Source organism: Helicobacter sp. 13S00482-2, assembly GCF_002272795.1.
Taxonomy (GTDB): Bacteria; Campylobacterota; Campylobacteria; order Campylobacterales; family Helicobacteraceae; genus Helicobacter_J.
Genome location: NZ_MLAT01000013.1, coordinates 1 through 42,519, shown reverse-complemented (window position 1 = coordinate 42,519; position 42,519 = coordinate 1). Strand labels below are relative to the sequence as shown.

The following is a 42,519-nucleotide window of genomic DNA, read 5'->3' as shown; positions in this document are numbered from 1 at the left end:
CTTACAAGTATCCAAGACATCTTTCATCATCGTTACAAAGAGAGTATTTCTCCAATCATCCCTTTAGATAAACCTATTGAAGGAAATCTTGCTACTTTTGAGATAAAAGATATTCAAGATGGCTTCACACCATCTTTGGAGTATTCCAAAATACTAGCTGCAAAAGACATCGTTAATGGCGGCCTTAAAGATGTTGATTCATTTGTGAGTATGGCTAGAAGATTAAAACAAGAAAATATTTTGAATGCTGATGATATGATAGCGGTGGATTTTTTGGCAAAACAAAGTCCGAAATTGAATTTTGATGAGTTTAATAAAATCATAAAAAATGATTATCTTAGTATGGAAATGAAGGGTCTTATCACAACGCTTGTGCAGAAATTAGAGATGATTGATTATCTTTCAAATGGTTCTATGGCTACTCTTTATTAAAGGCTTATTTCGTATAATTTTTTGCGTTCGCTTGAGCTTCCGATATTCAGTTGTTTGCGATATTTTGTGATAGTTCTTCTTACCATTTTTAATTGAAATTTCTCTTCAATCATTTGGAGTATTTTTACATCACTGAGGGGTTTTTTGTGATTTTCATTTTTGATGATTTCTCCAATAAAATCCTTGATAGAAGCATTAGAAGTGTCCCCATCAATAGCAGTGGTGAAAAAACTTTTTATGGGCAATATGCCCCTTGAGCATTCTAAATATTTATTTGAAATAGCTCTAGAGATGGTGCTAGGAGAATGACCAAATTCATCTGCAATATCTTTTAGACGCATTGGTTTCATCTCTCCTCCCATAAAAAAATCATACTGATATTCTACGATCATCAGGCCAATCTTCCTGATAGTTTGTTTTCTCATATCTAGTGCGTCAATTAAATCTCTAGCTTCTTTTAGTTTTACCTTGAGATATTGCTTTGCATCGGGACTTTTCATTGTTATCATATCAATACTCACACTTGGATAATAATCATCATTGATCATCACTTGGATTTCCCCATCTATTTGTTGCACCAATACATCAGGAATTACAAAAGCCTCTTGTTGTGTGAAAGCCAAAGCAGGAGGATTTTTAAAGGTATGGATTACTTTCATAGCCTCAGCATAGTGGGCATTAGAGCTATATTTTTTGTGATTGCTTAAGTCGGTGATGATTTTGACACACAATTCATAGATGCAATCTTCAATCTCTTGTTCCTCTTCAAGTTGAAACAAAAAAGATTCAATCACATCTTTTGCACCCACTCCCTTAGGTTCAAGATAGGCAAATCGTTGCCTGATCTTATTGTATTGTTCAACGCTTATACCAAGATCATTGGCTTGTTTGCTCTCTTGTGCTTCAAAATAACCTTCTTCGTTGATATTATCAATAATATCTTGAGCAATTCTTACTGAGATTTCTGTGGGAAAAAGAGGTGGAACAATCTGTTCATTTAAAATTTCATAAAGACTTTTTTCTTGGATGCTCATTGACTCGATTTTCTCACTCATAGAGTTTTTTAATGGGGTATTTGGATAGGGTTTTTTGAGTTTAGAGCTAAAATCCTCCACAATTGTGCTTTGAATATTGATATAAGGGTTTTCTTTGGCGTATTCACTGATGGTTTGTTCCATTTCTAAGACACTGCTTTGAAGAATGGGAAGCCAACTTTTTAATGTTGTTGATAGTTTTGTTTTGACAGTGATATTTTGACGTAATTTAGCCCCTTGTGCCATTACTATACCTTAAAGTTTTCACCCAAATAGTATTTTTTTACTAATGGATTTTGATATATTTGTTCGCTATCTCCACTAGCAAGTAAAGAACCACTTTTAATCACATAGGCACGATGACAAACCGAAAGTGTTTCTCTAACATTGTGGTCAGTGATGAGCACTCCAATATTTAAAGCCACGAGTTGTTCGATAATTTTTTGTATGTCAATAACTGCAATAGGATCAACCCCTGCAAAAGGTTCATCTAGCAAGATAAACTTAGGATCTTTGATGAGTGCTCTTGCTATTTCAACCCTCCGTCTTTCTCCACCGCTTAAGCTCAAACCTTTTCGATGTCTGATGGGAGATATGTTAAATGCTTCAAGCATTTGTTCTATCTTGTTTTGAGCTTCTTTGGTATTTTTTAGAGTGGTTTCTGATGCTAAAGCTAGATTATCTTCCACAGTTAAATCTTTGAAAATGCTTGATTCTTGAGGAAGGTATCCAATTCCCATATTGGATCGTTTGTGTAAGGGATAGCCTGAAAGATCTGTATCATTTAAAAAAACCTTTCCTCCACTAGGTTTCAATAACCCACATATCATATAAAATGTAGTTGTTTTACCTGCACCATTGGGGCCTAAAAGTCCTACAACTTCACCACTATGAACTTCAATAGATACATCATGCACGATTTTTGTTTTTTTAATTTGTTTGCTCAGGTTTTGAGCTTTGAGTTTATCCATTTTGTATCCTATAGGTTCGATTGGTTTGGAGTTTGAAGATTTCAATCACGCACATATTGTATCCATTAGTTTTCAATATTTTTTCTACGTGTTCATCTCCCCACTCTATAAAATGCACTCCTTTATTTTCAAGCCATTCTAAAAGTCCAAGATTAAAAAGTTCTTCTAGGGAATGATTGTAAAAATCGTAGTGAAATATCTCACCATATTGGTGTTGAATACTAAATGTTGGCGAAGTTACATCTTCATCAGGATAAAAGGACTTCACATATTCTCTCACAAGCGTTGTTTTTCCACTTGCTAAATCTCCTCTTAATAAAAAAATATTATTGCCTTCTTTTACAATATTTTTGATTTCTTCTATGAGTGTATGTAAATTTTTAAGATCTAAACAAAACTCCTTCAATGGTTTTCCTTCTTGTTCTCAATGATAGTTATTTCTGTGATACCTAGATTGATTTTTGCACTTTTTATCAATTCTTTATTTTCTTCTATGAATTTTTGATAAATAGCTTCTTGTGATTCAGGGGGGTTTATAGGTTCTTTTGATGGGAGAGGTTTGATAGCTTCTTGTGATGGGGTAAAGTCTGGGTTGATTGGAGATGTTTGAACATCTGAGGAGTTTCCTTGTTCTCCTGAATTATGCAAGTTTTTTGGGAGGTTTTGGCTTTGAATAGGGTTTATTTTTGTGTAGATTCCAAATATTTCCTGCACAATGTTTTTGATATGGACATAATTTTGCCTGAGTATTTCTTTATCTTCTCCTTGAGCAGAGGACTTCCAATTCAACACATTTTCTTCAAAAGAAATAAATTCAATATTTTTTTCAAAAATCTCCCCAAGTTGCTGACTTCTATCATAGATTTTAGCAATTAGTTTGCCAAATATTGCATTGTTGTTTTCTACAGGAAGAGTATTTGTATTTGAGTTGGGAGTTGGAGTAGATGCTTGTGTATGAATAGGGTTTATCGCTGGTGTATTTGTTTGAATTTTGGGCTTGTCTGAAAAAACACTTGATTCTAATTCTTTGATCATTGAATCAATATCTCTAAGTTTTGTAGCTTCTTGCATTTTTAAACTTAGCAATAATAATACAAAACTCCCATCTGAATTGATGTTGAGTAAATACTTGCTTTCAGCTAAAATACGTAAAAATCTATCCACGATAATGACTGGAAAGTCTTTATTTTTGGAGCTCAGAGCTTCTTTTAAAAACATCATCATTTCATCAATAATCATCTCGCATTCATACTCTTCTAAAAGCAAAAGACTATTTTGAAGTTTTGCTTCATCTTGATGAAAAATTGCCTCAAAAAATGTTTGCAATGTTTGGGGATCAACTACACCTAGCATTTCCGTGATTTTGGTTGTTGTGATGTGCTTGTTGCAAAAGCTTATTGCCTGGTCGGTTATGGTTAAAGTATCTCGCAAACTTCCTGATCCACTTCTTGTGATGATTTCTAGTGCCTGAGGTTCATAAGTGACATTTTCTTTATCTAATATATTTGAAATATGTGTCAGTACAGCTTTATGAGGGATTTTTTTGAATCTAAAATGTTGCGTCCTACTCAAGATTGTGGCAGGGAGTTTGAGTGGATCGGTTGTAGCTAAAATGAATTTAACATATTCAGGAGGTTCTTCTAATGTCTTTAAAAGCGCATTGAAAGCTTCTTTTGTGAGCATATGAACTTCATCGATAATAAAAATTTTATATCTACCATAGCTAGGGCGATACTTGGTATGTTCTATCAGATCTCTGATATCATCAATTTTTCTACTTGAGGCAGCATCCATTTCAATAATATCAAGATGACGATTTTCAAGAGCTGATTTACAATTATCGCACTCCCCACAAGGTGAGCTCGTAGGACCTTTTTCGCACTGCAATGCTCGTGAAAATATCCTTGCTGAACTTGTTTTTCCACTTCCTCTAAGCCCACTGAATAAATAAGCATGTGAGATCCTATTGTGATCTAAGGCTGAAGATAGGGTTTGAGAAACACTTTCTTGTCCAATCAAGTCTGAAAAGCTAGTAGGTCGGTATTTTAGAGCCAAAGCAAGAGCCATTAGGAGCCTTTTGAAAATTTTGTTTAGTAGATTTTATATTATTTTAACTATAAAACAAATCAAAAAATATTTTTTGGGTGATTTTGATGTTCCAAAAATTCTTTTGATTCCTTAAAATGCTAGGTTACTCTTGAATAAAATTTGGGTTGCTGTTAAAATGTGATGTCAAACCATACCACAAATAAGGATAGAAATGAAAATAATGAAGATTTTAGTACTAAGTGTTTTTGTATGTCTGCTGAATGCTGCGAGTTATCCCCCCATCAAGGATACGACCACAGGACTTGCAATGTCAAGTCATATTTTGGCAAACAAAATAGGAAAAGAAGTTTTAGATAATGGTGGGAATGCCATTGATGCGGCGGTGGCCGTAGGCTATGCATTGGCAGTTGTTCATCCAGCAGCGGGGAACATTGGAGGGGGTGGATTTGCTGTTATTCATCTAGCCAATGGAGAAAATATTACTTTAGATTTTAGAGAAAAAGCTCCGATTAAAGCAACAAGAGATATGTACTTGGATAAAAAAGGAAATGTAATTCCTGAGGCTAGTACCATCGGTTATCTTGGTGCTGGAGTTCCTGGAAGTGTAGCTGGAATGAGTGCAATGCTTGAAAAATATGGCACCAAGAAACTCGCTGAATTGATTGCTCCTGCCATAGCCCTAGCTGAAAATGGTTTTGTTATCACTCAAAGACAGAGTGAGACAATGCTTGAAGCAAAGAAGGATTTTGCTAAGTTTTCTTCATCAAGGAAATATTTCTTAAAAAAGGATGGAAGTACCTATAAAGAGGGCGAACTTTTTGTCCAAAAAGATTTGGCAAATACTCTTAAACTCATTCAAAAAGAAGGTTCAAAGGCTTTTTATGAGGGTAAAATAGCTGATCTTATCGCTAAAGATATGGCAAAAAATGGAGGCATCATCACAAAAGAGGATTTGAAAAATTATAATGTGGTTTGGAGAAAGCCTGTGATTGGAAATTATCGTGGTTATGAAATCATATCTATGGCACCTCCAAGTTCTGGAGGAACTCATATTATAGAAATATTAAATGTTATGGAGAATGCAAATATTGAAAAACTAGGCTTTGGTGCAAGTAAAACCATACATATAATGGCAGAAGCAATGCGTCAAGCATATGCAGATAGATCTGTATTCATGGGTGATCCTGATTTTGTAAAAGTTCCTGTAAATCATCTCATTAACAAGGCTTATGCTAAAGAAATTTATGCAAAAATCTCTCCAAATAAGGCTACTGCGAGTTCTAAAATCAATCCAGGATTAAAACAGATTCACGAAGGACATAACACCACGCATTATTCTGTAGCTGATAAGTGGGGCAATGCTGTGAGTGTGACTTATACCATTAATGCTTCTTATGGAAGTGCAGCGGCGGTAGATGGAGCAGGATTTTTACTCAATAATGAAATGGATGATTTTTCTATCAAGCCTGGAACACCTAATCTTTATGGATTGGTAGGAGGAGATGCAAATGCAATAGAGCCCAATAAACGACCTCTTAGCTCTATGTCTCCTACTATCGTATTAAAAGATGGTAAATTGTTTATGGTAGTAGGGAGTCCAGGTGGAGCTAGGATTATCACGACCGTCTTGCAAGTGATTTCAAATGTTATTGATCACAAGATGGATATTTCTGAAGCCATATCAGCACCTAGATTTCATATGCAATGGCTTCCTGATGAGATTAGGATTGAAAAATATGGAATGAGCGAAGATGTAAAAGACAATCTAGAAAAAATGGGTTATAAAATCGTTACAAAACCTGTGATGGGCGATGTGAATGCGATTGTTATTGATTTTAAAAATCACACAATGTATGGTTCGGGCGATCCTAGAAAGGAATTTTAATTTTCTTAGAAAGGTTATGAGATCAGTCCTTTGTTTTTGTAACGTTGTATTTGAGTGGGATTCCCACTCAATCCGCCTGAATGGATAAAAATAATCTCTTTATTTTTAAATATACTTAGATTTTCCTTCACACACATCCAGCCTAAGCAGTCATAAATCAAATCAAATTCAATCCCTAGCTCTAGCCATTCTTCATAGATTTTCCAAAGTCTAATATCAGGTTTTCCAAAAGGAATTTTTGTTTGCAATCCTAATATATTGGGTAGTTTGGAAATTCCTATATTTAACAATAACTCTGTGAGATATTTTTCATTTCCTGCACTAGCTATGGTAAAAACAGAAGGTAAAAAATCACAAAGATAACCCGCACTCGCACCGCTTCCTGAAACATAGAAAAATACAGGATTTTTAAAGTTTTTTGTGTCCTCTTGAAGTTCTAAAGCCAGATCTTTTATGCCGATTTTTGCTAAATCACAAGCACCTCCTTGAGGAATAAAAAGACCATTATAAGTCTGAGCAATTTCTATTGCTCTTTGTTTGAGCGCATCAACATCAGATCGCTTGTTGGGTGGTTTGTAAAACTCAAATTCTGTTCCATTTTTGAGTGCGATTGCATAATTTCCTTGAGGTGCACGCATTAAAAGTTCAGGTAAGGGTGGGGTGATATAAATAAATTTATAATTTTTTAGTTTTGAAATATAAGATAGCGTAAGCATCGCATTGGATTGATTTCCCCCATAACTCACAAGCAGGTTTTTTTGTAAATCTAGTTCTAATAATCCTTTGAATTTTCTAGCTTTATTGCCATTAATAAAGGGATGGAGGAGATCATCACGTTTAATATAAAACTCTCTATCTTGCCAAATGACTCTTTCAATCCTAGAGGGAGTTTTAAAAATATTCATTTGCCCAGACAGAATTCTCCAAACATCTTATCAAACATTTCTGAGATTTCATAAGGTTGAGTGATGTTGCAAATATTTGTAATGGCCTCTGTTATATTATATGAAAACAATTCAAGTTCAAGATTTTTAAATACATCACTTGCATTTTCAAGACTACAGATTGCCTTTTTGATTGCTTGTAGTTGAAATTCTGAGGTCAAAAGTATTTCATCACCTATTTCATCTTTTGCTAAGATTTTAGCAAAAATCTCTTTGAGTGCTAAGGCACATTTTTCGGGGGTTTTTGTGCTGATTTTGATGCCTTCATAAGGGATTTGTATTAATTCTTCTATGTCTTTTAGCTCAAACATAGGGGGCAAATCACTTTTGTTTAATGTGATGATGCAATGTTTATTTTCTTGAGTGTTTAGAAGTCTTATGATTTCCATATCTTCATTATCTAGGATTCTCGATGAATCAAATACTGCTAAAATAATGTCGCTTTGGAAGATAGAGTTGATACTTTTTGTGATTCCTAAGGATTCTATTTCGTCTTGGGTTTTCCTAATCCCAGCAGTGTCAATGATGCGAATGATATTGCCTTCAATGTTAATATTTTCTTCAATAGTATCCCTTGTGGTTCCTGCTATAGGGCTTGTGATGGCTCTATCATAGAGTAAAATAGCATTTAAAACTGAACTCTTGCCCACATTTGGTTTTCCAATGATGCTCATATGATGGCCATCAATGATTCCTTGCCTCATTTTTGAAAATTCATAAACAGACTTGAGTAGATTTTGTATTTTTTGAATTTGAGAGTCAATATTACTGATAATATCCGCAGGAATATCCTCTTCACCATAATCAATCATTACTTCGCTATAAGCAAGAACACGCAAGAGATCTTCTCTCAAGTTATCTACAAATTTTCCTAATTCTCCTTTAAGTTGCTTGGCTAATATTTTTGATGCTTTTTCGCTCGTGGATTGAATGATTTTGGAAAGTGCGTTGATTTGAGAAAAATCAATACGGCCATTTAAAAATGCTCTTTTGCTGAATTCTCCAGGTGCAGCTAAAGTCGCACCTTTTTCTAAGCATACTTGTAAGATCATTTTTGCTGCGATGATTCCACCATGACACTGTATCTCACAGACATCTTCTCGTGTATAGCTAGCGGGGTTTTTAAAATAAATCACGATAACTTCATCAAGTATTTCATCTTTATTGTTATAGACACAACATAAGGTAGCGTATCTGGGAGAAAAATTGGTTTTTTTGGTTATTTCTAAAGCGATTTGAAGGGCTTTTTTACCACTCATTCTAACAATGGCGGTTGCTCCAATGCCTATGGGGGTAGAAATAGCTACAATCGTATTATTTTCATTCATGATTTAATGAAATCATTGACTACAATATAACGTTCATCTTGTGCATTAATTCGGAAGGAAACATATTTGTTTGGAAAAGTCTCTCGAAGTTTTTTGAGTGCAATATAAGCAAGTACGCCATCTAATGGTTTTGTTTGTGCTTTTCCTGTTTGTATTATTGTCGAGATGACATTTTGTAAATAAATATCAATGGCTTCTTCTTGATTTTTTAAAAACTGTGCAATTTCTAGGCGGATGTTATAGCCATATTTAGGTTGAATCCAGTTGAAAAGCAAATAGGATAATGCTTTATAGCGGTATCCTTTTTCACCAATCATGAGTGCAGAATCATCTCCATCTAGAGTAATAAGAATAGTTTGACTATCATAGATTCCAACTTCTATTTTGTTGATTTTATAAGGCATTGAAGCAAACAGCATTTTAACCTCATCTTCAATTTCTTGAGTGATTTCTTGAGGGTCTTGTATTTCTTTAAAGAATGTTTCGTCAATATCGCTTTTGTTCATTTCAAATTGATGGTGAGAAGTTTTTTGAGAATTTGTAGCTAGATGATGATCAAAATAAGAAGGACGAGATTTTTTATGTTCTTCATAATCAAAGTTCTCATCAGTATTTTCTAGAGAATTTTTTTGATTTTGTGTCGCGATAGATGTTTGAGGAGTTATTTCTTTTTTCGGTATATCATCATCTTTATTATTCCCTAGTGCATTTGAGTCTTTTATGATAGTAGCGACAATGATGGCATCTTTTTTACCCATACCAAAAAATCCGCTAGAAGGGGTTTGAATGATTTCATAATCAAGTTCAGTGACAGAACAACCCAGATCTAAAGAGGCTTGGGTTATAGCTTCCTGAAGAGTTTTTGCAACAACTTTTTTCATTTTGTTTTCTCTTTGTGGTTTTTTTCAACTTCAATGTGATGATGTTTGTGCTCTGCAATTTCTAAGGCTTTTTTCCTTTCCATCATGCGATTAATGATAAGTTGTTGGAGAATGGAAAAGATATTATTTACTGTCCAATAAAGCACCAATCCTGCAGGAAATGTGATTAAAAATAATGTGAAGACAACAGGAAGAAGTCTAAAAATCTTCGCTTGTGTAGGATCTGCAATAGTATTAGGAGTGAGTACTTGACTCATATACATTGAAACACCCATTAAAATTGGAAGAACAAAATAAGGATCCATTACAGATAAATCGTGAATCCATAAAATCCATCCTGTACTTTTGAGTTCGACGGCATTATAAAGCACTCGATAGATGGCAAAAAATACAGGAATTTGTAAAATCAAGGGTAGGCATCCACCCATTGGGTTTGCACCGTGTTTTTTGTATAGCTGCATCATCTGAGATTGGAGTTTTTGAGGATCATCTTTGTATTTTGCTTGAAGTTCTTTCATTTTTGGTGCAACTTCTTTTAGCTTTTGCATACTGACCATCCCCTTATAACTCAATGGGAATAAGATAATTCGCACTATTAAGGTGAGCAATATAATAGCCCATCCCCAATTTAAGGTATAGCTATGAAGGAAATTCAAGAGTAAAAATACAGGTTTGGCAAAAAAAGTAATGATTCCGTATTCAACAACATCGGTTAAATTTGGATTGATTTCTTTGAGTTCTTTGTAATTTTTAGGCCCAATATAGCCCTCAAAGTCTGCATTTCCATTGAAGGCTACAAATGGCATTGGATTTTTTGTGCCAATCTCTGAATCAATGATGGCATCAAATCCTTTGGGCGAAGTTGTAAAGAATAAGGAAGTGTAGTATCTATCGACACTTGCTATAAATTTTGCTCCTACATAGGGTTGAGATTTCTCATCTGCTTTTTTATCTTCGACTTTTTCTATCTTATCTTCGCTATCTTTAAGCAAAACCCCGTGAAATGCATATCCATCTGCATCTGCAACAGGTCTTGTGCCACTAGAGATGACGTAAGGAACAGGATTGCTTACTTCAAGTTTGATTTTATATTTTAGATCAGGATAAAAAGTGATGATTTTTCTTATAACAAGGTTATTTAAATTTTGAGTCAAAACCAATGTTTGAGGAGTGGTTGTAAGCTCAATAGAGTCCATTGAAGCCTTATAAGGAACCTCAAAGGCTTGATTGTTTGTAGCAATATCTGAAAATCTCATTTCTAATGGTTTGGGAAGAGTATCTCCCAAAAGAGGTAATTTTGTGATGACTTCTTGAGGCTTTTTAGCAAAACCAAAAAGCCTTTTGATATGATCTATGAACCCCTCTTGTCTAGGGGCAGTAAATTTTTTGTCTTTGAGATAAAATTGTGAGATACGCCCTAATGAATCTATCTGAATTTCAACGTCTTTAGAATTGATCGTTGCGATAATTTTATTTGGATTGAAAATATCTGAATTTAAATTTTGAGTATTAGGGACTGTGCTAAGAGCTATATTTTTGCTAACAAGGCTACTGGGTGCAGCATTTGGCGTTAAGGTTGCTTTTTCCTGAATTGCCTTTTCTATAGGTTGAGCTGGTTTCTGAAAATAGCTATAGACCATAATAAATAAAAACGAAATCGCCACTACTAAAATAATTCTCAAATTGTTATCTTGTTTCACCTTTGCACCTCTATAATGACTTGATAATATAAAATTTGATTTTCTTAGCATGTCCGTTTTGAGTATGTTTCTCAATAGGAACAAGCCAAAAATCAATTTTTTGCGGAGATAAAAAATCTCCTTTTAAAAACCAATTCCCGATAGGATAGTCAATCCCACCTAAAAATAACTGATTGCATCTTAAAATTCTTAGTAAAATCTTATAAAATGCAAAAAGAGGATGGTTAAACTGAATGCTCCAAAGAGCGTATTGTGAGCAAGTTGGATAGTATCGACAGCTTTTTGGTAAAAGTGGAGAGATGTACTTTTGATAGAAAGAAATAAATACTTTTAAAAAAGAAAACATAAAAGGTTTAACATTTTTGTTGGCTACTTTGATTTGATTCTCTTTCAACTCTTGCTCCCATACACAGAAGGAATTGAGGAAAACAATCCCTTTACAGAGGTTAAAAAATCTTGTTGGAAAACCTTATAAGGAATTTCAATGATACCATTTTTTGCGACAAAAACCATTGCATGATTTTTGAAAATTTCTTGATGTTCTCTACACAAAGACCTAACTCTACGCTTAATAAGATTTCTTTTTGTTGCTTTTCCAACTTTTTTAGAAACACTCAGGCCGAGTAAAAAATCATCTTCATTTTCTCTGTTTTGTAATAGGGGTGATCTAGAATCCAACCCTAGAAAATAAAGTGTGAAATACTTTGAGTATCTCCTAGTGCCTTTTTTATACACTAGATCAAATTCTTTTTTGTTTTTCAGAGAATTCACGCTTTAACCGCACTAAATAGCAAGTCTTTTACGTCCCTTTGCTCTTCTGGCACTAATAACTTTTCTACCATTCTTGGTTTTCATTCTAACCCTGAAGCCGTGCGTCCTCTTTCTTGGAGTATTGTGTGGCTGGTATGTACGTTTCATTTGATATGTCCCTTGAGATAAAATAAAGCTCGTATTATATAGTCTTTTTACTTAAATAAACTTTGGAAAAATCCCGAAGTCCCTTAATGATTATCTTTATCTTCAACTAGAATATAGAGCTCCTTGAGGTCATTGATTTGTAAAAGATCAAGAATTTTTACAAAACTATCAAGATTGCTATTTTTATCGCCTTGTAAAACAATCGGAGTGTCTTTAGCATATGAACTTACAGATGCTTTGAGTTCATCAAAACTCACCTGTTTGTCATTTATATAATACTTTCCATCATTGTTAATGGTGATATTAACTTGTTTTTTTTTCATATCCTCTTGATTTCTTGAAGAATTTTGATCTACTTTTGGAATATTGATAGGGAGTTTTGAAGTACTCACAAAAGATGCTGTTGTCAAGACAATGACCAAAAGCACAAGTACAATATCTATGAAAGGAACTAAATTCATTGAATCCATTTTTTTCATCTTATTCCTTAGAATTTGTATCTAAACGCTTAGGAGAAATTTTTGTTTGGGTGGGTGGGTTGTGATAAATATCCCACTTTGTGATGATGATCTCACTTTTGCGTACCAACATATTGTATATGACAATTGAAGGAATAGCTACGATAAGACCCATTCCAGTTGCTTTTAATGCCAGAGCAAGTCCCACCATAATGGCTTTTGTATCTACAAATGAATTAGAGCCTATATCTACGAAGGTAATCATAATCCCTGCTACGGTTCCTAAAAGTCCAACATATGGGGCATTTGAACCGATAGTAGCGATCAGAGTAAGTCTTCTGTGCAAATCGAGTTCAAGTTCCCGTTTATCTAAGTAATCATCAACTCTCAGCGTTGCATAAAACCAAACTCTTTCAATACCTATTGCAATCACGATAATAGATAGAAATCCTAAAAAAATCAAGATTCCATAATCAAGCCATTCTTTCATTGCTAACCTTTGTAGTAATTTTTTAAACTCGCTAGTGCTTCTTTATCGAGTATTTTTTTCTTGATACTCTCTCGCTTATCATGAAGATTTTTACCTTTGACAAGTGCAATTTCAACCTTTGCCTTGTTTTTATTGTTGAAATAAATCTTCAAAGGCACGATACTGAGTCCTTGCAAACTAACTTGCCCAAAGAGTTTGTCAATTTGTTTTTTGTGCAAAAGCAATTTTCTATCACGCTTTTCATTGGGCTTGTAATATGGGTTTGTCGTATCTAGGTATGAAATATGCATTCCAAATAAAAATGCTTCATTCTTTATGATTTTAACAAAACTATCTTTCAGATTTACTCTAGCTTGACGCAAGGCTTTTACTTCTGAACCAAATAAAGAAATCCCCGCCTCTAGTTTTTCTAATATTTCGTAATCAAAAAAAGCTTTTTTATTTCTTGCTATGATCACTTCTTGTCCTTTAATCTAAAAAAACTACTCCCACTACCACTAAAATACCAATCCTTGCCTAAATTTTTTTGTATTTCATTTAATTCTGGATATAGATTTATAGCAGGAAGGAACAAATCATTGAGTTGTTCGCGTTGATATAAAGATAGAATTTGTTTAGTTGAGCTAGATTGAAGGGTTTTTGCAAAATCATACTCTTGTAAGGGGATATTTTTATCGTATTGTGAATATACTTTTTTGGTATCACAGAAAATATTTGGCGTAAAAATTTCAAACACACAAGTTTCTTCTTCATATTTTTGAATCATTTCACCTATTCCTGAAACGTTTGCACCGCTATATCCACTCACAAAAAAACCTACATCAGAGCCTATTTTCATTCCAATGTAATGCAATTGTTTTTGAGTAAGACCAAGATGAAATAACTCATTGATTTTTACTAAGCACATTCCCGCATCAGCACTTCCTCCACCTAGTCCTGCACCTTTTGGGATTTTTTTTTCAACCTCAATATTGAGACATTCAAGCATAGATGATTTGATTTTCTTATGTTCTAAAAACTTTTTAAGTTCTGCAATTGAGCGATAAATGAGATTATCTTGCATTTCGCAGTTAAAATCACCTTTTAGAGAAAACTTTTCTGATGGCTTTATTTCAATTACATCCTTCAAATCTCCAAAAACCAACATAAATCTCGAAGAAATAGTGTGGTAAGAGCCTTGAACTCCTGTGAGTTTTAAAAAAATATTTATTTTTGGAAATACATCAAAAATCAATTTTTATTCTTCAGTGTTTAATATGTTTGCCAATGCTATCTAGAGTATCATTGCTGATATCAACAGAGGCTTTTTTGTTTTCTGAGGCGATAGCTTCTTTTAGTTCAGATCTTAAGATAAGAGTATTTGGAGGAGCTTGAAATCCAAGTTTGACACTTCCTCGATCAATGGATATTACCTTGATAGTAATATTATCCCCAATAACGATACTTTCATCAGGTTTTCTTGATAAAATCAACATTTTTATTTATCCTATTTAGCAGATATTGGACGCTTCCATCTTCTTTTATTTGAATTATAGAGAAAAAATCCTCAAAATTGGCTATATAGATTCCATCTTTTTGATTTTCTAGTAAAAACTTTCTTCCTAGCCATAAATTTTCTCTCACTTGTAAGCTCAAGTCTGAAATAATGGGATATTTCAAAACTTTTAAAGGATCAATAAAACTAGTTTCCCCAGCTTTTGCAACTATATCACCCTCACTGATACGTTCTAGTGATGATAATGCCCCATCAACACCCAATTCTTTTGCTATAATCTCACCGATACTTCTAATATAGGATCCTTCAGAAACACTCGCACGAAAACTTAAATACGGGTGGTTGTAGCACAAAAGCTCTATTTCAAATATTTCCATAATGCTAACGGAGGGTTCTAACATAATCCCCGATCGTGCAAGTTCATAAGATCTTTTACCATTGATTTTCTTAGCACTGTATCTAGGAGGTGTGTATGAAATTTTTCCCTTCAAGGAAGCTAGAATATCTTCAATTTTTTGTTTTTCGATTTTTTTCACCTCCCTAATGCTCACAATGTTTTCCATATCCAAGCTTAAGCTTTTAACCCCTAGCCATAAAGTTGCCTCATAGACTTTAGGATTTTTTTGAATAAAAGAAAAAAGCCTTGTATGGTTTCCAAACCCCACTATCAAGCAGCCTCTAGCAAAAGGGTCAAGCGTCCCAGAATATCCAGCTTTTTTGACATTATAGATTCTCTTGAGTTTGCTTAGAAAAAAATTACTTGAGATTTGAGGGGGTTTGTGGGCAACCATGAGAGCGTCCAAAGTATATCCTTTTTTTAATTTTAATATTTAATAATATTTTTATATTAATAATGAAATAATCTAAGCGTGACAAACATTAGGAGGTCGTATTTGGAAAAAGAACTCATCTTAGCTCCTGGAACTCTTATCACTTCAAAAACTGATTTGAAGGGCAAAATTACTTATTGCAACAAAGATTTTTTGCACTACGCACTTTATGAGGAGCAAGAGCTTTTGAATAAACCTCATAATATCATCAGGCATCCTGATATGCCAAAGGCGGTTTTCAAGCTATTGTGGGATTATATCCAAAATGGAAAAGAGATTTTTGCTTTTGTGAAAAACAAGAATAAATATGGAGATTTTTATTGGGTATTTGCCAACATTACCCCTAGCTATGATTCAGAGAATAAAATTATTGGTTATTACTCTGTGCGGAGAAAACCCAATCAAAAGGCCATAGAGCAAATTTCTGGTATTTATAAGCAAATGCTAGAGGCTGAAAAACTAGGCGGAATGAGTGCTGGAGCGAAGATAATTCAAGATATTTGTGAGAGTTTAGGAAAAAGCTACAACCAAATAGTTCTTGAAATGCAAAAGGATCTAAAATGAATTCAAAGTTCCACTTAGCAGGTATTTGTATTGCTATTATTGGCTTATTTTTTAGTATCTTTTTCCACTCCTTTTTCATATCTGTTTTTATAGTGAGTTTGATGTTTGTGTTGCTTGTGATTTTAGAAATATTTTATTTGATTGCAAAAAACACAAATCAAACAATCGTTAATAAAATTTTATTGATGTCACAATCACTCAAAGAAGGGGATTTTGAAAATCGCATTATTTTGCCAAAGGGTGATAAGGAGCTTGTTTGTATCGCTAATAACATCAATGATCTCACTGATCATCTTGAGGCTTTTTTGCGTGAAATAAAAACTTCTACTAAGTCATCTTCACAAAACGAATTTTATCGCAAGGGAATTTCAGAAGGCCTCAAAGGAACCTTCAAGCTCAATATTGAAAGCATGAATGAGGTCTTAGAAAATATAGAGAAAAACTCTAAAGAGAATATAAAAAATGCTCTTTCAAAATCCTTGATGAGCATCAATCTTAGTTCTCAAAATCAGAATTTGACAAAAATTTCACAAGAACTTGGTAGCGATGTGAATTTGATGGAAGAAGTGCATCAACGTATTGAGAAAATCAAAAACCTTTCTTTTGAGAGTAAAAATGATGTTGATTCAATCACGGATTCCATAAATAATTTGATGACACTGATGGATAGGAGTAATGCTGCTATTTCTAGCTTTGCACAAAAATCTCAAGATATTGGGAATGTGATTGAGCTCATTGTCGATATTGCTACTCAGACGAATCTTTTAGCATTAAATGCAAATATAGAAGCTGCTAGGGCAGGAGATAATGGCAAGGGATTTGCCGTTGTGGCAAATGAAGTTAGGAAATTGGCGGAAAAAACTCAAAAAGCAACCAATGAGATCTCCATCGCCATTCAGACGATGCAACAAGAGGTCGGTAGCATTCAAGCAAGTACTGAGGAAGTTCATCAAATTGCTAGTAGTTCTCAGGAGAAGATTACTGATTTTAATTTAATTTTTGAAAATATGGAACAAAGTAGCAATCAGCTTGCTAATGTGTTTGTTGATTTGTCCAAATATCTGGTTTTGAGCATCACCAAACTTGATCATATTTTGTATAAATCACACATTTATTTAAGTTTAAACCATCAATCTCAAACGCAAAGTTTTGATACCAATCCCATTTCTCCACTTCTTGATAAGCAGGACACAAAAGTCATTTTGAATGATTTTATTTCCCCTGCAGATCTTGAGGGTATCAAAACGGAGTTGAATAAACACTCAAAGAGTGCTATTTCTGCAATTGATAAAGAAATTACTCTTGAAGTTTCTAAAGATATTATTTCAGATGTGCAGATACTTGAAGAGGAAAGCAAGATATTGTTTGAAAAACTTGAAGTTAGTCATTGTTAAAAGGATGGGTATGCAAAAAGTCTTTTATTTTTTCCAAAGCTTTTTTCCTATGGGATATTTTATTTTTCTCTTCTGGTTCAAGCTCTCCAAGGGTTTTGCAATGTCCTAGAGGAATAAAAATTGGATCATACCCAAATCCATTTTTTCCACGAGGGTTGTTAATGATTTCCCCTTCTAATTCTCCTCTTGAAATAAATTCTATATGTTTGCCATTGATATTTCCTATTATAGCTATGCAGGCGACAAATTTGGCTTTTGAGTTTTGGAGGGATTTTTTCTTCATATTTTCTATCACGCATTCTATGTTGGAAATATCAGAAGAATTTCCCAGAATCCCTGATTTTATATTTGCATATCTTGCACTATAAATTCCAGGCTCTCCATCAAGTCCATCTATACACAATCCACTATCATCTGCCATTGCTAGGAAGTTGCTAGAATCATCTATGAGATTAATTAAAGCTTTTGCTTTAATCATCGCATTGCCTTCAAAACTATCTGCATTTTCCTCTACTTTTAAATGCTCAAATTTTGAAGCATCTGCAATGATTGTATAGTCTTTGAAAATACCTTGAATCTCTTTTATTTTGCCTTGATTTGAACTTGCTATGAAAATTTTTATCCTATGCATTTTTGCTCTTTGTTGTTTTTATTTCTAAGAAATCTCTATAAACTTTTTTGGGTTATAATCATACCTAAAAATAATCCCCCATCAAAAAAGGTTTATGTTATGATAAAGGCCACTCTCCCCCTCACAGGTATTGCTGTTCTTAGATTTTTAGGACTTTTTATAGTTCTGCCTGTGATTTCGTTGTATGCAAGCACTTTTAATGCCACTCCTTTAATGCTAGGATTAGCCGTAGGGGGTGCATATTTGACTCAAGTCATATTTCAAACTCCTATTGGAATAGCTAGTGATCGTTATGATAGAAAAAAGGTTGTGATGATAGGACTTTTTGTTTTTATGATAGGTTCGATTATTTGTGCATTAGCTCATAATATTGAGCTTTTGATTATAGGTAGGTTGATTCAAGGTGCTGGAGCTGTAGGGGGAGTTGTGAGTGCTCAGGTGAGTGATTTGGTTAGAGAAGAAAGTAGAACTAAAGCGATGGCGATTATGGGTGGAGGCATCTTTTCAAGCTTTACTATTGCGATGATTTTAGGCCCTGTTATCGGGGCAAACTTTGGTGTGGATTACCTGTTTGCTATCACTGCTTTTTTAACTTTATGTTCAATGATATTGCTTTATACTAAAGTTCCTGACACACCAAAAATTACCTATTCTTTTGAAGGCATTCCAAACTGGCAAGATACTCTGAAGGATAAAAATTTATGGATTATTAATCTGAGCTCTTTTTTAGAAAAAACCTTTATGACTTTGATATTTGTGATTATCCCGCTTGTTTTAGTAAAAGAGTTTGGTTTTGCTGAAGAAAATTTATGGAAGATTTATGCCCCTGGCGCTATCCTTGGAGTTTTGGCTATGGGTCCTGCGAGTATTATCGCAGAGAAATATGGTAAAGCCAAAGTAGTGATGCTCTATGGCGTGTTACTGTTTTTGATCGCTTATGCATGTATTGCTTTTTCTGATTTTAATACTTCATCTCCTAAAACGATATTGTTTATAACTGGAATTATGGTATTTTTCGTAGGTTTTGCAAGCTTGGAGCCTATAATGCAATCTTTAGCAAGTAAGTATGCCAAAGCTCATCAAAGGGGTGCTGCACTTGGTATGTTTACTACTTATGGTTACATAGGTTCTTGTATTGGCGGAATGGCTGGAGGGATACTTTATTATAAGTTAGGAATTGCAGAAATAGGTATGTTGGTGGCTTGTATTTGTGTGATATGGATGGTGATGATTGTATTTTTGAAAAATCCTGCCAAGCAAAAAAATATTTATCTTCTGTTAAGTGAATATGAAAAAGATAAATTTAAAGCATTAGATGAAGTTGAAGGTGTGATTGAGTGGTATGTCAATGAGAGTGAAAAGATTATCATCGTAAAATATGATACTAGCTTTAAAAGCCAAGATCAGATAATGAATTTGGTTCAAAAATTTAAAAAATAATCTTTAAGAGGATAAAATGGACAATAAGCCAAGCAAATATGAAATCAGTAAGAAAATTTTAAATACCGTCGGTAAAACAAACGCAGAATATAATCTGATAAAAGAGGGTGATAGGGTTTTATTGGGTTTGAGTGGAGGGAAAGATTCGATTTTATTAGCCTGTATTTTAGAGAGAATGCACAGACATGCACCTTTTAAGTTTGATTTTAAAGCCATCACCATTCATTATGGGATGGGTGAAAAATTTGAATGGCTCAGTGAGCTTTGTGCTAGAGTGGGTATTCCTCATGAGATCTATCATACAAGTATTGCTGATACTATAAAAGAAAAACGCCGAGAAGGCAGTTCTTATTGTAGTTTTTGCTCTAGAATGCGTCGAGGGGCTTTATATGCTAAAGCTATTGAAGGTGGATATAATAAGGTTGCTGTGGCACATCATTTAGATGATGCTGCGGAGAGTTTTTTTATGAATCTCACTTACAATGGTTCTTTGCGTAGTATGCCACCTATCTATAAGGCAGAAAATGGCTTGGAGGTTATCAGGCCTATCATTCACGTGCGTGAAAGACAAACGATTGATTTTGTAACTTCCCAAAATATCCCCACCGCTCCAGATTGCAATTGTCCAGCTAAGCAACCTGATTCAGATAAACCGCCTATTGCAAGACTTGCGACGAAGAATTTTTTATTAGGGTTAGAAAAGGATAATCCTGAATTTTTCAAATCACTTAAAAGTGCCTTTTCAAATCTTCACGCCGACACTTTTAGCGATAAGAATTATTTGAATCTTTGATTCAATATAAAATCCTATCTAGCAATTTTGCTGTTAGGATTTGAAAAAATTTTAAGGTTTGCTTGGAATCAAATTAATAACAGTTATCTCATAATGAGTGCCAATTCTCATTGGAGGACCCCAAAGGTTTGTGCCTTGGTTGATATATATGCTTTGATTCTTACTTAGTTGATGAAGTCCTTTAATGAATGGCTGATCAAGCAAAACTGCAAAGGAGAATGGAAATATCTGTCCTCCGTGGGTATGTCCTGCAAGAATAAGATCTATGGGTTTATCTTGAGTTTGAGAGATGATTTTTGGTTGATGAGATAAGAATATGGTAGGGATAGTTGTATTGATTCCTTGTAATGCTTTTGTGATATCTGGCTTTAAAAATCCAGCTTTATTTCCCATCAAATCAGCAATTCCCGCTATATTTAAGATGGGTTTTTTATCAATTTCAATTGCCATGTTGTCATTGATTAATATATTCAATCCTATGTCTTTTAGCTCTTTTATGATGTCGTTTATATCGTGATAGTACTCGTGATTTCCTAGCACATAATACACGCCATAACTCGCCTTGAGATTTTTGAGTGCCTGTAAGGCTTTTTTTGCAAATCTGCTTTGAGTATCTACAATATCTCCAGTCAATACAATCACATCAGGATTTTGAGCATTGACTTTATCTACGATCTTTTTTACTTTTTCTTGTGTCATTAGTGTGCTGATGTGCACATCGCTAAGCTGAATTATTTTGAGTGTTCTAGATAGATTTTTAACTGGAATAGTTACAGAATCTAAAATAGGTGATGTTTGCCCCACATAAATACCATAGGCTGTATATAAAACACACACTATGAGCATTGTATTTTGGATCTTTTTTCGTAATTTTTTGAGTGAAAAGAATCGAAGAGGCAAAATGATGAGTTGATAAACAAGTGTGAATATAAAAAAGATAAATCCTATTCCAATTGATAATGCCAATATCGTGTATATCCATATAGGTAAGGGATATTCTTCTAGATAAATGTAGCCTATCACAGCTATTGCATTACAAAAAATTAAGATTTTAAAAATATTTTGAAGCATTTTAGATTTACTTAGCTTGTAAAACAATCCCCAATAAATAATTAGGTGAGCAATCAAAGACGCTCCTAGAGTAATTAAACCAAAGTAAAGATGAATGTTCGAAACAAAGGTGTTTTCCATAACATTGCCTTTCTTGTAAAATTTAGATAAAGCTTGTATTATATCGCAAACTTAAATACTGAGCCTTTTGTTTGAATAAAAGATTATGAGATGAGAATTGTATGGATATTTTATTTGTATGTTTGGGAAATATTTGTAGATCCCCTCTAGCTGAGGGTATAGCTAAATATTATGCCAAGAAATTGAGTCTAAAGCTAAAAATAGATTCCGCAGGAATTTCAAAATGGCATAGTGGAGAAAGTCCCTGCGAAGGCTCCATCAATATTGCTAGGAGACATCATATCGATATTTCAGGTTTGAAAAGTAGGCAAGTAAGCGTGTATGGAGATAGCCATTTTGATCTTTTTATTGGTATGGATAGGGGAAATGTAGCAGATTTGATTGAGCTTGGTTTTGACAAGAAAAGAGTGCGAAAATTAGGTGAATTTGGACTATCAAATGCTGATATTCCTGATCCTTATGGCTATAAAGATGAGGATGGTTTTGAGAGTATTTATAAGATGATAGATATAGGTGTTAGGAATCTCTTTGAAAAGATCAAACAATCAGGAATAATTAAATGAAATATGAGCTGAGCGAGGTCTATTTAAATTTGCATACTTCCATTGATGGTTTAGAAGATAGGCAAAATGATACATAAAATCATAAATTTCCTAGATGATTGGGAGATTATTGAATCTGAAAACATTTCCATTTTAGATAAAAATAAATATACGCTAGATAAAAAAGAGCATTTGAAGTCTTTAGAACTTGAACATTTTGAGAAAGAGGCTGGACATCTGAATGGAGTGATTGATTTTACGATGAAATCTAGTATAAAAAATAAATTTAAGAAAGATAGGGTTTTATTTGGAAAATCACGATCGTATTTAAAAAATTATACAAGACCTAATTTTGATGGCGCTTGTTAAAGATCGATTATGAGCGAGTTATTGAGCGTTAATAGGTGTTTGCAAGCATATCAAAATCAATTTAAAGGATAAAAATATGAGGTTATTTGGAATAAAAAATTGTGGTAGTGTTAAAAAGGCTAGAGATTTTTTAGATTCTAGAGGTATTGTTTATGAGTTTATTGATCTAAAAATTCAAAAGCCAAAAATTGATGAAATAAAAAAATGGGTAGATAAGAAAGGAATTGATATTGTTTTAAATTCCAAAGGAAGTACCTATAAAAATTTAGGTTTAAAAAATCTAGATTTGGATTTGTCTGCTAAAATAAAGAATTGTTATCAAAATCCTATGTTGCTAAAGCGTCCTATTATTGATAATTTTGGTGATGATGAGGTGATTATAGGTTTTGATAATAAAAAATATGAACAAATTTTTAAATGATTGGTGTTGTTATGAAAATATTTTTTACGATTTTTTTAGTCTTATTTTTAGTAGGTTGTGCAAATAAAAATGCACCATTGGCAGATCTTTCGCTCCCACAAGATGCGAATTATTATATTGATCAAGCTAAGGAGTTTGAACTTTCTCCTAAGGTTTTAAAAGAACTCAAAGAGAACTACCTTAAAACTTGGTTTTCCCCTTGGACTACAATGGAAGTTGATAAAGACACGGATAATGTTTTTTGGGTTGGTCCATCTTTGTTAAAAACTCCAGGTTATGGGGAAAACTTGAAAAAAAATACTCTTGAATATACAAGTAAGATTTATGAAGATATGGATATTCCAAATTATCCAAGTGCTTCTATTAAGGCTGTCATCATAACTGATACTAGTGTTCGTGCGGTTCCTACCGATAAGCCCAAGTATAATTCTCCAGAAGGTTACCCTTTTGATAGATGGCAGAATTCTTTGATATTTCAAGGAACCCCAGTTCTGATTACTCACTATGATCTCTCTAGGCAATGGGCACATATTCAGAGTAGTTTTGTGTATGGTTGGGTCAAGGTTAGTGATGTGGCCAAAATGCATCAAAAAGATATTTCTTATCTTCTTTCAATAAAAGACTATGTTGTGCCAGATAAAGATAAGACTCCTCTTTATGATTCAAAAGGGAATTTTATTACCAATGCTAGGGTGGGCGAGATTTTTCCTAATAAGCCTTTAGATAAAGTTTCCACACAAAAAAATTCCAAGACTTCTAAGGCGAAAGAAAATACGCCTAATGATTCAATCAAAGAGGTTTATGTCTACAAAAAGGGTGTAGATGGCTATGCCATTTTAGTTCCAGCAAGCATTGAGGGATTGGCTTTTAGTCCATTTCCAAAAAAAATGGATATGAGTGCGATGGCTTCTATCATCAATTCAATGGTGGGCGAAAGATATGGATGGGGCGGCTTACTAGAAAATAGGGATTGCTCAGCATTCACAAGAGATAGCTTTGCTAATTTTGGTATCTTACTTCCTAGAAATTCCGCTTCACAAGTAAAATATGCCAATAATATGGTGGATTTAAGCAACATGAGCTCAAAGGAAAAGGAACAATACATCATTAATCACGCTACGCCATTTGCTACGATTTTATGGCTCAAAGGTCATATTATGCTTTATATAGGAACCTATAATGGAAAGGCCATGATAGCTCATAGTGCTTGGAGCATTACTACTTCAACTTTATTTTCAAAAACCGAAAATCTATTAGGTGGTGTGGTTATAACAAGCCTTTGGGTAGGCAAAGAAAAAAATGGTATTTTGTTTAAGTCAAAAATGCTTATAGATAGAATACTTGGAATGTCTGATTTGTATGATTATGCTTTGAAAGAACAAGATGTCAAAGGTAACGAGTGAGATTTGTTTTTTTGATTTTTCTATTTTTCAATATGCTTTTAGGTACTGAAAAAATCAATATCGTTGTGAGTGTGATACCCCAGATTTATTTTGTGAAGAAAATTGGGGGAGATTATGTGAATGTAAATGCGATGGTTCCTGATGGACGTAGTCCTGAGACTTATGAACCTTTGCCTTCTGATATGAAGATTATCAAGAATGCTAGAGTTTATTTAGGCGTAGGGATGGAGTTTGAGAAAATTTGGGAAAAACGCTTTAAGGGCGTGAATTCAAAACTTCAAATCATTGATCTTTCAAAGGGATTAAATCTAAGGGAATTCACACACATTCACCCAGATTCTTCACATCATCATTCCAGATATGATCCTCATATTTGGCTATCTGTGGCTTTAGCAAAAGAGCAAGTTAAAAAGATTTCTGAGATTCTCATCGAACTAGATCCTTCAAGAGCATTTATTTATAGTCAAAATCTTCAAAGATTTGAAAAAGAAATAGATCATCTTGATGATGCTATCAAAGCAATATTTGCTATGCCCAATGCACAAAAGTCGTTTGTGGTCTATCATCCTGCCTTTGGTTATTTAGCTAGTGAATATGGTTTGGATGAAATCTCGCTTGAAGTAGATGGAAAATCTCCAAAGATAAAAAAAATGATGACATTAGCTGAGATCATCAGGCAAAAAAATATTCAGGTGATTTATATTCAACCTCAATTTTCAAAAAAACGTGTTTTGGCTTTGGCTAATGATCTTAAACTTAGAGTTTTAGAGCTGAATCCTTTAGCACTAGATTGGGAGCAAAATATGCTATATATTGCTAAAACTATTGCCACACAAGGTCAAAAATAATGGAACTTTTAGAATGCAAAGATCTGTGTTATCGTTATGGGAGTGATTATGTTTTAGAAAACGTCAATTTTTCAGTGATGGAAGATGATTTTTTAGCAGTTATTGGTCCAAATGGCGGAGGAAAGACAACCCTCATTAAGATATTGCTAGGACTTTTGGAGCCCAATAAGGGAAAGATCTTTTATCCCCATAATTCTGTTTTTAATCCTCATAGTCTTATTGGCTATGTCCCACAAGACACTACAATTAATAGTGATTTCCCTATACAGGCTATTGATGTTGTGAAGATGGGATTTCTCAAAAAAAATCTTTTTGGATATAAAGTGAGTAAAAATGAAACAATTCTTGCTTTTGAAATGTTAGATAAATTGGGTGTGAAAGATCTAGCCTACAAGAGAATTTCTGAACTTTCAGGGGGACAAAGACAAAGGGTTTTGATAGCTAGAGCCCTTTGCGGTAGCCCTAAGTTGATTATTTTAGATGAACCAACTTCTAGCATTGATACCAAGACGCAAAGCGAAATTTATAAAATATTAAAATCTTTTAATGCCTTTCATACTATAATTGTGATCAGTCACGACATATCTGTACTTTTAGGATACGCTTCAAGGGTTCTTTATGTGAATAAGGAAGTGATAGTGCATAAAATTCCAAATCTGAACTTAGATACAGATGGGCATATATGTGAGGTTGATTTACTTGATAAATTTGCGATTTGAGGAGTCATAAAAATGGAAAATGAATTTGATGTTGTTATTATTGGCGGAGGGGTTTCTGGGTGTGCAGCTTTTTATACATTGAGCGAATATAGTGATATTAAAAAGATCGCTATTGTTGAAAAATGTCCTCAATTAGCAATGGTTAGCTCGAGTGCAAAAGCAAATTCTCAAACCATTCATGATGGTTCTATTGAAACAAATTACACAGTTCAAAAAGCTAAGAAAGTCAAATTGTCAGCTTATAAAGTAAGACGCTATGCTTTAAATAGAAATCTCCAAAATCAAATCATTTTTGAAAATCAAAAAATGGCTATTGGTGTGGGGGATGAGGAATGTGAATTTATGAGAAAACGCCATCAGGATTTTAAAGAGGTATTTCCTGAATTAGAGTCTTTTGATAAAGGTACCATTAGGAAGATTGAGCCAAAAGTTATTTTACAAGCCAATGGAGAAGACAGACCTGAAAATGTTATTGCATCAGGATTTAAAAAGGATTGGTGTGCGATGAATTTTGGACTTTTGGCTGAAGATTTTGTACGCGAAGGAAAAAGAATCAAGCCTAACAATGAGGTTTTTTTGAACTATAAGGTTCAAAAAATACAACCTCATTCAGGCGGATACACCATCATATCTGATGATTCAAGAGAAATTCATGCAAAATTTGTGTTGGTAGATGCGGGTTCTTATGCATTGCCACTAGCCCAATCAATGGGATATGGACTAGAACTAGGGTGTTTGCCCGTAGCAGGGAGTTTTTATTTCGTGCCCGATTTACTTAGAGGCAAGGTCTATACCGTTCAAAATCCAAAATTGCCATTTGCAGCAGTTCATGGAGATCCCGATGTTGTCATCAAGGGCAAGACTAGACTTGGACCTACAGCTCTTGCAATGCCAAAATTAGAGAGAAATAAACATTTATTTGGTGGGATTAGTTTGGATTTGTTGAAAATGGATTTAAATAGAGAGGTTTTTAAAATCACTTGGGATTTGCTTTCTGATAAAGAGATCCGTGACTATGTTGTTAAAAATGTGATTTTTGAACTTCCTTATGTTGGGAAGAAAAAATTCCTAAAAGATGCTAGGAAAATCATTCCTTCTTTGAGACTTGAAGATTTGAGTTATGCTAGTGGTTTTGGAGAAGTGCGTCCTCAAGTTCTTGATAGAGTAAATAAAAAACTTGAATTGGGTGAGAAAAAAATATCTACCAATAAGGGAATAACCTTTAATATGACCCCTTCCCCTGGTGCGACAAGTTGTTTGCAAAATGCTTTGATAGATGCTAGAGAGATCACTGATTATTTGGGGGCTAGATTTGATTTAGAGAGATTTTATCAGGATTTATCTCCTGAAGAATTGGACTGATAAGAATTACTAAATGAGTGAATTTTTTTCCTATTCTTTTGTTCAGAATGCACTCATTGCCTCTTTTCTCATTAGTATTTGTGCTGGTATTATAGGCTCCATTGTGGTATCTAATAAGACTGTATTTCTTACAGGTGGGGTTGCTCATAGTGCGTTTGGGGGTGTGGGGGTTGCATTGTATTTTGGTTTTAATGCAACATTGGGAGCTTCACTTGCAGGGGTTTTGATGGGATTATTGATGGTATATGCTGTTAATAAATATAAAAATCGCATTGATACATTTATTGCTGCAAGTTGGGCACTTGGTATGGCTATAGGAATTATTTTGATTGATTTAACTCCTGGTTATGGTAGTGATATTACTAGTTATTTGTTTGGCTCTATTATCGCCGTAGCACCTAGCGATATTATTAGTATTGCTGTATTTGATGTGGTTTTACTCATTTTTGTGTTTATGTATTATCAGGAAATTTTGAGCATTTTTTATGATAGTGAATTTTGCACTCTTAAAAAACTCAATGTGCAAATTTTTAATATTATTATTTTTGTGCTTGTTTCATTGGGCGTTGTTATGAGCATGGGTGTGGCTGGACTTATTTTGGTTCTTTCGATTTTGTCCATTCCTGCTTATATTGCGACGATGTTTGTATCTTCTTTAAGATCTCAAATGTTTTTATCGTGGGCACTTTCACTATTATTTATGTGGATAGGTTTTTTTGTTTCTTATGTATATGATTTGAGTATTGGAGCTTGTATCGTTATTGCTTCAGTCTTAGGAATGGCAATTGCGATTTTACTAAAAAAATTATCTTATAAGCTAAAATTATAAAGGAAAAAAATGTCTAATAATAAAGAATATGATTTTTGTTTGAAAATGTCGCGTAGATCTGTAAAAATAGCAGTGATTGTGGGTATAGCCTCTGTTATTTTAATGCTCATTTCTTTATCTGTATTGGTCAGTGAAGCTAGTGCTATAGCAGGCATGAGTAAAGAGATGAAAATCTTAGAGTATCAAGTTAAACATTTAGAAGAAAATTATAAAAGCGTGGTTAAAAAATGAAAAATTACATTAAAATCTTGATTTGTTTTTTCCTCCCCTTATGTATTCATGCATTAGAGCGGCGACCTGCTAGTAATCCTAATTTAGCATTAGGATTTCATCCTTATGGAAGCGTGAACTTTGGTATGGAATATTATACCTACACCGAACCTAGTGTGATGTCTATCTCTGGGGCAATGTATCATTTAAATGGATTATTTGGGGTAAAGTTGAATCCTTTTTTCAAAACAGATGTGCAGATTTATTATTCTCAAGATATTGGTAAGAATGTCTATGATGGGAGTATTCACAATTCTGTTACAAATGAAACCACTCCACTAAGCGTGAGATCGGCTGATTATTATCTAGGTGGTGTAGGAAGATTAGGCTTGGTGCTTGGAGATGGATTTGAAGAAGAATGGGTAACACTTTATACAGGGATAGGTTATCGGTATTTGGATAATGATATTCAAAATCCGCCTGGCCAGTTAGTCGCTTATAGGCGAGAACAGAGTTATCTATATATGCCCTTTGGGCTTGAGGCCAAGTTTTGGCTGAATAACTTCATTAAATTTAAATTAAATGGAGAGCTCAGAGCGTTGTTGATGGGTAGCAATATCACTCATTTTACCGATCTTGGATGGGATAATGATGCGTATTTTACTCAAAAAAATGGCAGTGGTTCGAGGGTCTCATTGGGGGTTGATTTTTTTATCACAAAGAAACAGTCAATCAATGTAGAGGCTTTTTTCGATTATTGGAATATAAAAAAATCAAATCTTCAAGAGGCGAGTAGGGGAGGTAAATTTTTGGGTTATTATGTGGAACCTGATAATAATACTAAGGTATTTGGAGTTCAAATAGGCTATGGTTTTTAATTTTTGGCATCGCACAAAACAATTCCAAATAGCACATTTGTTCCTGTTTTTTCTATGACCTTTTTGGCTTCTTTTATAGTTGTTCCTGTGGTGATGATGTCATCTACGATAAAGACATTTTTAAAATCTTTTTTATAGATAAAGTTTCTAGGATTGTTTTGTCGATATTGAAGGGTTTTTCCTGCATAATGCACGATATTTTTGGCTTTGAGTGCGCCATAGGAAGGCTTGAAGGTATATTTACAGAATTCTTTTAAGATCACAGCACTATGAGAGTAGTAACTTCTGATGCAATCATCAATACCTAGTCCATAAATTTCATTTTTACCCCATAAATGTGCATTGTGGGATTCAAAAAAGTATTCACTTGCCTTTTTTGCTAAGATTTTTAATACTCTACTACCAAAAATGCTATATTTGCTCCCTATGAGCATAGAAACTTCATCATAACGATAAAAACTATACACACTTATACCATCAATCACACGCATTCTAGGTGTGATTTTTATGTTTTCAAGACATTTTTGACAAATCGGATCAAATAAGAAGATAGTGCCTTTTATGGTTTTTAGATCCCAAAATTTAAAACGTGCACAGATGATGCATTTCATATTTTTTGTTGTATGAATTCTTTGATATTTTCTTGAATATGTTCTATTGAATCTGATGCATTGATAATTTTCAGTTCACATCCCAAATCTTTTGTGATTGATTTTATCCTTTTTTGAATATTGAGTAGGTATGTGATACCTCGTTGTTCAATGATATCATTTTGTTTTTGTCCTAGTCGATTTTGAAGTGTATTTTCATCAAGTTCTAACACAATAACCGCATCAGGAGTGATATTTTGGGTTGCAAACAAATTTAGTTCTTTAGCATTTGCTATATCTTTAGCATATGCAATACCTGAGATGAGGCTTCTATCTGATATGATAAGCTTATTTTGATTGGGTTTGATGATTTTTGCAGTGTGTTCTGCCCTGTCAGCTAGAAACAAAAGAAATTCTGTTTTTGAATCTATGTGATTAGTTTTATCAATGCTATGTTCTTTTAAGATCATTTCACGAATTTGTATGCCCAATGAACTCCCGCCAGGTTCTTTAGTGATGATAGCTTCTTTAAAAGTTTCTTTTAAAAGCTTGATTTGCGTGGATTTACCTGAGGTATCAATTCCTTCTAAAGCGATATACATTTATAAACCTTTTATATTGTGTATGTATTCATACACAACTTCAGGTATGAGATGAGATACTTTTCCATTGTGTTGTAAAATACTTCTGATAATTGATGAGCTAATAAAGGCATTTTTTAATGTTGGCATAAAATAAATGGTGTCTAGTTCGTCATTTAATGAAGCATTTGCATATCCCATTTGCAATTCATATTCAAAATCACTCACAACTCTAAGCCCTCTAATAACAAGTTTAGCTCCATTCTCTTTGGCAAAATCGGCTAAAAGATTATCAAAACAAACACATCTGACTTTAGGAATGGCATTAGTCGCTAATTCCATCATTTTTTTACGATCTGAGAGTTCAAACATAGGGGTTTTTGAGCTTGATTTTGCAATAGCAATAATGACCTTATCAAAGAGCTCAACGCTTCGCCTGATGATGTCCAAATGTCCATTTGTTACAGGATCAAAAGTTCCTGGATAGATAGCTACTTTATTCATTCATTCTCCCCATCTGCTATAAAGATTATTAGGTATTCTTAGGCTATCTAGCCATCTACCTATAATAAAGTTTTCCATAGACTCTAGATCTGTTATTTTGGCATAATATGCCATTATCGGAGGAGAGATAATCACACCTAATTTTGAAAGTTTGAGCATATTTTCTAGTGCAATAGCTGAAAGTGGAAGTTCTCTTGGGGTTAAGAGGAGTGTTTTGTTTTCTTTAATTATCACACTTGCAGTTCTTGAAATAAGATCATCAGCAATCCCGCAAGAGATTTTTGCTAACATATCCATACTTGTTGGTACAATAGCCATCATATCGACATTAAAACTTCCTGAAGCAATACTTGCGGAAATCTCATTTGAATTAAAAATGGTCATTTTTCTATCATTTTTTATGAGTTCATTAAGGCTAGATTCTATTTTCTCACCCATTTCTTCTTTGGCAACTATCTTACTGCTTGTAGAGAGAACTACAAAAAGCTCAATTTCTTTGGGAATAGCTTTGATAAAGTTTATTCCAAGCCTAGTGCCACTAGCTCCACTAATCCCCACGACCATTTTCATAATATCTTTCCTTTATTTGTGTCAATAACTTTGACTTTAATGATTTTTTTGGTTTCAGGATTGATGGCATTGATAATATCTCCAAATGCTCCATTTTCTTTTGCTATAAGGGTGGTTTGTAACGTGATTTGTTTGTCTTTTATGAATCCCGTAAAGCTATCGTTTTTCCGTATCAGGATTTTGGATTGGATTTTATCTAGAGTGATAATAGAGTTTGGATTGATATATGATTTTGCACTGATGTGATTGATTTGAGATGAATCAATGGGTATTTGAGCGATTCTATCAAATGCAATGGTTTCTTGTGCGGAATTTTTATCAGTTATATTTTCTGAGGTTTTTATGGTTTCTGTGGCACGATATACGTTGATGGTTGCTTGTAATTGATATTGCAATGGAATTTTTAATAAAGCATCATTTGAATTCACACTCAAAAGTATCATCCCATCTTTTTTGTTCAGATATTTAGAATCCAAATCAATAGACCTTATTTGGTAGCTTTCTATGGGTATATTTGGAGAGATAGAGAAGATAATATTAGAGATATGGATTCCATAGTTTTGATATTTTTTTTCGTAAGCTTTTTGAATATAGTTTTTCATCTCTGCTAGATTATCACCCCCATAAAGATGAGCGAATAAAATAAATAAAAGAAAAATATTTTTCATTTTTATCCTTTTTGAACAAAAGAAGACAATATGTCACGTTCTAGTCCGCCAAAGCTGATTCTTAGTTTGATGTCTGATCCCATTTTTTGAATACCGATAATGCGACCAGAACCAAAAATCTTATGTGAGATTAGATCGCCTTTTTTGAATTCTCCTTCTGCATATGAGGTTGTTTTTTGATCTCCAAGCAAACCCGCTTCTTTTAAAAACCTTGATTTTTCAAGCAAACTTCGTTCTCCTCTGTAAAATCTTGAATCCACATAGGAGATAAATAATTCATCTTTTGCCCTCGTGAAGGCTACATATCCCAATCTACGTTCTTCTTCTATGTCACTCTCATCACGCACTAGCGGAAAAAATCCCTCTTCAAATCCAGTTATAAAAACATATTCAAACTCTAGTCCTTTTGCAGAATGTACACTCATACAAGAAATATAATCTCCATCATCAGGTGTATTTTCACTTGATAATGAGAGATCATTTAGAAAATCTTCTAGAGAATTTTCAGGAGATTGAATGATGTAGTCTTTGAACATCCCATAAAATTCTTCAATGTTATAGAGTCTATCAATAGAATCATTGGAATTATCAGATTCATCCACGATATTGATAGTGGATGTAAATTCATCAATGAATCTCATAGGAGAGATACTTAGAAAATATCCAAAATCATCAATCATAGAGAAAAATTCTTCTAAAGTCTTATGATTTTTAGGGGAGATGATGGATCTTAGCTTATCTTCTTTGAGTGCTTGATAAACTGATATTTTTTCTACTTGAAGAGCCTGAAAGATATTCTCCTGGGTAGTTTTTCCTATGCCTCTTTTGGGTTTATTGATAATCCTAGCTAAAGAAAAATCATCATTTGGATTCACAATCAAACGCAGATAACTCAAAATATCTTTTATTTCAGAACGTTCATAAAAACGTATCGCCCCAATGATTTTATAAGGAATCTCAGCTCTATTGAAACCTGCTTCTATACTTCTAGATAGTGCATTTACTCTAAATAAAACTGCTATTTGGGTAGCACGAATACCTTCTTTTAAAAGTTGTTTGATTTTTTTGGAGATGAGGGCTGCCTCTTGTGTTTCATCCATAGAATGTAAAATTTGTATTTCTTTCCCATCCCCTTTGATGCTTTTAAGCTCTTTGCCCAATCGATTTTTGTTGTGATCAATAAGAGAATTCGCACCTTTAAGTATTTGGGCAGTGGATCGATAGTTTTCTTCAAGCTTGATAATCTTCACATTTTTAAAATTATCTTTAAAATTTAAAATATTCGTAATATCTGCCCCACGCCATCCATAAATACTTTGATCATCATCTCCAACAACACAAAGATTTTGATGAGTGCTACAGAGTTTTCTTAGGAGTTGATATTGTAAACGATTAGTGTCTTGATATTCATCGACCATAATGTATTGATAATGTTTGCTTGTTTGTTCTGCCAAATTGGGGTTCATATCTAGTATTTTATAAGTCAAAACAAGCAAATCATCAAAATCAACCATATTTTTTTCGTTCAGAAATTCTTCATAGAGCTTATAAACTTTTGCAACTTCTTTTTGGTAATCATTTTGAACTGAACCAAAAGCCTCATCAGGAGAGATCAGGAAGTTTTTTAGATTAGAGATATTTGATTCTATATAACCTATAGGCAAGTTGGGTTTGAAGCCTTTAAGTATCTTTTTTTTATCATCACCATCTATAAGCACAAAATTAGTTTTTCGTCCTAGTAAATGGATATTGAATTTTAAAAATAACAGACCAAATTTATGAAACGTGCATAAAAGTGGAGGAGATTGATTGGAAGCATTCTCAATTAAATGAAGTGCTCTTGTACGCATTTCTGTAGCTGCTTTATTGGTAAAAGTAAGGGTGAGGGTTGAGCTAGTGGGGATACCCACTTCATCAATAAGGTATGCTAAACGCGTGGTGAGTGTTTTTGTTTTGCCACTTCCTGCACCAGCTAATATTAACATAGGTCCATCGATATGATTGATGGCTTCTAATTGGGATGGATTGAGGTTTTTTAAATGATTAGAAGTCATTTTTGATAGCTCTTTATTTTTTTAACATCGATAATAAAATCAAAAAATTCTGATTTGAAATCCCCATTAGAGATATAATTGAAATAATTAGAGGCTATATTAAAATTACCCGCTTCTTGATAAAGCAACCCTAGCACATAACGAGTTTCAAGATCGCTTGGAGCATCCATTTTTGAGAGTTGCAACAATAATACAGCATTTTCTGGATGATTTGATCCGATAGCTGCAACTGCTCCTAAAAATTTAGTCTTGGCATCATTTTCTTTGAAATCTTCAATGAGGATATTATAAAGTGCGTAGGCCTTTTCAAATTTGTGCTGATAGATGTTAATGAGTGCCATTGTTTGCATAATACCATTGGGGGTGTCTGTTTGAGAAATCAGTTTTTCTTCCAATATTCTCTCTTGTTTTTCCAATGATCCTGTGATGAATCCTATATATACATACAACTCCCTGCTAAAAGCAGCACCATAATACACACTGCTTAGATCTAGCTTGTCAGATAAGAATAAGTTATGCAATCTAAGGGCAACTTGTTTGAGATTGGTATCATAGTTGTGTGCGAGTTCGTATAAAATATTTGAAACAACATCTCCAGAATAGATTTGTTTGAGATTTGAGAATGAGTTTATAAGGGCATTTTTGTCTTTATTCCTGATACCATAAGCAGCTTCTAGTGCGTAGTAAATAGGGAGTTTTTGGTTGGCTTTTTTGATCCAGTCCATTCCATCATTGATATTTTTTGTAAAATAACCAATAAATGAAGTGAGAAATTCTTTTTCTGTTTTAGAGCTAAAAGGGACATTCTCAAAATCTTGAGCTATTTGATGAGATATTCGACTAGTGTCTTGATATATAAAAGTTCCTGCCATTATTGCAAACAAACCTGAAGTGATATCATAACTATTGAGATGATAAGCTCTTAAAAAATGAGTGTAAGCTTTCTGAAAGTTTCCCATTTGTGCATATACAAGCCCAATATTATAGTGCAATACAGAGTGGTTAGGATTGGATTTTGCTGAAATCTCTAAATACTTTAAGGCATCTCGAACATTGTTTTTGTTTAATTCAATCAGAGCTTTAGTGATATTTTTATTGATAGTTGAGATTGTGTCACCTTTTATAAACGTATTTTTTGCTTCTTGAATATTTTTGATATCAGAAGATACCCCTGCTTCGCGTATCATTTTTATTGCTTCTTGTGCATCAAAAACCCTAAAAGGAGCATAATAAAAAATAATTTTATAAGGTAATTTTTCTTCTATCTCAAAGCTTCTATTCCAAAATTCTTTTTGGGCTAGATTCACATCAAAAAGCGATCGATTTAAAACTACTTTGATAGGGTAGGTTTGCATTGCTTTTTTGAGATCATCATCTTTGATAGAATCTAGTGCTCCTGCAGCCAATGCAAAATTCCCAGTTTTTAGATCAATGGTTTCTAGTGCTAAAATAGATCCAATATCTTTAGGATTAGCATTGAGATACTTGTATAGATAATTTTTTGCTTTTGAATATTCCCCTGTGCGTGCATACAAAAGCCCTAAGCTTTTATAATCCTTTGGCTCTGCTATTTCTTTTAAAGAAATGAGTGCATTATAGTCATCATTAAATAGTAAAAACATTTTTGCCAATAAGCGATTGTTTTGATTTTTGTAATTTTGTGAATTTGGATTTAAAAGCGGAGATAGGCTTTCAAAATAATATCCATTATAGTATTGCATAAGAGCATATAGATAAGAATAAAAAGGCTTGTGCGAAGAATCTGATATATGCGAATTTGCCAATTTTTTATAGTATTCATAAAGATCAGGGCGTTTCAAATAAAATGATGCAACCATCGCATCTAAAGCACTTATACTTACATTTTCACCAGTAGCAATAGCACCATCAAAAAACTTGATTGCATTTAGATAGTCTTTTTCTCTTAGTTTTATAACCCCAAGATTATGTGAAGCGATAGCTTGTGAGAAGTTAGCAACACTATCAAAGATGTTCAATGCTTCTATCTTATCCCCACCATTATAGAGCATATTAGCCTTTTTGATGAGATTATCCAAGCTTTTATTGCTAATCTCAGATGCTTGTGGTTCTAGCTTAGGGATAGATGGCAAGATTACTTCTTTAGGTTTTATTGAGGCTATTTCTGATGTATCCTTTGTTGCTTTGGATTTTTGGGAATCTTGTTTTAGAAGTAAAATTGAGGCGATAATGATTAAAAATAAAGCAAAACAGCCACCAATAAGTGGAAAAAAAATTTTTTTGTTTTGCTTGATATTTTGATATTTTTCCCTCAGTTGGTTTTTTAACCCCTGACTATTTTTGGCTTCGTTGGATTTGGAATTAAAAATTCCTGAGAGGGTTCCAAAAATCGTTTTTAAAATATTCTTTTTTGTTTCTTTTGGGCTTTGGTTCTCATTAGAAGCCTCATCACCTATTGAGTTTATTTCGGTGGGATTGCTAGGATTTTTTTCTTTAGCCATACATTTCAGCTTTTAAAGATATTTTTTCAATACATTTGGAATGTCTATATCCCCATCTTTTGTTTGGTAATTCTCCATTATCGCTACTAGAGTTCTTCCTACTGCCAAGGAAGATCCATTAAGAGTATGAACCAAAGAGTTTTTATTTTTATCTTTGAATCGAATTTTTGCCCTTCTGGCCTGAAAATCTTGGGTATTAGAAACCGAGCTTATTTCTCGATAGCAATTTTGACCTGGAAGCCATACTTCTATATCTACCGTATTTGAAGCACTAAATCCCAAATCCCCGCTACAGAGTTGCATATAACGATGAGGTAATTCAAGCTCACAAAGCAGATCGCTGGCTGTTTTTAGCATTTTAAGTTGCATTTCTTCGCTATTATCAGGATGGGTAAGGGCGACTAATTCTACCTTGTCAAATTGATGTTGGCGAATCATTCCTCTAGTGTCTCTTCCGGCACTTCCAGCTTCTTTTCTAAAACAAGGCGTTTGTGCTGTGAGCATGATAGGCAACTCTTCAGCGGGTATAATAGTGTCATTGTATAGATTAGTTAGGGTGATTTCTGAAGTGGAGATGAGGTATAGATCATGTCCTTTTGGTTTTTCTCCTGCTGGTGTGTTTAATTCCTCTAAATCCCCACTGACTTTAAACATATCATCTTCGAATTTTGGTAATTGCCCTGTGCCAAAAAGCATATTTTTATTCACAATCACAGGCGTTACCACCATTTCAAATCCAGCTTTTTGGTTGTGATCAAGCATAAAATTTATTAAAGCTCTATTGAGTCTAGCTCCCATACCTCTTAGGACTGAAAACCTACTTTTTGCTAGTTTTGCCCCTGCTTCAAAATCTATCCAATGATTTTTTTGTGCGAGTTCCCAATGTTCTTTGGGAGAAAAATCAAATGTTTTTGGAGAGAGAATTTTTTTTATCTCTACATTGCTAGTTTCATCATCTCCTATGGGTGTTTTATCATCAGGAAGATTAGGGATGCCAAAGAGGATATTTTGGAGATTTTTTTCAATTCTGCCTACTTCATCACTCAAAAGACTTATTTTTTGTTTATTGGATTCTAGTTCATTTTTGAGTATGAGTGTATCTTTGCCTTCTTTTTTATACTCTCCAAAGAGCTTGGAAGTTTTGTTTTGATGAGATTGCAAGGTTTCAAGATCTTGCTTATTTTTTTTGTAAATAGAGGCGGTATCTTTCAGATTCTGGAGTGTTTGGACATCTACCTTTTTTGTTTGTAACTTATTGCTTATGGATTCAAAATCATTCAGTAGAAGCTTTATATCTATCATCGCAACCGCCTTATTTTATTTGAGAATTTGATGCTGGATTCTATCAAATGTATGCTAAAAAACAAGCATTTTTTATTCCTAAGCAATGGATTTCATTTTTAGCTTGGATACAACTTGATTAATTTGAAGTAAAGCTTTAGAATTTTTGTTATACAATAATGAAATTGGGTTATAAAAAATTAGGGTAATCGGAAGGCTCTTAATTATGTTTGGTATGGGTATTTTTGAAATTTTAGTTATTTTGATCGTGGCAGTTATTTTCTTAGGACCTGAGAAACTTCCTCAAGCTATCATAGATATTGTGAAGTTTTTTAAAGCTGTGAAAAAAACTCTCAATGATGCTAAAGATACTTTTGATAAAGAACTCCACATGAGTGAAATCAAGAAAGAAGCACTTGAATATAAGAGTAATTTTGAAAATAGTATTGATAGTATGACCAAAGACATTCAACTCAAAGAAATTGATGATATGTTTGGTAAATACAAGGAAGAAAATAATCCAAAAAAACCCATCAAAACACCAAAGATACCAGCTCCAGATGCAGCTCTTTCTTATGAAGAAAATCAACCTAAAAAACGTGGCAGAAAACCAAAAAATGAGCAATCTTCAGATGAATCTCTTGTTGTTAGTGAAAAAAAATCTACCAAAACTGCGACTAAAAAAGCCTCAAAACCTCCCAAAGAAACTGATACATTTCAAAAAAGAGTCATTACCCCAAAATCAACCAAAAGCGTTGGGTTTAAAAAATCAAAGAAAACAGACAAGGGAGATGAATAGATGTTTGAAGATTTAAAACCTCATATCCAAGATCTCCGTAATAGGTTAATGGTCTGTGTCGCTAGTGTTTTGGTGGCCTTTCTAGTTTGCTTTAGCTTCTGGAAGCATATTTTTGAATGGATAAAAGCACCTTTAAATGCAGCTTTTAGTTCTAAAGAAGTAAGTGGTATGCTCATTCAAATATCACCTGCAGAAGGTGTCATTGCAGCTATGAAGGTTAGTTTTTTTGCTGCTCTTTTGATTTCAATGCCGATTATTTTTTGGCAATTATGGCTGTTTGTCGCACCTGGATTATACAAGAATGAAAAAAAGGTCGTACTGCCTTTTGTAATTTTTGGAACATTGATGTTTTTAGGTGGTGCGGCATTTGCCTATTATGTGGTTTTTCCTATTACTATCAAGTTTATTTTGATGTTTGGAAATGAAGAATTTCAAGCAAATATTTCTGTTTCAAGCTATATCACATTTTTTACTCGAGTTGTGATCGGTTTTGGGGTTGCGTTTGAATTGCCTGTTTTAGCATATTTTTTAGCAAAAATTGGATTGATTACAGATGCGACTTTGAAGGAGTATTTTAAATATGCGATTGTGATTATTTTTATTTTAGCAGCCATTATCACTCCTCCAGATGTTATTTCTCAGCTCTTTATGGCACTTCCTTTGATTGGCCTTTATCTACTTTCAATCTTGATAGCAAAGATTGTAAATCCAGCACCAAAAGAAGATAAGCAAGAGGAATAAAAAGATATAAATAAATGCACGAAGATTTTTCACTACACAGTTATGATTATTTTTTACCCAAAGAACTCATAGCTGATTATCCTGCCATTCCTAAAGAAAGTGCAAAATTGATGGTTTATGATAGAAAAAATGATGAGATTTTTCATAGTGATTTTTATCATATTTTTGATTTTATTCCCAAAGAGTCCTTGATAGTCCTTAATGATACAAAAGTAATAAAAGCTAGAATTTATGGACGCAAAAAAAGTGGTGGAAATATTGAGTTGTTATACCATCAAGAAATAGGCCAAAATAGCTATTTGGTTCAAATTAAAGGTAAAGTAAAAGAGGGCACTCATATAAGCCTTGTAAATGGATATGAAAGTGTCATAGAAGAGACTAGAGATGATGGCTATCGGATTGTGAAGTTCTTTTATCAAGGAAGTGAGCTCAATCTCAAGGGTGTTTTAGAGATGCTAGATAAAATCGGACACACTCCCTTGCCTCCTTATATCAAGCGTCCTGATGAAAAGCTTGATATATCTGAATATCAGAGTGTGTTTGCTAAAAATTTAGGGGCAGTGGCAGCTCCAACTGCCTCATTGCATTTTTCGCCCACAGCCTTGCAGAGATTAAAAAAAGAGTTTTCACATTGTTTTCTCACCCTCCATGTTGGAGCAGGGACATTTAGTGCAGTAGAAGCGCAGGATATAAGATCGCATCAAATACATAGTGAACGACTTGTACTCTCTCCCATGAGTATGGAAAAAATAGACAATGCTAAGTCTATTTTATGTGTGGGTACAACAGCGCTTAGAAGTGTAGAATACTATGCTAGATTGAAAAATATCAACAAAGAAAAAACCTTATATTCAGAGTGTGATGTGTTTTTGCATCCAGGCAATAAAGTCATAAAAGCAAATCATCTTTTGACAAATTTTCATTTGCCTAAATCAAGTCTCATAATGCTTGTTAGTTCGATGATTGGAGTGCAAAAATGCAAAGAGCTTTATGAAATTGCCATTGAAAATAAATATAGATTTTATTCTTATGGTGATGGAATGTTGATTTTATGAGATCAGATAAAATTCAGGAGGAATTTTCCTTAGATATCAAGACCATAGAGCATTTTGAAACATACGCTGAAGTTTTATTGCATTGGAATAAAACTCATAATTTGAGCGGTATAAATAGCGTTAATGAAGTATATACAAATATCTATGATTCTATATATCCGTTAAAATTCATTCAAGATTTTGCATCTTGTATTGACATTGGTAGTGGTTCAGGGTTTCCAGCACTTCCCTTAGCTATTTGCAAACCTGAATGTGAGTTTATTTTGGTTGAGCCAAGATTGAAGCGAGCAAGTTTTTTAAAAAATCTTATCATTGAACTTGGATTAAAGGGTATTGATGTTCAAAAGTGTTTGATAGAGGATTTAGAGTTTCATAAAAAGGTGGATTTAATCACCTCAAGAGCAGTGATGCAAAGCAAGGAACTCATAAAAAACTCTAAGAGGTTTTTGAAAAAAAATGGGCATTATTTATTTTATAAAGGTGAGCATTTGGAATCTGAGATAGATGCTTTGGAAAATGAGTGTTTTTATCGAGAAAAGAGAATTTATTTTTATAGAAAGGAAATCTGATGCGATTTTTGATTGTATTACTTGTGATTGCACTTATAGTGTGGTTTTTCTTCTTTAGGAAGTCTCCTATAGATAAGAAGAAATATCCCAAAAATTCTCAAGAGGAAACTATGGTTGAGTGTTGTAGATGTGGCACTTATGTCTCTTCTAAGGAGGCCATTATGGTTGGTAAAAAGTATTTTTGTTCAAAAAAATGCCTGGATTAAAAGGAAAATAAAATGATCATATTTGGATATGAGGGTATTCCTTATCCTAGATTAATAAAGATTCACGCAATTGAAGATGTGCAACGAATTCACAGTAGTTATCTCGTGTGGTTTGAGGCTAAAGATGATGATCGTTATGCGCTTTCTCATCATTGTTTTGAAAACAATGTGAAATATGCTATCAAGGTAGAGAATATTATAGACTTTATTTTTTATGCTTCGCTTGGAGCTAGCTATGTAATACTTGATAAATCCCCAGAGATCTATCAAAAAATCGCTGAAACTTATTTGTTTGATATGAAAATACTCTATGTGATTGAGGATAAAGTCGAAATAGAGGCATTGGCAAAATTAGGCATTGATGGGGTTGTTTTTAGAGATATTTTAGGATAATTTAGCTACAATCACGGCTTCGGGGAGATGTCCGAGTGGTTGAAGGAGCACGCCTGGAACGCGTGTAAGGTGCAAGCCTTCAAGGGTTCGAATCCCTTTCTCTCCGCCACCGCATTTTACGCACTTTTCTTAAACTTTCATTTTATTTCATTTTAACTCCCAAACTTTCCTAAATACGAGATTTGTTTGATATAATCATTTTCAATTGAACTCCTAAAATTTCATTTACTTTCATTTAATTTCATTAAAAAAAGGGGACAGATTGGGGACAGAAAAAAATATAAGTAGCTCAAAATATCAGGGCGTAAGATATAAAAAACTAAGTAATGGAGATATAGCCTATTATATTAGATTTACAAAAGACAATCAAAGGCAGGAGTTGAAAGTAGGGACAAAATTTGAAGGTTGGACTGAAAAAATGGCGTACAACGAAAAAATAAAACGAGAGAATTCTGATGATCCCAAAAACAAACCTTTGAAATTCAAAGAAGTTGTTGATAGGTTTTTGGAACTCCAAAAGCTTCATTTAAAGAAAAAATCTTATTCAAACATAAATGGAAGAATCAAGCATTTAGAACCAATTGGCGAGAAAATGGTAGATAAGATTGCCCAAAAAGATTTAAATGACATTATGATAGCCTTGAGCGAAAAATTAGCCAATAAAACCATAAATCAGGTAATTGCATATGCAAAATCCATTTTAAAATTTGCCCAAGTAGAATACGGCATCACCATTCAAAATTTTGACAATTCAAGAAAAATTTGAATGCAATTTGATATGAAACAATTGCATCTTATTCTTGTTGCTTGATAGTCATTTCAATAGATACGTCTTACTCCATCATCATAAGTGATTAGATTGATTGCTTATACTTGGGTAGTCTTGAAACTTATAAAGAGTCTTAAGAAGTTTAGCATCTCTGAATAAAATATTCCTTTGTTGTATGTATTTCTAAACTCTTGTTTATATTGAAAGAATGTCTTGAGTTTTGAAATCTTTAGACTTTGAAATCTTCAAT

50 protein-coding genes and 1 tRNA gene are annotated in these 42,519 nt (G+C 33.6%); 24 read left to right on the top strand and 27 right to left on the bottom strand.

The window, feature by feature from the left end:
- A partial coding sequence (locus BKH42_RS09525) for a hypothetical protein (protein WP_095295875.1) occupies positions 1-432 on the top strand: 432 nt, incomplete at its 5' end.
- Here BKH42_RS09525 and BKH42_RS06830 read toward each other — a convergent pair.
- The 4 genes from BKH42_RS06830 to BKH42_RS06815 are packed head-to-tail and all read right to left on the bottom strand — an operon-like array spanning position 429 to position 4,504.
- On the bottom strand, positions 429-1,712 hold the full coding sequence (locus BKH42_RS06830; protein ID WP_095295874.1) for an RNA polymerase factor sigma-54: 1,284 nt from the start codon (positions 1,710-1,712) through the stop codon (positions 429-431). The two genes, BKH42_RS09525 and BKH42_RS06830, sit on opposite strands and share 4 nt — an antisense overlap.
- Positions 1,713-1,714: 2 nt before the next feature.
- Positions 1,715-2,437: an LPS export ABC transporter ATP-binding protein gene (gene lptB / locus BKH42_RS06825; RefSeq protein WP_095295873.1), complete on the bottom strand. Its 723-nt coding sequence runs from the start codon at positions 2,435-2,437 to the stop codon at positions 1,715-1,717.
- On the bottom strand, positions 2,430-2,843 hold the full coding sequence (gene tsaE / locus BKH42_RS06820) for a tRNA (adenosine(37)-N6)-threonylcarbamoyltransferase complex ATPase subunit type 1 TsaE (RefSeq protein ID WP_095295872.1): 414 nt from the start codon (positions 2,841-2,843) through the stop codon (positions 2,430-2,432). Before tsaE ends, lptB begins: the two co-directional genes overlap by 8 nt.
- The gene (locus BKH42_RS06815) at positions 2,840-4,504 is read right to left on the bottom strand and encodes a DNA polymerase III subunit gamma/tau (protein WP_095295871.1); all 1,665 of its coding nucleotides are present in this window, start codon (positions 4,502-4,504) and stop codon (positions 2,840-2,842) included. The genes tsaE and BKH42_RS06815 overlap by 4 nt, the downstream gene beginning before the upstream one ends.
- A gap of 193 nt (positions 4,505-4,697) precedes the next feature.
- On the opposite strand from BKH42_RS06815, the gene ggt reads away from it, so the two are divergent.
- Complete coding sequence (gene ggt, locus BKH42_RS06810; protein WP_095295870.1) at positions 4,698-6,371, top strand: gamma-glutamyltransferase; 1,674 nt, start codon at positions 4,698-4,700, stop codon at positions 6,369-6,371.
- Between the two features lie 14 nt (positions 6,372-6,385).
- Here the strand turns inward: ggt and BKH42_RS06805 are convergent, their stop codons facing one another.
- The 13 genes from BKH42_RS06805 to truB form a co-directional block, all read right to left on the bottom strand.
- On the bottom strand, positions 6,386-7,276 hold the full coding sequence (locus BKH42_RS06805) for a hypothetical protein (RefSeq protein WP_095295869.1): 891 nt from the start codon (positions 7,274-7,276) through the stop codon (positions 6,386-6,388).
- The gene (gene mnmE, locus BKH42_RS06800) at positions 7,273-8,643 is read right to left on the bottom strand and encodes a tRNA uridine-5-carboxymethylaminomethyl(34) synthesis GTPase MnmE (RefSeq protein WP_095295868.1); all 1,371 of its coding nucleotides are present in this window, start codon (positions 8,641-8,643) and stop codon (positions 7,273-7,275) included. Before mnmE ends, BKH42_RS06805 begins: the two co-directional genes overlap by 4 nt.
- On the bottom strand, positions 8,640-9,524 hold the full coding sequence (locus BKH42_RS06795; protein WP_095295867.1) for a Jag N-terminal domain-containing protein: 885 nt from the start codon (positions 9,522-9,524) through the stop codon (positions 8,640-8,642). The genes mnmE and BKH42_RS06795 overlap by 4 nt, the downstream gene beginning before the upstream one ends.
- Positions 9,521-11,224, bottom strand: a complete 1,704-nt coding sequence (yidC, locus tag BKH42_RS06790; protein WP_257874281.1) for a membrane protein insertase YidC — start codon at positions 11,222-11,224, stop codon at positions 9,521-9,523. The genes BKH42_RS06795 and yidC overlap by 4 nt, the downstream gene beginning before the upstream one ends.
- Positions 11,225-11,234: 10 nt before the next feature.
- Positions 11,235-11,570, bottom strand: a complete 336-nt coding sequence (yidD, locus tag BKH42_RS06785) for a membrane protein insertion efficiency factor YidD (protein ID WP_095295879.1) — start codon at positions 11,568-11,570, stop codon at positions 11,235-11,237.
- A 44-nt stretch (positions 11,571-11,614) separates the two neighbouring features.
- Positions 11,615-11,995, bottom strand: a complete 381-nt coding sequence (rnpA, locus tag BKH42_RS06780; RefSeq protein WP_095295865.1) for a ribonuclease P protein component — start codon at positions 11,993-11,995, stop codon at positions 11,615-11,617.
- A 12-nt stretch (positions 11,996-12,007) separates the two neighbouring features.
- On the bottom strand, positions 12,008-12,142 hold the full coding sequence (gene rpmH, locus BKH42_RS06775; protein ID WP_095295864.1) for a 50S ribosomal protein L34: 135 nt from the start codon (positions 12,140-12,142) through the stop codon (positions 12,008-12,010).
- Between the two features lie 83 nt (positions 12,143-12,225).
- Positions 12,226-12,621, bottom strand: a complete 396-nt coding sequence (locus BKH42_RS06770) for a biopolymer transporter ExbD (RefSeq protein ID WP_095295863.1) — start codon at positions 12,619-12,621, stop codon at positions 12,226-12,228.
- Between the two features lies 1 nt (position 12,622).
- Positions 12,623-13,090 carry a TonB-system energizer ExbB gene (gene exbB, locus BKH42_RS06765; RefSeq protein WP_095295862.1) on the bottom strand — a complete coding sequence of 156 codons (468 nt, stop codon included), beginning with the start codon at positions 13,088-13,090 and terminating at the stop codon, positions 12,623-12,625.
- A gap of 2 nt (positions 13,091-13,092) precedes the next feature.
- Positions 13,093-13,548, bottom strand: a complete 456-nt coding sequence (smpB, locus tag BKH42_RS06760; protein ID WP_095295861.1) for an SsrA-binding protein — start codon at positions 13,546-13,548, stop codon at positions 13,093-13,095.
- Complete coding sequence (locus tag BKH42_RS06755; protein ID WP_095295860.1) at positions 13,545-14,324, bottom strand: 4-(cytidine 5'-diphospho)-2-C-methyl-D-erythritol kinase; 780 nt, start codon at positions 14,322-14,324, stop codon at positions 13,545-13,547. The genes smpB and BKH42_RS06755 overlap by 4 nt, the downstream gene beginning before the upstream one ends.
- A gap of 10 nt (positions 14,325-14,334) precedes the next feature.
- A complete protein-coding gene (locus tag BKH42_RS06750) occupies positions 14,335-14,565 on the bottom strand; it encodes a carbon storage regulator (RefSeq protein ID WP_095295859.1) in 231 nt (76 codons plus the stop codon).
- Positions 14,540-15,388, bottom strand: coding sequence for a tRNA pseudouridine(55) synthase TruB (gene truB / locus BKH42_RS06745; RefSeq protein ID WP_095295858.1), 849 nt, complete (start codon positions 15,386-15,388; stop codon positions 14,540-14,542). The genes BKH42_RS06750 and truB overlap by 26 nt, the downstream gene beginning before the upstream one ends.
- Before the next feature lie 90 nt (positions 15,389-15,478).
- Here truB and BKH42_RS06740 point away from each other — a divergent pair, with 90 nt between their 5' ends.
- Both BKH42_RS06740 and BKH42_RS09925 read left to right on the top strand, forming a co-directional pair.
- Positions 15,479-15,979 carry a PAS domain-containing protein gene (locus BKH42_RS06740; RefSeq protein WP_095295857.1) on the top strand — a complete coding sequence of 167 codons (501 nt, stop codon included), beginning with the start codon at positions 15,479-15,481 and terminating at the stop codon, positions 15,977-15,979.
- On the top strand, positions 15,976-17,373 hold the full coding sequence (locus BKH42_RS09925) for a methyl-accepting chemotaxis protein (protein WP_095295856.1): 1,398 nt from the start codon (positions 15,976-15,978) through the stop codon (positions 17,371-17,373). Before BKH42_RS06740 ends, BKH42_RS09925 begins: the two co-directional genes overlap by 4 nt.
- Here the strand turns inward: BKH42_RS09925 and rdgB are convergent.
- Positions 17,360-18,004 carry an RdgB/HAM1 family non-canonical purine NTP pyrophosphatase gene (gene rdgB, locus BKH42_RS06730; protein ID WP_095295855.1) on the bottom strand — a complete coding sequence of 215 codons (645 nt, stop codon included), beginning with the start codon at positions 18,002-18,004 and terminating at the stop codon, positions 17,360-17,362. The two genes, BKH42_RS09925 and rdgB, sit on opposite strands and share 14 nt — an antisense overlap.
- A 99-nt stretch (positions 18,005-18,103) precedes the next feature.
- Between rdgB and BKH42_RS06725 the strand changes: the two genes are divergently transcribed.
- Both BKH42_RS06725 and BKH42_RS06720 read left to right on the top strand, forming a co-directional pair.
- Positions 18,104-19,444: an MFS transporter gene (locus BKH42_RS06725; protein ID WP_180674008.1), complete on the top strand. Its 1,341-nt coding sequence runs from the start codon at positions 18,104-18,106 to the stop codon at positions 19,442-19,444.
- 16 nt (positions 19,445-19,460) lie between these two features.
- The gene (locus BKH42_RS06720; RefSeq protein WP_095295854.1) at positions 19,461-20,237 is read left to right on the top strand and encodes an ATP-binding protein; all 777 of its coding nucleotides are present in this window, start codon (positions 19,461-19,463) and stop codon (positions 20,235-20,237) included.
- Between the two features lie 51 nt (positions 20,238-20,288).
- Here the strand turns inward: BKH42_RS06720 and BKH42_RS06715 are convergent, their stop codons facing one another.
- Positions 20,289-21,428 carry a metallophosphoesterase gene (locus BKH42_RS06715; protein WP_095295853.1) on the bottom strand — a complete coding sequence of 380 codons (1,140 nt, stop codon included), beginning with the start codon at positions 21,426-21,428 and terminating at the stop codon, positions 20,289-20,291.
- A 101-nt stretch (positions 21,429-21,529) separates the two neighbouring features.
- On the opposite strand from BKH42_RS06715, the gene BKH42_RS06710 reads away from it, so the two are divergent.
- From BKH42_RS06710 to BKH42_RS06665, 10 genes are all read left to right on the top strand, one after another.
- Positions 21,530-21,991: a low molecular weight protein-tyrosine-phosphatase gene (locus BKH42_RS06710; RefSeq protein ID WP_095295852.1), complete on the top strand. Its 462-nt coding sequence runs from the start codon at positions 21,530-21,532 to the stop codon at positions 21,989-21,991.
- Between the two features lie 66 nt (positions 21,992-22,057).
- Complete coding sequence (locus BKH42_RS06705; protein WP_095295851.1) at positions 22,058-22,339, top strand: hypothetical protein; 282 nt, start codon at positions 22,058-22,060, stop codon at positions 22,337-22,339.
- Between the two features lie 76 nt (positions 22,340-22,415).
- Complete coding sequence (locus BKH42_RS06700; protein WP_095295850.1) at positions 22,416-22,760, top strand: arsenate reductase family protein; 345 nt, start codon at positions 22,416-22,418, stop codon at positions 22,758-22,760.
- An 11-nt stretch (positions 22,761-22,771) separates the two neighbouring features.
- Positions 22,772-24,163 carry an SH3 domain-containing C40 family peptidase gene (locus BKH42_RS06695; RefSeq protein ID WP_095295877.1) on the top strand — a complete coding sequence of 464 codons (1,392 nt, stop codon included), beginning with the start codon at positions 22,772-22,774 and terminating at the stop codon, positions 24,161-24,163.
- Complete coding sequence (locus BKH42_RS06690) at positions 24,160-25,011, top strand: zinc ABC transporter substrate-binding protein (RefSeq protein WP_095295849.1); 852 nt, start codon at positions 24,160-24,162, stop codon at positions 25,009-25,011. Before BKH42_RS06695 ends, BKH42_RS06690 begins: the two co-directional genes overlap by 4 nt.
- Positions 25,011-25,730, top strand: coding sequence for an ABC transporter ATP-binding protein (locus BKH42_RS06685; RefSeq protein WP_095295848.1), 720 nt, complete (start codon positions 25,011-25,013; stop codon positions 25,728-25,730). The genes BKH42_RS06690 and BKH42_RS06685 overlap by 1 nt, the downstream gene beginning before the upstream one ends.
- Before the next feature lie 12 nt (positions 25,731-25,742).
- A complete protein-coding gene (locus tag BKH42_RS06680; protein ID WP_095295847.1) occupies positions 25,743-27,092 on the top strand; it encodes an FAD-dependent oxidoreductase in 1,350 nt (449 codons plus the stop codon).
- Between the two features lie 13 nt (positions 27,093-27,105).
- Positions 27,106-27,921: a metal ABC transporter permease gene (locus BKH42_RS06675; protein ID WP_095295846.1), complete on the top strand. Its 816-nt coding sequence runs from the start codon at positions 27,106-27,108 to the stop codon at positions 27,919-27,921.
- Positions 27,922-27,930: 9 nt separating this feature from the next.
- Entirely contained in the window at positions 27,931-28,152 is a 222-nt protein-coding gene (locus BKH42_RS06670) for a DUF5408 family protein (protein ID WP_095295845.1), read from the top strand.
- A complete protein-coding gene (locus BKH42_RS06665) occupies positions 28,149-29,009 on the top strand; it encodes a hypothetical protein (RefSeq protein WP_095295844.1) in 861 nt (286 codons plus the stop codon). Before BKH42_RS06670 ends, BKH42_RS06665 begins: the two co-directional genes overlap by 4 nt.
- Here BKH42_RS06665 and BKH42_RS06660 read toward each other — a convergent pair.
- From BKH42_RS06660 to serS, 8 genes are read right to left on the bottom strand one after another with little or no spacing between them, the layout of a single operon-like run.
- Positions 29,006-29,620 (bottom strand): phosphoribosyltransferase family protein, encoded by a 615-nt coding sequence (locus tag BKH42_RS06660; RefSeq protein ID WP_143428580.1) that lies wholly within the window; start codon positions 29,618-29,620, stop codon positions 29,006-29,008. The genes BKH42_RS06665 and BKH42_RS06660 overlap by 4 nt on opposite strands.
- Positions 29,617-30,201, bottom strand: coding sequence for a dTMP kinase (tmk, locus tag BKH42_RS06655; protein WP_095295843.1), 585 nt, complete (start codon positions 30,199-30,201; stop codon positions 29,617-29,619). The genes BKH42_RS06660 and tmk overlap by 4 nt, the downstream gene beginning before the upstream one ends.
- Entirely contained in the window at positions 30,202-30,684 is a 483-nt protein-coding gene (coaD, locus tag BKH42_RS06650) for a pantetheine-phosphate adenylyltransferase (protein WP_095295842.1), read from the bottom strand.
- On the bottom strand, positions 30,685-31,254 hold the full coding sequence (locus BKH42_RS06645) for a UbiX family flavin prenyltransferase (protein WP_095295841.1): 570 nt from the start codon (positions 31,252-31,254) through the stop codon (positions 30,685-30,687).
- A complete protein-coding gene (gene flgA / locus BKH42_RS06640; RefSeq protein ID WP_095295840.1) occupies positions 31,251-31,922 on the bottom strand; it encodes a flagellar basal body P-ring formation chaperone FlgA in 672 nt (223 codons plus the stop codon). The genes BKH42_RS06645 and flgA overlap by 4 nt, the downstream gene beginning before the upstream one ends.
- A gap of 2 nt (positions 31,923-31,924) precedes the next feature.
- On the bottom strand, positions 31,925-33,976 hold the full coding sequence (locus BKH42_RS06635) for a UvrD-helicase domain-containing protein (RefSeq protein ID WP_095295839.1): 2,052 nt from the start codon (positions 33,974-33,976) through the stop codon (positions 31,925-31,927).
- Complete coding sequence (locus tag BKH42_RS06630) at positions 33,973-36,456, bottom strand: tetratricopeptide repeat protein (protein WP_095295838.1); 2,484 nt, start codon at positions 36,454-36,456, stop codon at positions 33,973-33,975. Before BKH42_RS06630 ends, BKH42_RS06635 begins: the two co-directional genes overlap by 4 nt.
- 12 nt (positions 36,457-36,468) lie before the next feature.
- On the bottom strand, positions 36,469-37,758 hold the full coding sequence (gene serS, locus BKH42_RS06625; RefSeq protein ID WP_095295837.1) for a serine--tRNA ligase: 1,290 nt from the start codon (positions 37,756-37,758) through the stop codon (positions 36,469-36,471).
- Between the two features lie 205 nt (positions 37,759-37,963).
- Here serS and tatB point away from each other — a divergent pair, with 205 nt between their 5' ends.
- The 8 genes from tatB (at position 37,964) to BKH42_RS06585 (ending at position 42,266) form a co-directional block, all read left to right on the top strand.
- Complete coding sequence (tatB, locus tag BKH42_RS06620; protein ID WP_095295836.1) at positions 37,964-38,536, top strand: Sec-independent protein translocase protein TatB; 573 nt, start codon at positions 37,964-37,966, stop codon at positions 38,534-38,536.
- Positions 38,537-39,277 carry a twin-arginine translocase subunit TatC gene (gene tatC / locus BKH42_RS06615; RefSeq protein WP_095295835.1) on the top strand — a complete coding sequence of 247 codons (741 nt, stop codon included), beginning with the start codon at positions 38,537-38,539 and terminating at the stop codon, positions 39,275-39,277. It begins immediately after the preceding gene.
- 14 nt (positions 39,278-39,291) lie between these two features.
- Entirely contained in the window at positions 39,292-40,332 is a 1,041-nt protein-coding gene (gene queA / locus BKH42_RS06610; protein ID WP_095295834.1) for a tRNA preQ1(34) S-adenosylmethionine ribosyltransferase-isomerase QueA, read from the top strand.
- The gene (gene rsmG, locus BKH42_RS06605) at positions 40,329-40,901 is read left to right on the top strand and encodes a 16S rRNA (guanine(527)-N(7))-methyltransferase RsmG (protein ID WP_095295833.1); all 573 of its coding nucleotides are present in this window, start codon (positions 40,329-40,331) and stop codon (positions 40,899-40,901) included. The genes queA and rsmG overlap by 4 nt, the downstream gene beginning before the upstream one ends.
- A complete protein-coding gene (locus tag BKH42_RS06600; RefSeq protein ID WP_095295832.1) occupies positions 40,901-41,107 on the top strand; it encodes a PP0621 family protein in 207 nt (68 codons plus the stop codon). Before rsmG ends, BKH42_RS06600 begins: the two co-directional genes overlap by 1 nt.
- A 12-nt stretch (positions 41,108-41,119) precedes the next feature.
- Entirely contained in the window at positions 41,120-41,500 is a 381-nt protein-coding gene (locus BKH42_RS06595; RefSeq protein WP_095295831.1) for a hypothetical protein, read from the top strand.
- A 21-nt stretch (positions 41,501-41,521) separates the two neighbouring features.
- Positions 41,522-41,609, top strand: a tRNA-Ser gene (locus BKH42_RS06590).
- Between the two features lie 153 nt (positions 41,610-41,762).
- Positions 41,763-42,266 (top strand): hypothetical protein, encoded by a 504-nt coding sequence (locus BKH42_RS06585; protein WP_095295830.1) that lies wholly within the window; start codon positions 41,763-41,765, stop codon positions 42,264-42,266.
- Positions 42,267-42,519 lie beyond the last annotated feature (253 nt).

Excerpts from the sequence above, each read along its gene's own strand:
- BKH42_RS06830 (WP_095295874.1), bottom strand. The coding sequence starts at position 1,712 with ATGGCACAAGGGGCTAAATTACGTCAAAATATCACTGTCAAAACAAAA.
- lptB (WP_095295873.1), bottom strand. The coding sequence starts at position 2,437 with ATGGATAAACTCAAAGCTCAAAACCTGAGCAAACAAATTAAAAAAACA.
- BKH42_RS06815 (WP_095295871.1), bottom strand. The coding sequence starts at position 4,504 with ATGGCTCTTGCTTTGGCTCTAAAATACCGACCTACTAGCTTTTCAGAC.
- ggt (WP_095295870.1), top strand. The coding sequence starts at position 4,698 with ATGAAAATAATGAAGATTTTAGTACTAAGTGTTTTTGTATGTCTGCTG.
- BKH42_RS06805 (WP_095295869.1), bottom strand. The coding sequence starts at position 7,276 with ATGAATATTTTTAAAACTCCCTCTAGGATTGAAAGAGTCATTTGGCAA.
- mnmE (WP_095295868.1), bottom strand. The coding sequence starts at position 8,643 with ATGAATGAAAATAATACGATTGTAGCTATTTCTACCCCCATAGGCATT.
- BKH42_RS06795 (WP_095295867.1), bottom strand. The coding sequence starts at position 9,524 with ATGAAAAAAGTTGTTGCAAAAACTCTTCAGGAAGCTATAACCCAAGCC.
- yidD (WP_095295879.1), bottom strand. The coding sequence starts at position 11,570 with ATGTTTTCTTTTTTAAAAGTATTTATTTCTTTCTATCAAAAGTACATC.
- rpmH (WP_095295864.1), bottom strand. The coding sequence starts at position 12,142 with ATGAAACGTACATACCAGCCACACAATACTCCAAGAAAGAGGACGCAC.
- BKH42_RS06770 (WP_095295863.1), bottom strand. The coding sequence starts at position 12,621 with ATGAAAAAAATGGATTCAATGAATTTAGTTCCTTTCATAGATATTGTA.
- exbB (WP_095295862.1), bottom strand. The coding sequence starts at position 13,090 with ATGAAAGAATGGCTTGATTATGGAATCTTGATTTTTTTAGGATTTCTA.
- BKH42_RS06750 (WP_095295859.1), bottom strand. The coding sequence starts at position 14,565 with ATGTTGATTTTATCAAGAAAACCTGATGAAAGTATCGTTATTGGGGAT.
- BKH42_RS09925 (WP_095295856.1), top strand. The coding sequence starts at position 15,976 with ATGAATTCAAAGTTCCACTTAGCAGGTATTTGTATTGCTATTATTGGC.
- rdgB (WP_095295855.1), bottom strand. The coding sequence starts at position 18,004 with ATGCATAGGATAAAAATTTTCATAGCAAGTTCAAATCAAGGCAAAATA.
- BKH42_RS06725 (WP_180674008.1), top strand. The coding sequence starts at position 18,104 with ATGATAAAGGCCACTCTCCCCCTCACAGGTATTGCTGTTCTTAGATTT.
- BKH42_RS06720 (WP_095295854.1), top strand. The coding sequence starts at position 19,461 with ATGGACAATAAGCCAAGCAAATATGAAATCAGTAAGAAAATTTTAAAT.
- BKH42_RS06715 (WP_095295853.1), bottom strand. The coding sequence starts at position 21,428 with ATGGAAAACACCTTTGTTTCGAACATTCATCTTTACTTTGGTTTAATT.
- BKH42_RS06710 (WP_095295852.1), top strand. The coding sequence starts at position 21,530 with ATGGATATTTTATTTGTATGTTTGGGAAATATTTGTAGATCCCCTCTA.
- BKH42_RS06705 (WP_095295851.1), top strand. The coding sequence starts at position 22,058 with ATGATACATAAAATCATAAATTTCCTAGATGATTGGGAGATTATTGAA.
- BKH42_RS06700 (WP_095295850.1), top strand. The coding sequence starts at position 22,416 with ATGAGGTTATTTGGAATAAAAAATTGTGGTAGTGTTAAAAAGGCTAGA.
- BKH42_RS06695 (WP_095295877.1), top strand. The coding sequence starts at position 22,772 with ATGAAAATATTTTTTACGATTTTTTTAGTCTTATTTTTAGTAGGTTGT.
- BKH42_RS06685 (WP_095295848.1), top strand. The coding sequence starts at position 25,011 with ATGGAACTTTTAGAATGCAAAGATCTGTGTTATCGTTATGGGAGTGAT.
- BKH42_RS06680 (WP_095295847.1), top strand. The coding sequence starts at position 25,743 with ATGGAAAATGAATTTGATGTTGTTATTATTGGCGGAGGGGTTTCTGGG.
- BKH42_RS06675 (WP_095295846.1), top strand. The coding sequence starts at position 27,106 with ATGAGTGAATTTTTTTCCTATTCTTTTGTTCAGAATGCACTCATTGCC.
- BKH42_RS06670 (WP_095295845.1), top strand. The coding sequence starts at position 27,931 with ATGTCTAATAATAAAGAATATGATTTTTGTTTGAAAATGTCGCGTAGA.
- BKH42_RS06665 (WP_095295844.1), top strand. The coding sequence starts at position 28,149 with ATGAAAAATTACATTAAAATCTTGATTTGTTTTTTCCTCCCCTTATGT.
- BKH42_RS06660 (WP_143428580.1), bottom strand. The coding sequence starts at position 29,620 with ATGAAATGCATCATCTGTGCACGTTTTAAATTTTGGGATCTAAAAACC.
- tmk (WP_095295843.1), bottom strand. The coding sequence starts at position 30,201 with ATGTATATCGCTTTAGAAGGAATTGATACCTCAGGTAAATCCACGCAA.
- coaD (WP_095295842.1), bottom strand. The coding sequence starts at position 30,684 with ATGAATAAAGTAGCTATCTATCCAGGAACTTTTGATCCTGTAACAAAT.
- BKH42_RS06645 (WP_095295841.1), bottom strand. The coding sequence starts at position 31,254 with ATGAAAATGGTCGTGGGGATTAGTGGAGCTAGTGGCACTAGGCTTGGA.
- flgA (WP_095295840.1), bottom strand. The coding sequence starts at position 31,922 with ATGAAAAATATTTTTCTTTTATTTATTTTATTCGCTCATCTTTATGGG.
- BKH42_RS06635 (WP_095295839.1), bottom strand. The coding sequence starts at position 33,976 with ATGACTTCTAATCATTTAAAAAACCTCAATCCATCCCAATTAGAAGCC.
- BKH42_RS06630 (WP_095295838.1), bottom strand. The coding sequence starts at position 36,456 with ATGGCTAAAGAAAAAAATCCTAGCAATCCCACCGAAATAAACTCAATA.
- serS (WP_095295837.1), bottom strand. The coding sequence starts at position 37,758 with ATGATAGATATAAAGCTTCTACTGAATGATTTTGAATCCATAAGCAAT.
- tatB (WP_095295836.1), top strand. The coding sequence starts at position 37,964 with ATGTTTGGTATGGGTATTTTTGAAATTTTAGTTATTTTGATCGTGGCA.
- tatC (WP_095295835.1), top strand. The coding sequence starts at position 38,537 with ATGTTTGAAGATTTAAAACCTCATATCCAAGATCTCCGTAATAGGTTA.
- queA (WP_095295834.1), top strand. The coding sequence starts at position 39,292 with ATGCACGAAGATTTTTCACTACACAGTTATGATTATTTTTTACCCAAA.
- rsmG (WP_095295833.1), top strand. The coding sequence starts at position 40,329 with ATGAGATCAGATAAAATTCAGGAGGAATTTTCCTTAGATATCAAGACC.
- BKH42_RS06600 (WP_095295832.1), top strand. The coding sequence starts at position 40,901 with ATGCGATTTTTGATTGTATTACTTGTGATTGCACTTATAGTGTGGTTT.
- BKH42_RS06595 (WP_095295831.1), top strand. The coding sequence starts at position 41,120 with ATGATCATATTTGGATATGAGGGTATTCCTTATCCTAGATTAATAAAG.